This is a genomic window from Streptomyces griseoloalbus (assembly GCA_014650015.1).
In the GTDB taxonomy this organism is placed as follows: domain Bacteria; phylum Actinomycetota; class Actinomycetes; order Streptomycetales; family Streptomycetaceae; genus Streptomyces; species Streptomyces griseoloalbus.
The window spans coordinates 281,540-338,666 of sequence record BMUD01000001.1 but is presented as its reverse complement, the minus strand read 5'-3'; the positions used below and the strand labels follow the sequence as shown (position 1 = coordinate 338,666).

General features: G+C 72.0%; 48 protein-coding genes, 2 tRNA genes and 4 pseudogenes. 33 read left to right on the top strand and 21 right to left on the bottom strand.

The features are described 5' to 3' along the window. Nucleotides 1-180: 180 nt before the first annotated feature. Nucleotides 181-256: transfer RNA gene (locus IE178_RS01525), tRNA-Arg, on the top strand. A 484-nt stretch (nucleotides 257-740) separates the two neighbouring features. On the opposite strand, the pseudogene IE178_RS35645 reads toward IE178_RS01525, so the two are convergent. Beyond that, nucleotides 741-879: pseudogene (locus tag IE178_RS35645) on the bottom strand (DUF2637 domain-containing protein); the annotation flags it as partial. A 715-nt stretch (nucleotides 880-1,594) separates the two neighbouring features. Here IE178_RS35645 and IE178_RS01520 point away from each other — a divergent pair. After that, nucleotides 1,595-2,203, top strand: a complete 609-nt coding sequence (locus IE178_RS01520) for a hypothetical protein (RefSeq protein ID WP_193511008.1) — start codon at nucleotides 1,595-1,597, stop codon at nucleotides 2,201-2,203. Nucleotides 2,204-2,321: 118 nt separating this feature from the next. Then, nucleotides 2,322-2,402 (top strand) — tRNA-Arg (locus tag IE178_RS01515). 60 nt (nucleotides 2,403-2,462) lie between these two features. Here IE178_RS01515 and IE178_RS01510 read toward each other — a convergent pair. Beyond that, complete coding sequence (locus IE178_RS01510) at nucleotides 2,463-2,864, bottom strand: hypothetical protein (RefSeq protein WP_193511007.1); 402 nt, start codon at nucleotides 2,862-2,864, stop codon at nucleotides 2,463-2,465. A 664-nt stretch (nucleotides 2,865-3,528) separates the two neighbouring features. Between IE178_RS01510 and IE178_RS01505 the strand changes: the two genes are divergently transcribed. Continuing rightward, complete coding sequence (locus IE178_RS01505) at nucleotides 3,529-4,485, top strand: alpha/beta fold hydrolase (protein WP_318279777.1); 957 nt, start codon at nucleotides 3,529-3,531, stop codon at nucleotides 4,483-4,485. A 295-nt stretch (nucleotides 4,486-4,780) separates the two neighbouring features. On the opposite strand, the gene IE178_RS01500 is transcribed toward IE178_RS01505, so the two are convergent. The 6 genes from IE178_RS01500 to IE178_RS01475 all read right to left on the bottom strand — a co-directional run bounded on the left by IE178_RS01500 (nucleotide 4,781) and on the right by IE178_RS01475 (nucleotide 8,356). Next, the gene (locus IE178_RS01500; protein ID WP_193511005.1) at nucleotides 4,781-5,035 is read right to left on the bottom strand and encodes a hypothetical protein; all 255 of its coding nucleotides are present in this window, start codon (nucleotides 5,033-5,035) and stop codon (nucleotides 4,781-4,783) included. 178 nt (nucleotides 5,036-5,213) lie between these two features. Beyond that, nucleotides 5,214-5,507 carry a hypothetical protein gene (locus IE178_RS01495; RefSeq protein ID WP_193511004.1) on the bottom strand — a complete coding sequence of 98 codons (294 nt, stop codon included), beginning with the start codon at nucleotides 5,505-5,507 and terminating at the stop codon, nucleotides 5,214-5,216. Nucleotides 5,508-5,704: 197 nt separating this feature from the next. Then, on the bottom strand, nucleotides 5,705-6,571 hold the full coding sequence (locus IE178_RS01490) for a tyrosinase family protein (protein ID WP_193511003.1): 867 nt from the start codon (nucleotides 6,569-6,571) through the stop codon (nucleotides 5,705-5,707). Next, complete coding sequence (locus tag IE178_RS01485) at nucleotides 6,555-7,040, bottom strand: tyrosinase family oxidase copper chaperone (RefSeq protein ID WP_193511002.1); 486 nt, start codon at nucleotides 7,038-7,040, stop codon at nucleotides 6,555-6,557. Before IE178_RS01485 ends, IE178_RS01490 begins: the two co-directional genes overlap by 17 nt. A gap of 150 nt (nucleotides 7,041-7,190) precedes the next feature. Then, nucleotides 7,191-7,472: a hypothetical protein gene (locus IE178_RS01480; RefSeq protein ID WP_318279775.1), complete on the bottom strand. Its 282-nt coding sequence runs from the start codon at nucleotides 7,470-7,472 to the stop codon at nucleotides 7,191-7,193. A 158-nt stretch (nucleotides 7,473-7,630) separates the two neighbouring features. Continuing rightward, on the bottom strand, nucleotides 7,631-8,356 hold the full coding sequence (locus tag IE178_RS01475; protein ID WP_193511000.1) for a hypothetical protein: 726 nt from the start codon (nucleotides 8,354-8,356) through the stop codon (nucleotides 7,631-7,633). 341 nt (nucleotides 8,357-8,697) lie between these two features. Between IE178_RS01475 and IE178_RS01470 the strand changes: the two genes are divergently transcribed. The 8 genes from IE178_RS01470 to IE178_RS01435 are packed head-to-tail and all read left to right on the top strand — an operon-like array spanning nucleotide 8,698 to nucleotide 18,454. Next, the gene (locus IE178_RS01470; protein WP_193510999.1) at nucleotides 8,698-9,792 is read left to right on the top strand and encodes a DUF3344 domain-containing protein; all 1,095 of its coding nucleotides are present in this window, start codon (nucleotides 8,698-8,700) and stop codon (nucleotides 9,790-9,792) included. Nucleotides 9,793-9,836: 44 nt separating this feature from the next. Next, nucleotides 9,837-11,081: a glycosyltransferase gene (locus IE178_RS01465; protein WP_193510998.1), complete on the top strand. Its 1,245-nt coding sequence runs from the start codon at nucleotides 9,837-9,839 to the stop codon at nucleotides 11,079-11,081. Continuing rightward, nucleotides 11,078-12,514, top strand: a complete 1,437-nt coding sequence (locus IE178_RS01460; RefSeq protein WP_193510997.1) for an exopolysaccharide biosynthesis polyprenyl glycosylphosphotransferase — start codon at nucleotides 11,078-11,080, stop codon at nucleotides 12,512-12,514. The genes IE178_RS01465 and IE178_RS01460 overlap by 4 nt, the downstream gene beginning before the upstream one ends. A gap of 6 nt (nucleotides 12,515-12,520) precedes the next feature. Continuing rightward, nucleotides 12,521-13,873, top strand: coding sequence for an O-antigen ligase family protein (locus IE178_RS01455; RefSeq protein WP_184760541.1), 1,353 nt, complete (start codon nucleotides 12,521-12,523; stop codon nucleotides 13,871-13,873). Continuing rightward, a complete protein-coding gene (gene murJ / locus IE178_RS01450) occupies nucleotides 13,870-15,903 on the top strand; it encodes a murein biosynthesis integral membrane protein MurJ (RefSeq protein WP_318279774.1) in 2,034 nt (677 codons plus the stop codon). The genes IE178_RS01455 and murJ overlap by 4 nt, the downstream gene beginning before the upstream one ends. Further along, a complete protein-coding gene (locus tag IE178_RS01445; RefSeq protein WP_184760540.1) occupies nucleotides 15,887-16,651 on the top strand; it encodes a polysaccharide deacetylase family protein in 765 nt (254 codons plus the stop codon). The genes murJ and IE178_RS01445 overlap by 17 nt, the downstream gene beginning before the upstream one ends. A 1-nt stretch (nucleotide 16,652) precedes the next feature. Then, nucleotides 16,653-17,807 carry a glycosyltransferase gene (locus IE178_RS01440; protein ID WP_184760539.1) on the top strand — a complete coding sequence of 385 codons (1,155 nt, stop codon included), beginning with the start codon at nucleotides 16,653-16,655 and terminating at the stop codon, nucleotides 17,805-17,807. Further along, nucleotides 17,804-18,454: a YveK family protein gene (locus tag IE178_RS01435; RefSeq protein WP_184760538.1), complete on the top strand. Its 651-nt coding sequence runs from the start codon at nucleotides 17,804-17,806 to the stop codon at nucleotides 18,452-18,454. Before IE178_RS01440 ends, IE178_RS01435 begins: the two co-directional genes overlap by 4 nt. Before the next feature lie 38 nt (nucleotides 18,455-18,492). Here IE178_RS01435 and IE178_RS01430 read toward each other — a convergent pair whose 3' ends face one another. Further along, nucleotides 18,493-19,827, bottom strand: coding sequence for a glycoside hydrolase family 26 protein (locus IE178_RS01430; protein ID WP_193510996.1), 1,335 nt, complete (start codon nucleotides 19,825-19,827; stop codon nucleotides 18,493-18,495). 170 nt (nucleotides 19,828-19,997) lie between these two features. On the opposite strand from IE178_RS01430, the gene IE178_RS01425 reads away from it, so the two are divergent. Continuing rightward, nucleotides 19,998-21,254, top strand: a complete 1,257-nt coding sequence (locus tag IE178_RS01425) for a carboxylate--amine ligase (RefSeq protein WP_184760536.1) — start codon at nucleotides 19,998-20,000, stop codon at nucleotides 21,252-21,254. 2 nt (nucleotides 21,255-21,256) lie between these two features. Beyond that, entirely contained in the window at nucleotides 21,257-22,531 is a 1,275-nt protein-coding gene (locus IE178_RS01420) for an FAD-dependent oxidoreductase (protein WP_193511174.1), read from the top strand. 140 nt (nucleotides 22,532-22,671) lie between these two features. On the opposite strand, the gene IE178_RS01415 is transcribed toward IE178_RS01420, so the two are convergent. From IE178_RS01415 to mmsA, 4 genes are all read right to left on the bottom strand, one after another. Beyond that, the gene (locus IE178_RS01415) at nucleotides 22,672-23,601 is read right to left on the bottom strand and encodes a chaplin family protein (RefSeq protein WP_229876419.1); all 930 of its coding nucleotides are present in this window, start codon (nucleotides 23,599-23,601) and stop codon (nucleotides 22,672-22,674) included. Nucleotides 23,602-23,767: 166 nt separating this feature from the next. Next, entirely contained in the window at nucleotides 23,768-24,658 is an 891-nt protein-coding gene (locus IE178_RS01410) for an ABC transporter permease (RefSeq protein ID WP_184760535.1), read from the bottom strand. Further along, complete coding sequence (locus IE178_RS01405) at nucleotides 24,655-27,309, bottom strand: alpha/beta fold hydrolase (RefSeq protein WP_193510995.1); 2,655 nt, start codon at nucleotides 27,307-27,309, stop codon at nucleotides 24,655-24,657. Before IE178_RS01405 ends, IE178_RS01410 begins: the two co-directional genes overlap by 4 nt. A 501-nt stretch (nucleotides 27,310-27,810) precedes the next feature. After that, on the bottom strand, nucleotides 27,811-29,313 hold the full coding sequence (gene mmsA / locus IE178_RS01400; RefSeq protein WP_193510994.1) for a CoA-acylating methylmalonate-semialdehyde dehydrogenase: 1,503 nt from the start codon (nucleotides 29,311-29,313) through the stop codon (nucleotides 27,811-27,813). 168 nt (nucleotides 29,314-29,481) lie between these two features. On the opposite strand from mmsA, the gene IE178_RS01395 reads away from it, so the two are divergent. Beyond that, entirely contained in the window at nucleotides 29,482-29,715 is a 234-nt protein-coding gene (locus IE178_RS01395) for a hypothetical protein (RefSeq protein ID WP_193510993.1), read from the top strand. Here the strand turns inward: IE178_RS01395 and IE178_RS35635 are convergent. Together IE178_RS35635 and iolC are read right to left on the bottom strand one after the other, a co-directional pair. Then, nucleotides 29,688-29,825, bottom strand: a pseudogene (locus IE178_RS35635) (5-deoxy-glucuronate isomerase); the annotation flags it as partial. The gene IE178_RS01395 and the pseudogene IE178_RS35635 overlap by 28 nt on opposite strands. A gap of 242 nt (nucleotides 29,826-30,067) precedes the next feature. After that, nucleotides 30,068-31,018 (bottom strand): 5-dehydro-2-deoxygluconokinase, encoded by a 951-nt coding sequence (gene iolC, locus IE178_RS01390; protein ID WP_193511173.1) that lies wholly within the window; start codon nucleotides 31,016-31,018, stop codon nucleotides 30,068-30,070. Between the two features lie 201 nt (nucleotides 31,019-31,219). On the opposite strand from iolC, the gene IE178_RS01385 reads away from it, so the two are divergent. Together IE178_RS01385 and IE178_RS01380 are read left to right on the top strand one after the other, a co-directional pair. Next, entirely contained in the window at nucleotides 31,220-31,360 is a 141-nt protein-coding gene (locus IE178_RS01385) for a hypothetical protein (protein WP_193510992.1), read from the top strand. A 243-nt stretch (nucleotides 31,361-31,603) separates the two neighbouring features. After that, on the top strand, nucleotides 31,604-31,804 hold the full coding sequence (locus IE178_RS01380) for a helix-turn-helix transcriptional regulator (protein WP_193510991.1): 201 nt from the start codon (nucleotides 31,604-31,606) through the stop codon (nucleotides 31,802-31,804). Nucleotides 31,805-31,828: 24 nt separating this feature from the next. On the opposite strand, the gene IE178_RS01375 is transcribed toward IE178_RS01380, so the two are convergent. Further along, a complete protein-coding gene (locus IE178_RS01375; RefSeq protein WP_193510990.1) occupies nucleotides 31,829-32,872 on the bottom strand; it encodes a zinc-dependent alcohol dehydrogenase family protein in 1,044 nt (347 codons plus the stop codon). A gap of 211 nt (nucleotides 32,873-33,083) precedes the next feature. Between IE178_RS01375 and IE178_RS01370 the strand changes: the two genes are divergently transcribed. Together IE178_RS01370 and IE178_RS01365 are read left to right on the top strand one after the other, a co-directional pair. Beyond that, a complete protein-coding gene (locus IE178_RS01370) occupies nucleotides 33,084-33,323 on the top strand; it encodes a heavy-metal-associated domain-containing protein (protein ID WP_184760528.1) in 240 nt (79 codons plus the stop codon). 203 nt (nucleotides 33,324-33,526) lie between these two features. Continuing rightward, on the top strand, nucleotides 33,527-35,827 hold the full coding sequence (locus IE178_RS01365; RefSeq protein WP_193510989.1) for a heavy metal translocating P-type ATPase: 2,301 nt from the start codon (nucleotides 33,527-33,529) through the stop codon (nucleotides 35,825-35,827). Nucleotides 35,828-36,503: 676 nt separating this feature from the next. Here the strand turns inward: IE178_RS01365 and IE178_RS01360 are convergent. The 4 genes from IE178_RS01360 to IE178_RS01345 all read right to left on the bottom strand — a co-directional run bounded on the left by IE178_RS01360 (nucleotide 36,504) and on the right by IE178_RS01345 (nucleotide 41,386). Next, entirely contained in the window at nucleotides 36,504-37,793 is a 1,290-nt protein-coding gene (locus tag IE178_RS01360; protein ID WP_184760526.1) for a citrate synthase, read from the bottom strand. A gap of 178 nt (nucleotides 37,794-37,971) precedes the next feature. Continuing rightward, the gene (gene recD2 / locus IE178_RS01355) at nucleotides 37,972-40,305 is read right to left on the bottom strand and encodes an SF1B family DNA helicase RecD2 (RefSeq protein WP_193510988.1); all 2,334 of its coding nucleotides are present in this window, start codon (nucleotides 40,303-40,305) and stop codon (nucleotides 37,972-37,974) included. Between the two features lie 39 nt (nucleotides 40,306-40,344). Next, entirely contained in the window at nucleotides 40,345-40,533 is a 189-nt protein-coding gene (locus IE178_RS01350) for a DUF397 domain-containing protein (protein WP_193510987.1), read from the bottom strand. A 7-nt stretch (nucleotides 40,534-40,540) separates the two neighbouring features. Then, nucleotides 40,541-41,386, bottom strand: coding sequence for a helix-turn-helix domain-containing protein (locus IE178_RS01345; RefSeq protein WP_193510986.1), 846 nt, complete (start codon nucleotides 41,384-41,386; stop codon nucleotides 40,541-40,543). Nucleotides 41,387-41,603: 217 nt separating this feature from the next. On the opposite strand from IE178_RS01345, the gene IE178_RS01340 reads away from it, so the two are divergent. The 9 genes and pseudogenes from IE178_RS01340 to IE178_RS35630 form a co-directional block, all read left to right on the top strand. Beyond that, nucleotides 41,604-42,050 carry an ATP-binding protein gene (locus tag IE178_RS01340; protein ID WP_193510985.1) on the top strand — a complete coding sequence of 149 codons (447 nt, stop codon included), beginning with the start codon at nucleotides 41,604-41,606 and terminating at the stop codon, nucleotides 42,048-42,050. Nucleotides 42,051-43,740: 1,690 nt separating this feature from the next. Then, nucleotides 43,741-44,775, top strand: coding sequence for a LacI family DNA-binding transcriptional regulator (locus IE178_RS01335; RefSeq protein ID WP_193510984.1), 1,035 nt, complete (start codon nucleotides 43,741-43,743; stop codon nucleotides 44,773-44,775). Continuing rightward, nucleotides 44,772-46,352 (top strand): sugar ABC transporter ATP-binding protein, encoded by a 1,581-nt coding sequence (locus IE178_RS01330; protein WP_318279772.1) that lies wholly within the window; start codon nucleotides 44,772-44,774, stop codon nucleotides 46,350-46,352. The genes IE178_RS01335 and IE178_RS01330 overlap by 4 nt, the downstream gene beginning before the upstream one ends. Then, complete coding sequence (locus tag IE178_RS01325; RefSeq protein WP_184760521.1) at nucleotides 46,342-48,294, top strand: ABC transporter permease/substrate-binding protein; 1,953 nt, start codon at nucleotides 46,342-46,344, stop codon at nucleotides 48,292-48,294. The genes IE178_RS01330 and IE178_RS01325 overlap by 11 nt, the downstream gene beginning before the upstream one ends. An 83-nt stretch (nucleotides 48,295-48,377) precedes the next feature. Next, nucleotides 48,378-49,370 (top strand): ribokinase, encoded by a 993-nt coding sequence (locus IE178_RS01320; RefSeq protein WP_193510983.1) that lies wholly within the window; start codon nucleotides 48,378-48,380, stop codon nucleotides 49,368-49,370. Then, complete coding sequence (rbsD, locus tag IE178_RS01315; RefSeq protein WP_193510982.1) at nucleotides 49,367-49,756, top strand: D-ribose pyranase; 390 nt, start codon at nucleotides 49,367-49,369, stop codon at nucleotides 49,754-49,756. Before IE178_RS01320 ends, rbsD begins: the two co-directional genes overlap by 4 nt. 252 nt (nucleotides 49,757-50,008) lie before the next feature. Then, on the top strand, nucleotides 50,009-50,980 hold the full coding sequence (locus IE178_RS01310) for an AraC-like ligand-binding domain-containing protein (RefSeq protein ID WP_193510981.1): 972 nt from the start codon (nucleotides 50,009-50,011) through the stop codon (nucleotides 50,978-50,980). Nucleotides 50,981-51,693: 713 nt separating this feature from the next. After that, nucleotides 51,694-52,185 (top strand): hypothetical protein, encoded by a 492-nt coding sequence (locus tag IE178_RS01305; protein ID WP_193510980.1) that lies wholly within the window; start codon nucleotides 51,694-51,696, stop codon nucleotides 52,183-52,185. A gap of 102 nt (nucleotides 52,186-52,287) precedes the next feature. Continuing rightward, nucleotides 52,288-52,710 (top strand): annotated as a pseudogene (locus IE178_RS35630) (pentapeptide repeat-containing protein); the annotation flags it as partial. 135 nt (nucleotides 52,711-52,845) lie between these two features. Here IE178_RS35630 and IE178_RS35625 read toward each other — a convergent pair. Continuing rightward, nucleotides 52,846-53,046: pseudogene (locus IE178_RS35625) on the bottom strand (TIM barrel protein); the annotation flags it as partial. A gap of 167 nt (nucleotides 53,047-53,213) precedes the next feature. Between IE178_RS35625 and IE178_RS01295 the strand changes: the two are divergent. The 5 genes from IE178_RS01295 (at nucleotide 53,214) to IE178_RS01275 (ending at nucleotide 57,101) form a co-directional block, all read left to right on the top strand. Next, nucleotides 53,214-53,546 carry a hypothetical protein gene (locus tag IE178_RS01295; RefSeq protein WP_193511172.1) on the top strand — a complete coding sequence of 111 codons (333 nt, stop codon included), beginning with the start codon at nucleotides 53,214-53,216 and terminating at the stop codon, nucleotides 53,544-53,546. Nucleotides 53,547-53,588: 42 nt separating this feature from the next. Beyond that, the gene (locus IE178_RS01290) at nucleotides 53,589-53,900 is read left to right on the top strand and encodes a pore-forming ESAT-6 family protein (RefSeq protein ID WP_193510978.1); all 312 of its coding nucleotides are present in this window, start codon (nucleotides 53,589-53,591) and stop codon (nucleotides 53,898-53,900) included. A gap of 48 nt (nucleotides 53,901-53,948) precedes the next feature. Next, nucleotides 53,949-54,335: a DUF6507 family protein gene (locus IE178_RS01285; protein ID WP_193510977.1), complete on the top strand. Its 387-nt coding sequence runs from the start codon at nucleotides 53,949-53,951 to the stop codon at nucleotides 54,333-54,335. Beyond that, the gene (locus IE178_RS01280; RefSeq protein ID WP_193510976.1) at nucleotides 54,332-56,479 is read left to right on the top strand and encodes a protein phosphatase; all 2,148 of its coding nucleotides are present in this window, start codon (nucleotides 54,332-54,334) and stop codon (nucleotides 56,477-56,479) included. Before IE178_RS01285 ends, IE178_RS01280 begins: the two co-directional genes overlap by 4 nt. 91 nt (nucleotides 56,480-56,570) lie before the next feature. Continuing rightward, the gene (locus IE178_RS01275; protein WP_193510975.1) at nucleotides 56,571-57,101 is read left to right on the top strand and encodes a pentapeptide repeat-containing protein; all 531 of its coding nucleotides are present in this window, start codon (nucleotides 56,571-56,573) and stop codon (nucleotides 57,099-57,101) included. Nucleotides 57,102-57,127 lie beyond the last annotated feature (26 nt).

Here is a 57,127-nt window from a genome sequence, read left to right as displayed (position 1 = left end):
GGCCAAAAACGGTGCACGATTCGTACCTGCCTGCGATTATCAGGACCGCTTCACCGAACCTCCACATCGAGCCACGGAGGCGAGGCAACAGGGACAAGGATGCGGGAGCCCTATCCTTGTCTCCGGCAACGTCAAGGACCGGCCCGGACCCGGGCACCGCGACAGAGGCCACCACACCCGGCCCCCGTAGCTCAGTGGATAGAGCAGGCGCCTTCTAAGCGCTTGGCCGCAGGTTCGAGTCCTGCCGGGGGCGCCACTCTCCTCCCTCCCACTCGGGAGGGCTTTTCGCTGGTCAGAGCGAGTGCCGCCCGACACGACGAAGCCCCGGGCGCCCTCTTGAGGATCAAGGGCGGACTCCGGGGCCGTCCGGCTGTCACCGGGTTTTCGCGGGTGGCCGTGTCGCATACGTGTCGGTGTTCCCGTCCGGAGGATCAGCCGGCGCCGGGCATCTTTGGCAGGTCACCCGCTGCTTCGAGCCGCCGTATCAGGTCCGGCAACTGCCCGTCGACGCACCGGGCGTATGTGGCGAGGAGCACAGCCACGCTGTTCCCGGCCCACTCAGCGGCTCGCACCACTGGTCCACGGCATCGGGCTCGGGCAGCGTGATGTCCTCCACCCGCATGGCCACCGCCTCCTCGGGCCGTGGGCCGCAGTAGTACAACGTGGCGAGGAAAGCGTGGAGCCGCCTTCCACCGCGCGGCCGGCGCCGTATCCAGTCGAGGGTCGCCGCCGCCTGATCGGGGTTCGGCCGGGTCGGCCAGGTCGGGAAATCCGGCGGTGGCGACGTTGGCGCCGAGGGAGGCGAACAGGGCGATGAGGAACCAGCACCAGGCCAGCCGCGACGGTGCCCTCACTGCGCAGGCGTCGCCAGGGGGCGACCGGAGTCGTTTCTCGACGAAGTTCGAGCTGGACCAGTCTCTCCGGGTATGACGGGCAGTGTGAAGCCCGTATCGATGAGGTCGAACGGTGCAAGGCGACCTTCACAGCAGCGGCTGGAAGCGTGCTGGTGCCGGACGTTTGAGTAAGTGAGCGAACACGCCCCAAGCCAGGCTCTCAACCGCCACCCTTGACCTATGCGGGGCGACCTCGTCGCTCTTATTGGCTCTGCGCCCGGTGCGGCGAGAGTGCGTGCATGGCGTCGCGAGGCAGGCGGGAATTGTCAGACAGGCCCCAGGTCGACGGCCGTGCCGAGCCGTTCGAGCAGGGCCGGCGGTGCGTCGGCCACCCATTCACTCACCGCGAGCTCCGGTTGCTTTCCGCTGCGCTCTTCGAGATGCACGACGAATGGATCGCCTTACCTCGCCACCACCTCCCCGAAGGTGATACGGGCGATATGGGTGATATCTATCGTAAACTCTCTTTTAGTTCCTCCGTGCTACCCAACGCACCGAAAAGCAACCGCCAGTTGATCCCCAACACCAAGACGAGGGACACTACCTGGCGGATGCGTGTTCCCGACCGAGTGGCACTCGCTTCGGTATCCTCCCGTGCAGGCCATCGGGGGCCATTTACCCAAGAATTACTGGGCAGTTGACCTCGCAGTTTCGTGATAGCGTCCTTGTTCGGAGGGACAGTGCTACCTGAAAGGGAAATCGTGAACACGGAGAAGATCACCGTTCGCCGCCTCTCGCTGGAAGAAGTGACGAAGCTCGGCGTGAAGGACAGGCTCTTCGTTTCCGCCGACACGGAAGAACTCAAACTTCCCGACTGCTACGTCCCTGCTTTTCTGACCAAGTCCGGCGAGAGTTTCGAGGGCGGCTCGGTCACGGCGAGAACCATATTCCAGGAAGAGGTCTCCTGCCTTCCCGACGACGAGAATGAAGCCGGAATCTACTTGGCCGACGAAAACGGCTCGGTGACCATCGAGGTCCTCCAGTCCGCCGGTGTCGTGCTGGACCTGGCACTTTTCGTCCCCGGTGGGGACAGGGGGGCCCTCACGGCCCTTTACGCTGCGGCCCGGCAGGCGTTCGGCGCCGACGTCGTGCAGATCTGGCGCCAGGGCCTCAAGGAGGTTCCCGACGTGAAGGTCGACATCTTCGAGGAGCAGATTCCCCGGGGGCGCAAGGGGAGCGACAGCCCCAAGCGTGACCGTCGCGCGATCGACACCTACCCCACCCGTGCGGACTTCATCGAGTTCTCCGCGGGGTGGAAGCCGGTCGTTGAGATTCACCGGCCGATTGTTGACGACACCCCGACCATCTGAGGCGGCGTTACCTCTCGTTCTCGGCCTGAGAGAACGCCGAGAACACGCGTCGCACGCCCTCCCTGCCGAATGCGTGTCGAAGCCGCCGCGCCTCCGCGCTCGTCGCCCGAAGAGTTCCGCGTCAGAAGGCATGCACCGGTGATCTCACCAAGCGCCTTCTGAGCGCTTGGCCGCAGGTTCGAGTCCTGCCGGGGCGCCACACGGTCCGAGCTGCGTTCACGCGGCTCGGACGCGCTGCGCCGCAGCCCCTCCTTCTCGGTCAGGCCGTGATGCGCGGTGATCCCGCCTCGAGGGTTCCGTCGTCGCCCGGGGTCCATGTGGTGACGGCCTTGCCCGAAGGGCAGCAGGTGGGATCGTTCTTCCGATGCCAGCTCTCGTGGGCGGTGACCCGGCCGGAGTCCAGCTCGATCCCGTCGAACGCGCTGGCGTGCCCGCCCAGGTACTGCTGAGGAGTGATGGTGCCCACGAGCCGCAGCTCGTGCTCCTCACTGGTGAACACCAGGTAGGCCCAGGCGAGTCGGCCGCCCGCCGTCTCGCCACCGGTGTCGCAGCCCACCAGCAGCGCCGCCTCGACCCGGGAGTCCCCGAGGACGTTCCCGTAGACGACGTCCTCGGGGCGGTGCTCGGCATGGGCCGTGCCCCAGGTGCCGGACCGCGCCATGGCCTCACCGGAGGTGAAGGTGATGCGGCCCGGAACATCGCAGAAGTCGCCCGGTACCGCGGTGCGCTCCCAGTCCAGGTCGCGCAGGTCCTCCGGAGCGCTGCCCAGCCCGGCGGCGCGCTCCCCCTCCCCCGGCGAACGGCGACTCCGTCCACGAACTGATCCTGGACATCCTCAACTTCGAGCTCGCGCCCTTCCTCGCCACCTGGCATCCACGGCTGCGCGCCTTCGAGGAGGCACACCCCGGCGAAGACGAGTCGGCCTGGTCCGAGAACGCGGAGTTCCGGCGGGCCCTGCGTGAACTCCAGGCCGGTCTGCGGCCGTACATCATCGGCCTGGGCGAGATCGCGGGCATCCGCGACCCCGAACGTCATCTGCGCAGATCCGCGTGGCACGCCGCGCACCACGCGAGCGGCATCCCCGGGCAGGACCCGGCGCGCCGTCCCACCACCGCGTGACCGCCCCCCCGAGCTCGCTGACGACGGCGGTGGTCCCTCACCGAGGGAGGCGACGTCCTGTTCCGGGACACGCGGCCAGTACCCGAATCAAACACTCCAGCCAGGATCGCCCACAATGGAGTGATTACGCCTGAATGGCCTGATTCCTGGTAATCATGGAGCGGTTCGCCGTCTTTCCGTCGTTCCGCCGCTTCCCGGAGCCGCTCATGCGCACTGCCGTCATCGCCACCCAGGACCCGCCCGCCGCCGGATGCTCCGGGCCCGTTCCACCAGCGACGGGACAGGTGGAGGAGCGAGGGCTCGTCTTCGAGGGCTTCGCGTACGAGTGCCGCATCGTCCATCAGCCCGCGCCGCTGACCGCGCCGCTGGTGCTGCTCGGGGGCTCGTCCCAGAACAGGTACTCGTGGCAGGGCCACGAGAAGTACCTGTCACCGCTCGCCACGCTGGTCACCGTCGATCTCCCCGGTTACGGTACCGCCGACTTCCTGCCCGCCCGGTACGGCATCGATTTCCTCGCCGCCGCGGTCAGGCACATGCTGGTCGAGATCGGGATGCCGCGCGTGAACCTCTTCGGCGGCTGCTTCGGTGAGGTGGTCGGGCTGCGTTTCGCGCAGCTCCACCCCGAGTTCGTCGCCCGCATCGTGTTCTGCGGTGCGGCCAAGCGCTTTCCCGAGCTCTACACCCATGCCGTCCCCCGCCTGACGCGCGCGATCGAGCGCGGCGAGATCGAGGAGGCCGCCGGCGGGCTGGTGCGGCTGTTCATGTCGAACCCGGGCGCCGGCCAGGTCCGCCGGCACGCGGCCGTGGCCCGCCTGCTCCACCGGCAGTTCCTGAACCAGACGCCGGACGAGCTGGAGAAGGCCGTCGAGCACAACACGAGGCTGCTGACGCACGGCTGCTACGAGACCCTGCCCGTCCCCGACGTGCCGTCCCTGGTGTTCACCGGGGAGTACGACACCCTGTGCACCCCCGAGATGGGCCGGGAGCTCGCCGCGGCGATGCCCGCGGCACGGTTCACGACCGTCAGGGAGGCGGACCATCTCGTCACCGTCGAGCGCAGGGAGGAGTCCTCGGACCTGATCGGCCGGTTCTTCACCGATCGCCCGATCGACGGCCTGCCGTACTGCAACGCCGTCGAGTCGCCGGCGTCTTCGGCCGGGTGACACGGAGGCGCCGACGTGCGGCGCCGAGTCGAGTGCGCGGTTGCCGCCGGTGTTCGGGCCGGCGGCATGCCTGTGCCCGCGTGACGGACGCCGCGCCGGTGGTGCCCGAGATCTCGCTCGGCCCGGGCCCCCTCGTCCGCGACCCTGTCGCCCGAACGTCGGATGGCCGGACCCATTCACTGGGTCCGGCCATCCGACGTTCGGGCGGCCACTGCTCATGGCGCTGTGGCGAAGGCCCCACGCAGCTCAGCGGCGGTCACGGCTGCTTCGGGGAGCGTCATCACCCCTGAACGCGTCAGGGGTAGCGAACGGAGCAGTCGACGGCGTTACCGCTGCCCTCGGTCTCGCAGCCTTCTCGCGTGACCACGACATGGACGCGCTTGCCGTCCTTGGTGGTGTACCGCGACTCGCTCTGCGTACAGCGACTGTCACTGGCCTGCCCGTCGCAGGCGGCGGTCTTGCCCTCGTGAGCCTGGGCGGTACCAAGCCCCATCAGAACGGAGCCCCCCAGGAGTCCCGCCACTACTGCGGCCTTCTTCAGATTCTGCATCGGGTTTTATCCTTTTTGCGGTGAATCCCCCCAGGCGCCGTACGTCTCGAAGCCATGCGACCCCTGCACGGATGCCCCGGAAAGGTGGCACGAAGTCAACGCTCGGGCTGGTAAGGAATGTCAGGGAGAGGCCCCGGGGCTCACGCCCCGGGACCTGCCCTCAGTCGTCTGTCCGGCGTCAGCCCGTGAAGGCCTTCAGCGAGCAGTCGACCATGTTGCCGGACTGCGGAAGCTCCTGGCTGCCGTTCCTCGCCTCGTCACCGAAGGTGAGGATGCCGTTGCCGAGGAGGCCGTTCGCGACGCCGACGTTGCTCAGGACGCTGATGTTGTCGCCGCTCGTGGTCTCGCAGCCGCCGTGCCCGACCTCGAACTTGACGTCCGGCTTGTCGTTGGCAACCGCGGTGCCGGCGCCGAGGGCGCCAACCGAGCCGAGCATGGCCACAACGAGAGCGGCCTTCTGGATCTTGCGCATTACCTCTCCGTTTCTTGCAATGGACACAACCCGTAATGGGTCGGTCACTGACAGTCGTCAGTCTAGGTGACGCGTGACGCTTTTGTCGGCCCGAAACGCCCATCTATGTAAATTTCCCGAGAATCGGCATGCTGTGGTGCGGCTGTGCACGAATCGGAAGACACGGCGCCCCGCGTGTCGCATCAACCCGCGCCGCCTCACGCGTACCGGTAGATCCGGCCGGCGTCCTCCAGCTCGTGCGGGGTCACGTCCCACGGGGGCAGCCGCTCGTGCCGGGCCACGATCCGGCCGTGCTGCGCGTCGCCGGGGCCCGGCGGGGTGGCGGGCAGGTAGCGGGCCCCGCGGTGCCGCTGCTGCCAGCGGTACCACTGCAGGTCGACGAAGGCGTGGTGCAGCCAGAAGACGGGGTCGTTGACGGAGGTGGCGGACAGCATGGTCCCGCCGACCCAGCGGTGCACCCGGTTGTGGTTGCGCCACGAAACGCTGCCCCGCCCGGTGCCCCAGCCCTCCAGCCGGTTGCGGAACCCGCGTGTCACCGTCGAGTCCCAGGGCGACACGTCGTAGGCGGACTCCGTGAGGGCCCACTCCAGGTCGGACTTCGCGGGCAGGCCGATCGGGGCGCTCCGGCGGCCGAGGTCCCGGGTGAGGAACTCCTCCTCGGTCACCCCCACCGTGATGGTCCAGTTTCCCTCACGGTGGGCGAACGGGCCCGTCGTCACCTGGAGGTCGGAGCGGCGGCCGTTGCCCCCGAGGAGGTCCTGCGTCCACGGGGCGGAGGTGGTCGTGCGGTCACGGGTCCAGTCCCAGTACGGCAGGGTCACCGACTCGTCCACCCGTCGCAGGGCCTCCTCCAGATCGAGCAGGAACCGGCGGTGCCAGGGCAGGAAGGAGGGCGCCATGTGCGCGGTGCGCAGTCCGCGTTCGCCGTCGGAGGAGTAGTACGCGAGGTGCGTCCGCACGAACTCGTCGTATTCGCCGCGCCGTTTGACCTCGAGCAACGCGTTGACGAACCGGCGCTTCTCGGTGGCCGTGAGCGTGGCGGCGTCCTTACGCACGTACGCCATGACGGTCCTCCCGGTGCGCGTGTGCCGCGCCGTCCGCCCGCAGCCGCCGGCCGGGGACGAGGGCGTCGACGGCCGCGCGGGCGGCGTCGAGCGGTGTGGGGTAGGAGCAGTAGTGGTCGACCATGCTCAGCCAGGTGCCGTCGGCGCGGCGCATCAGGTGCAGCGGGCGGCCGTCCACGGTGACGTGCCACCGGCCGTCCTCGCCGTGGCCGCTCGCGGGCATCCACACGCCTCGGATGCGGCGGCCCCGGTGGGTCTGCGCGAAGGCCGTGCCGCCGGGGGCGCCGGGTCCGGATCGGGGGCGCGGGGCCCGGAAGGCGGCGATCGCCGGGATCAGGGCGGCGGTGAGCGCGCAGGCGCGCAGCCCGCGCGCGAGATCCCGCCGGGTCCTGCCCGCCGGCCCGGGCGGCGCCGGGTCCGGTGTCGATTCCTCGGCACCCACCGGTGCCCCGCTGATGTTGACGACCATGCTGCACTCCTCGTCCGTACGGTTGTCCGTAGAGCGGTAACCGGGGAAGGCCGCGTGCGGTCACCATGACGCGCCGGGAGCGGGGCCGTGGACACACAAAAGGACGGCCCCCGGGTTTTGACCGGAGGCCGTTCGGGGGTGGGGCGTTCGTCAGCCCTGGCGGGTCGGCGCGTCGCCCGCCGGCTCGGCGTTCTGCAGCGAGGCGGCGGCGTCCTTCACCGTGTTGAGCAACGAGTCCTCGCTCTCGGTGTCGAGCACATCGGTCGGCTTCTGCAGCGGCGTGTCGAGGACGGTCACGTCCTTGAGCGGGATCACCCTGCCCTCGGCGGCGGGCAGCGGGTCGCCGGCGCCGCTGGCGAACGCGGGGGCGGCGACACCGGCGGCGATCAGTGACCCGGCGAGGACGGCGGCGGCCTTCAGGGACCTCATCATGTTCCTTTCTTCGGCAACACGGGTCGCCGGAGGGGAAATCTGTCGCCGTGCCCAACGATCCGTCACCGGGGCGGAAACCGGAGTCACCGAGACGGACGAGTCCTCGTACGAGTGCGGGGTACGACCGGGCCCCGTGGGAGAGGAGCGGTGCCCTCGGCTCACGAGGCCGGCAGCAGCACCGGGGTCAGCGACGTGAGCGCGGGGAGTGTGACGACCGGGAGCAGGGACCCCTGTGCCGACGGCGCCGTACCGGCGGGCGCCGGCAGGATCGACACCTGGGGTTCGTCGCCGACCAGCACACCGACGAGGTCGTCCACCCGGGTCAACAGGTCGTCGACCGACCAAGGGACCTGGTCGGCGTCCTCGGCGTCGTCGGAGAGGAGCAGATCCACGAGGCTGTCGACGGCCTCCCCCGCGGCGTCCAGCGCGTCGCTCGTGGGATCGGCCGCGGTGTCGGGCAGCAGCGTGTCCACGGCGGGGTCCGGTGCCGCCGGCGTGTCCGCAGCCGTCGGCGTGTCCGTGGTGGCCGGCGTGTCGGGTGCCGCCGGCGTGTCCGTGGTCGCCGGCGGGTCCGTGTCCGCCGGGGCCTGTGCGGCCACCTTCTCCAGGGCGTCCTTCGCGGCCTCGCCCAGTCTGCCGGCCTCGGCGGGGGACAGGTGACCGTCGTCCGCCTCGAGCGCGGCCTCCAGCAGGTCGACGACCGGGGCGAGTTCGTCCTCGTGGGCGTCGAGGTTCCTGACCTGCACGAGCAGTGCGTCGGAGGACGTCGCACGGTGCTGCCCGGGGGCCGGGTCGGCCGCCATGGCGGTGGGGCCGGTGACGCCGGCCAGGAAGGCGGCGCACAGGGCGCCGAGTGCGACGCGCCGTGCAGGCAGAGCACGCATGGGTGTTCCTTTCGGTGTATGTCGGATCCTGACCCCACCGTGGAAGCGCCCCCGGCTCCCCGCAACCCGGCATGCGCCGTTCGCGAACCTCGCTCACCCCGCTGCCCCGTCGTACCTGATGGGGCGGTGCCCCGTGACCGTGGCGCCCCGGTTTTCGTCCGGTGGCACGACGCCGTACGGCTTCACGATTTCAACACACTTGACACCATTCACTGAATTTCAGTGAATTTGTCCGTTTGGTGACTAGAGTTGCGAGCCTCCGAAGCACCCTCACGGGCGGACGCATCGCACTCATCCCCGCTGCCTGGCGCCGCCACCTGTTCCGAAAGGCTCCGACGGTCATGCGTCAATCCCTGGGTCAGCTGCTTCGCCATGCCACGGTGGGCGCCCTCGCCCTCACCGCGGTGTGGGCGCCCTGCGGCTCCGCGGCCGCCGCGCCGGTCGCGCCGGCCGCACCCGCTCCGGAGGCCGACGGCCTCGCCTTCGCCCAGCGGTACCGGGCGGTCCAGCACGGCGGCATCGTGCGCGCGGCCAACGCCTCCGCCACCTGCCGCACCGCCCAGTCCTCCTGCCGGGACGCACAGACCGGCGGGCCCGGGGTGAACGGCGACTTCGACATGGGCTACATCGATGTCGACGAGGACCCCAACACGTACAACTCCTCCCGCGCGGAGGTCCGTCTGCCCGCCGGCGCCCGAGTGACGTACGCGCGCCTGTACTGGGGCGGGAACCTGCGCGTGGGCGAGCAGAAGCCGTCGGAGGACAACGGGCGGGTGCTGATCGCCGAACCGGGCGGCGCCTACAAGGAACTGGTCGCGGACACCGTGGTGGGACACCGTGTGGCGGACGGCGCGGACGCCTTCCAGGCCTCGGCGGACGTGACGCGCCTGGTACGCGACAGCGAGCCGGGCCTGTACACGGTGGCCCAGGTCAACGTGGCCGGCGGCAGATCGGCGGCCGGGGGCTGGGGCGGCTGGACGCTGGTGGTGGCGTACGAGAACCCGGCGGAGCCGCTGCGCCACCTCGCGCTCTGGGACGGCTTCATGCCGCTGGCGGCGCGTACGGGCGCGGGCATGCCGCTGCGCGACCTGCCGTTCGCCGCGGGCGCCGGGGGCCGGGTGGGTCTGGTGGCGTACAACGGCGACCGCGGCACCACGGGCGACTCGCTCGTCCTCACCGCCGACGGGTCCCCCTCCACCGCGTTCACCGACCGGGCCAACCCCTTCGACGACGTCCTGAACTCCACCATCGCCGGTCCCGGGGACGCCCCGGGGCGGGTGCCGGCGTACGCCAACACCCTCGGCTACGACTCCGACGTGTTCGACCTCGAAGGGGGCCTGCCGCACGCCGGTGACCAGGTCGCCCTCCGGCTCTCGTCCCAGCGGGACGCGGCGTGGGCGGGCGTGCTCTTCGCCGCCGTCGACGCCCGGCAGTGAACGCCTCCCATCCCGTCCCCAGCAACTGTGTGAGCGAGGAAACCGTGCCCACGGACCTGTCATCGCCCGAACGCCGGCCGCGGGTCCTGCACCTCACCCAGCCGGTGGACGGAGGGGTCGCGCGGGTCGTGACGGACCTGGTCGGGGCCCAGCTGGCGGACGGCCTGGACGTCACCGCGATCTGCCCCGACAGCGCGCTCACCACCCAGCTCCGTTCGCTCGGCGCGCAGGTACGGCACTGGCGGGCGACCCGTTCGCCGGGTGCGTCGCTCGTGCGCGAGGTACGGCAGCTGGCCCGCCTCATCGACGAGGTGCGCCCCGATCTGGTGCACGCGCACAGCGCGAAGGCCGGGCTCGCCGGGCGGCTCGCGGTGCGCGGGCGCATCCCCACCGTGTTCCAGCCGCACGCCTGGTCGTTCGAGGCGGTGGGCGGCGGCACCGCGGCCCTCGCGCTGCGGTGGGAGCGGTGGGCGGCACGCTGGGCCGCGCGCGTGGTGTGCGTGAGCGAGGCGGAGCGCGCCACCGGTGTGCACGCCGGGATCACCGGCCGGTGGACCGTCATCCCCAACGGCATCGACCCCGAACGCTTCCGCCCCGCCCCCGCCGACGCCGTACGGGCCGGGCTCGCGCCGCTGGCCGGTCTGCGCGCGGAGTCACCGCTCGCCGTCTGTGTGGGCCGCCTGTGCCGGCAGAAGGGGCAGGACGTCCTGCTGCGGGCCTGGCACACCGTGGTCCGCACGGTGCCCGACGCCCGGCTCGTGCTGGTCGGCGACGGGCCGGACCGTGACCGGCTGCGCGCCGCCGCCCCGGCGTCCGTGCTGTTCGTGGGATCCGTCGCGGACGCCTCCCACTGGTACCAGGCCGCCGATCTCGTCGTCCTGCCGTCCCGCTGGGAAGGCATGGCGCTGGCCCCGCTGGAGGCGATGGCCTGCGGCCGGCCCGTGGTCGTCACGGACGTCGACGGCGCCCGCGAGAGCCTGCCGCCCGATTTCGCCCCCCGGTGTCTGGTGCCGCCGGAGAACCCGGAGGCACTGGCCGCGGCGGTCGGCGCGCTGCTGCTCGACCAGCCGCTGCGTGCGTCCCTCGGCGACCGGGGCCGCCGGCATGTGCTGGCCCTCCACGACGTACGGCACACCGCGCGGGCGGTCGCCGACCTCTACCGCGATCTGCTCGGCACCCGTCCCGACACGACGAGAACGTGCCCGCACCGGGCGGTCGGGGGCGCCGGGGCCGACCGGACGACACAGCGCGTCGAGCCCTCCGAGTACAGGGAGTCCATCCACTCGTGACCGCCGAACGTACAGTGCCCTCCCCCGGCGTACCGCCACGGGACCGGGACCACGGTTTCTCACCCGTCTCCGTCATGCCGCCGCGCGGCGCCGACACCGGCCCCCGGCTGCCCGCCGCACGGCCCCGGCCGGCCTCGCCGGTACCACTGCTCGTCGCGGACGCCACCGCCGCCGTCGCCGTCGCGTCGGCCGTCCCGGTGCTCGCCGGTGCCCGGCTCCACCCACTCCTGATCGCCCTGCTGATCGGGGCGTCCCTGCTGTCGCGCCCGCGCGACCCCCGGTCGCCGGTCCCGGGGCTGCTGGAGGAACTGCCCGCCGTGTGCGGTCGAATCGCGGTGGCCTGGCTGGCGACCGCGGCGCTGTGGGCGGCGCTCCGGCCGCAGGACGCGCTGTCCGCCGGCACCGTGCTGACCGGGCTCGCCGTGCAGGCGGCGGCGGGCTGTGCGCTGCGCGCCGCCGTGCACGGGCGGCGGCGCGCCGCGCTGCTGCGCCACCCGCACGCCGCGCTCGTCGTCGGCCCGGTGGCGACCGCGCAGCGGGTGGCCGCAGCCGTGCTGCGCCACCCTCGGTGCGGGGTACGGCCGGTGGGCGTCGTCGCCGACGGGCCGGACGGCGGCGACGCCGTCCCCGTGCTGCGCACGGACGAGGAGGTCGACCGCGCGGTCATCCAGAACGGGGTGCGGGCGGTGCTCGCCGTCCACCCCTCGGCGCGCACCGAACACGGGCCGCTGCTGCGGGCGCTGGCCGAGTCCGGCTGCGTGGTCTGGGAGGTCGACGCCGACTCCGCGCCGTACCCGGCGCGGGAACGGCTGGCCGGCTTCTCCTGCCGGCGGCTGGACTTCGCCCCCGTGCTCGAGGGCGGCATCGGCAAGCGGCTGCTCGACATCCTGGTGTCGGGGACGCTGTTGCTGCTGGTCAGTCCGCTGCTGCTGGTGTGCGCGGTGACGCTGCGGATCAGTGACGGGCCGGGCGTGGTGTTCCGGCAGGAGCGCATCGGCAGGAACGGGAGGCCGTTCACCCTGCTGAAGTTCCGCACCCACCGCCCGGTCGACGAGCACGAGTCGGCGACCCGGTGGAGCGTGGCCAACGAGCACGAGATGCGCCGGTTCTGCCGCATGCTGCGGCGCACCTCGCTCGACGAGCTGCTCCAGTTGTGGAACGTGCTCCGCGGCGACATGAGCCTGGTCGGCCCGCGGCCCGAACGGCCCTACTTCGTGACGCAGTTCAGCCAGACCTACCCCGGTTACGCGGCCCGGCACCGCATGCGCACCGGCATCACCGGCCTCGCCCAGGTCCACGGGCTGCGCGGGGACACCTCGATCGAGGACCGCTGCCGGTTCGACAACGCCTACATCGACGACTGGTCGCTGTGGCAGGACATCTGCATCCTGCTGCGCACCGCGGCCACGCTGGTCCGCCCGACGGGGAGCTGACGCCACGTGAGTCACGCCCTCCCCCTCGTACCGCTGCCGCGCCGGGCCGCCGCGCTGGTGCCGGTCCTGCCGCTGGTGGCGGTGCCCGTGCTGCTGGCCCTGCCGCCGACGGGGGACGGCGCGGGTCCGGCCGACGTGGTGTCCGCGCTGGTGGTGGGGTACTGCGTGGTCCGGCTGCTGCGCGAGCGGCGGCGCCCGTTGTCCCCGCTCGCCGCCGTGGTGCTGGGGCTGCCGGTCGTGGGGCTCGCGCTCGCCGCCATGGGTGCGGCCTCACCGGAGGCGGGGCTCGTCGGTCTCTGCCGCTATCTGCAGGTCTTCGTGCTCGTCCCGGCCGCGGTCCTGGTGCTGCTGCGTCACCGGGCCGACTTCCGGGTGCTGGCCTGGTCGTTCGTGGGGCTCGCGCTGTGGCAGGGGGCGGTCGGCGTGCACCAGTACGTCACCGGGACCGGTGCCTCCTACCAGGGCGAGACCGTCCGGGCGGTCGGCACCTTCGGGGCGCAGGACGTGATGGGCATGGCGACGGCGGTGTCGCTGGGTCTGGTGTGCGCGGCCGGGATCGCGCTGGGCCGGGGGCCGGGGCGGCAGCGGGCGATCGCCGCCGGGTGCGCCCTGGTCCTGGTGCTTCCGCTGGCGCTCTCCTTCAGCCGGGGCGCCTGGATCGCGACCGCGGTGACGTGTGCCGTGCAGCTGGCGCTGGCGGGGCTGCGGCGCGCGCTGAAGGTGGGTGCGGCCCTGGCCGCCGCGGGCGTGGTCCTGGTGGGCGGCTTCGGGGTCGGTACGGCGATGCTGCAGGAGCGGATCGACAGCATCGCGGCGGTCGCCGACGCCCCGGACCAGTCCGTGGTCGACCGGTACACCCTGTGGGCGTCGGCCACCGGCATGTGGCGCGAACACCCGCTGACCGGCGTCGGCCTGAAGCGCTTTCCCGAGTACCGCGACGGCTACGCGACCCTGGCGCTGTCCTCGGGCAGCGACATCGAGGGCGCGGGCGAGACGTATCACAAGCAGGCGCTGCTGTCGCCGCACAGCATGTATCTGCTGGTGCTGAGCGAACAGGGTCTGATCGGGCTGCTCACACTCGCCGGGAGCTGGCTGGCGCTGCTGGTGTGCGCGGTGCGGGGACTGCTGCGGGTGCGCCGGCGCGGTCCGGGTTTCGACTGCGCGCTCGTCGCCTGCGGGCTGATGCTGTGGCAGCTGACCGACTTCGTGTACGGCGACATCGGCGGCCCCTCGACCGTACTGACCGGCATGGCCCTGGGTCTGGCGGCGTGGTGGCCGCTGACCCGCGGCGAGCGGGCGCGGGACGTCGCGGGACGGGACGGCGTGCCCGGACGGGTGACGGAGGACGTGGCGCGATGACGGTGGTGCCTTCCAGAATTCCCGGCCCCGAGACCGACGGACCCCGGACCGCCGGACCCCGGACCGCCGGGCCGCCGGCCGACGCACCGCGGGCCGACGCACCGCGGGCCGACGCACCGCGGGCCGGTGGACCCGGGGCCGCTGGATCGCAGACCCGCGAGCCCGGGACCGGCGGATCGCAGACCCGCGAGCCCGGCACCGCAGGATCGCAGACCCGCAAGCCCGGCACCGCAGGATCGCAGACCCGCAAGCCCGGCACCGCAGGATCGCAGACCCGCGAGCCCGGGACCGGCGGATCGCAGACCCGCGAGCCCGGCACCGCAGGATCGCAGACCCGCGAGCCCGGGACCGGCGGACTCACGGGCGACGGACCGGGACCCGGCACCCCCAGGGCAGAAGAGACCGCAACCGGCCCGTCGGCCGGGGACGGTGCCGGTCCGGGGTCGTCGTCCCGGCGGTTCCTCGCCCGGGCCGCGCTGGTCACGGCGGCGTTGTCCATCGCCGGGTCGCTCCTCGGGCTGGTGCGCGACCAGTCGTTGGCCCGGCTGTTCGGGGCCGGGAGCGACACGGACGCCTTCCTCGTCGCGTGGACCGTGCCGGAGATCGCCGCCACGCTGCTGATCGAGGACGGGCTGGCGATCGCGCTGATCCCGGCGTTCAGCATGGCGCTGGCCCGCCGCGCCCGGGGCGCCGCCGGCGACCCGGTCCGCGAGCTGGTCGTGGCGACCCTGCCGCGGCTGTGCCTGGCCTTCGCCGCGGTGGCCGCGCTGGTCGCCGCCGGGGCTCCGTACGTGGTCCGGGCCCTGGCGCCCGGCCTGCCCGACCCCCGTCTCGCCGTCGACTGCACCCGGCTCACCGCGATCAGCCTGCTGGCCTTCGGGCTCGCCGGGTACTGCAGCGCCGTCCTGCGGGCACACCGCCGGTTCTTCGCGCCGGGGGCGATCTACGTCGCCTACAACACCGGCATCATCGCGGCGATGTTCCTGCTGGGCGGGGAGTGGGGGGTGCGCTCGGCCGCGGTGGGGGTCGCGGTGGGCGGCTGTCTGATGGTGCTGGTGCAACTGCCGTCGTTGTGGCGGCAGCTGGCGTCGCGCGCACCGGCGCCCGCCGGGGCCGGGCCCGGGGTCGAGGAGCGGCCGGTACGGCTCGCCCTGATCGCCGCGGTGCTGCTGTTCGCGCTGTGCCGCCAGTCGCAGGTCCTCGTCGAACGCTTCCTGGCCTCCTCGCTGCCCGCCGGGGCCATCTCGCACCTGAACTACGCGCAGAAGGTCGCCCAGATCCCGATGACGCTGTCGCTGATGGTGTGCACCGTCACCTTCCCCGTGGTGGCGCGGGCGCTGGCGGACGGCGACACCGAGCGGGCCCGCGCGCGAGTCGAGCGGGATCTGGTGCTGGCCTCCTGTGTGGTGCTGCTGGGCATGTGCGCGGTGATCGCCTGCGCCCCGCAGATGATCGGACTGCTCTTCCAGCGGGGCGCGTTCACCGCGGGCGACACCGCCGCGACGGCCGGCGTCATGCGCGTGTACGCCCTCGGTCTGCTGGGCCAGACCCTGGTGGGTGCCCTGGTCCGCTGCTACTTCTCGGCGGGCCGCCCCAGCTGGTACCCCGTCGCCGTGATGGCGGCGGGCATCGTCGCGACGTCCCTGATCGGCGCCGTGACCGTGGGTCATTGGGGGGTGGCGGGGATCGCCGCCGCCAACGCCTTCGGCATCACCGTCACGGCCGCCCTGCTGCTGACCGGCCTGCGCGCCGCCCGCCGGGGTGACGCCCCCGGTGTCTCGGTCGGCGTCCGCAAGGTCCTGGCCGAGCTCAGCCGGCCCGTGCTCGCCTCGGTCCTCGCCATCGCCGCCGGGGTGTTCGCCGCGAGCCGGTTCCCGTCCCCGGTGGCGGGTCTCGCGGCCGGCTGCCTGGCCGTGACCGCCGTCTTCGTCCCGCTCGCCCTGTCCGTCCTCGGCGCCGGGGGCTCCCCATCCGCACCGCGCTCCCTGCGCGCCGTCACACGAAGGCTCACACATGGCCGCTTCCGTTGATTCCGTCGAGACCGGCAGACTCCCCGCGCCCCGTCCGGGGCCCGTCCCGTGGGTGGCGATGTACCACTCGGTGGGCGACTGCTCGGACGATCCGTACCGCATCACGGTCACGCCCGAGCGGCTCGCGCGGCAGCTGGCCTGGCTGCGCCGGCGCGGGCTGCGGGGCGTGTCCGTGGCCGAGCTGCTCGCCGCCCGCGCCCGCGGCGAGGGGCGGCGCCTGGTCGGCCTCACCTTCGACGACGGGTACACCGACTTCCTCACCGGCGCCCTGCCGCTGCTGCGCCGCTTCGGCTGCGGAGCCACCCTCTTCGTCCTGCCGGGACGGCTCGGCGGCGACAACGCCTGGGACCCGCTCGGCCCGCGCAAGCCGCTGCTGACCGCCGACGGCGTCCGGCGCGCCGCCGCCGAGGGCGTGGAGATCGGCTCGCACGGACTGACCCACGTCGACCTCACCCGCGCCGACGACGCCACCCTCACCGCCGAGGTCGCCGAAAGCCGCGCCCGGCTTGCCGAGTTGACCGGCTCTCCGGTCGACGGCTTCTGCTACCCGTACGGCACGGTCGACGCGCGCGCCGTCGAGGCCGTACGGAAGGCGGGTTACGGCTACGCCTGCGCCATCGACCCGGGTCCGCTGACCGGCCCGCACGCCCTGCCACGCGCGCACGTCGGCCAGAACGACACGGCGTGGCGCCTGCACCTCAAGCTCCGGCTGCACCGGCTGCGCCGGCGCCCGGTGGAGGGCGTGTGAGATGAGGGCACTGCACATCATCACCGGCCTCGGCGTCGGCGGGGCCGAACAGCAGCTGCGGCTGCTGCTGCGTCACCTGCCGGTCACCTGCGACGTGGTGACGCTCACCAATCCCGGCGCGGTCGCCGAGGGCCTCGGCGCCGACGGCGTCCGCGTCGTGCACCTGGACATGGGCGGCAACCGCGACCTGGCCGTCCTGCCCCGCCTGGTCCGGGTGATCCGGGCCGGCGGCTACGACCTGGTGCACACGCACCTGTACCGGGCCTGTGTCTACGGCCGTCTCGCCGCCCGGGTCGCCGGGGTCCGCGCGGTCGTCGCCACCGAACACTCCCTCGGCGACTCGCAGATGGAGGGCCGCAAGCTGACGGCGGGGGTGCGCGCCCTGTATCTGGCGAGCGAGCGGCTCGGCTCGGCGACGGTCGCCGTCTCCCCGACGGTGGCCGACCGGCTGAAGCGCTGGGGCGTGCCCGCGCCGCGCATCGAGGTCGTGCCCAACGGCATCGACCTGGACCGTTTCCGCTTCGACCCGGAGCGGCGGGAGCGCACCCGGCGGCGCCTCGGCCTGCCGGAGGGGGCGTTCGTCGTGGGCGGGGTCGGCCGGCTCACCCGGGGCAAGCGGTTCGACGTCCTGGTCCACGCGCTCGCCCTGCTTCCGCGGGACCACTGGCTGCTGCTGGTGGGCGGCGGCCCCGAGGAGCACCTGCTGCGCCGCACGGCTCACGAGGCCGGTGTCGCCGGGCGGGTCCTGTTCACCGGTGAACGTCCCTGCGTCCCCGACGGCTCCCCGGGCCCCGACCTGCCCTCGCTCACCTCGGCGATGGACCTGTTCGCCTCCCCGTCCGCGGAGGAGGCCTTCGGCCTGGCGGCCGTGGAGGCGCTGGCGTCGGGCCTGCCCGTGCTCTACGCCTCCTGCCCGGCGATCGAGGACCTGCCGTCGGCCGCCGGTGCCGACGCCCGGCGGGTGCGCGGCGGCCCCGAGGCGTACGCGCGGGCGATCGCCGAGGCCCGTGCGGCCGGCCCTCGCCCGCGCACGGCCGGCGAGGCCGCCCACCACTACAGCATCACCCGCAGCACGGCCCGCCTCATGGACGTGTACGCGGCAGCCGTCGCCGGCTCGTCATCGTCCCCCGCCTCTCAGGGAGCAAGCCCCTCATGACCGACACCCCGACCCGTCGGCTGCGTTCGAGCCTGGAGCGCGTCAAGAAGTTGCCGGCCTGGTCCGCGCTGGTGGCGGGCACGCTCGTCGGCGGTCTGCTCGGCGGCGCGTACGGCATGCTCACGCCCCCGGTGTACGCGGCCACCAGTTATGTCGTCGCCGTGCCGACCGAGAAGGCGACCCCGGAGGCGGCCCGCGGATTCGCGCAGGCGTACGGCCGGGTGGCCACGCAGCTCGCGGTGCTCGGTGACGCGCAGGTGTGGGCGGGCGTGCCGGTGCGGACGCTGCGGGACAGTGTGCGCACGGCGACCTCGCCGGACGCGCCGATGGTCTCCGTCACGGCCACGTCCTCCCGGCCGGAACTGGCCGTCGACATGGCGAACGCGGTCTCCCGCGCGCTGACCCGGCACGCGGAGGACACCAGGGGCAGCACGCAGGTGCGGCTCGTGCAGTTCTCCCGCGCGGTGAAGCCGGGCGAACCGGCGTCCGCGTCGTCGGTGGTGACCGTGCTGGTGGGGGCCGGCGCGGGCGGGCTGCTCGGCGGGCTGGCCCTGCTCGCGCGGCCTCGGCGGGCCGGCCGGGAGGACGACCCGGTGCCGGCCGCCTCGGTGCCCGGCCCGGCCACCGCCGCCGCCGTGCAGCGGTGACGGCGGTGACGGCGGTGAACCCGGCCGGGGCGGCGGCGCTAGCGCGTGCGCGACCACCAGTCGACGCGGAGGCAGAGCTTCCCGCCGAGCCAGTACTCCACCCACCGGCCCAGATCCAGCGGCGAGCAGCTCTCCGCAGGCAGCGGCGCGGTGGGCGTGGGCGCGGGCGTGACCGGTGCGGGAGTGGCGTCCGGGGTGGTTTCCGGGGTGGCCTCCGGGTCCGCGTCGTGGGTGCGGCCGAAGAGCACGGACCGGTAGACGCGGGAGGAGTCCGGGTTGTCCTCGCACTGCCACACCCCGTGCGGGCAGTAGTCGGTCACCGTGTTGTAGAGCGGCCGGTGTTCCTCCATCCACGCCAGCATGCGCCGCATGTACTCGGGATTGTCGCCGTTGCGGAACAGCCCCCACTCGGGGTAGGAGATCGGCTTCCCGTGGGCCTTCGCGAAATCGACGTGCGCCTGAAGACCGTACGGTTCCCTCACCTGCTCGTCGAACGACCGCCCGGACGGCTGGTCGTAGGAGTCCATGCCGACGATGTCGACCGTGTCGTCCCCCGGGTAGCACTCCGTCCAGGCAATGGCGTCCCGGCCGCGGCTCGGCGTGAAGTCGAACCGGAACTTCTGGCCCGGCACCGCACGCATCGTGGCGACGATCCGGTTCCAGTACTCCTTCCAGGACTCCGGGTCGGGGCCGCACCGGTGGGTGTACGTGGTGCCGTTCATCTCCCAGCCGAGCACCAGGACCGTGTCCGGCACCTTGAGCTCGACCAGCCGCTCGGCGAGGGCACGGAAGTGGTGGTCGAACTCCCCGGCCGCACCCCGCCGCAGCAGCTGGCGGACCTCGGGATCGGAGACGCCCTCCTCGTTGCGCTCCTGCATGGGGACGTTGAGGACGAGCATCCGGTCGTCCCGGGCGTTGCGCCAGTGCGCCCACGACTCCAGGAACCGGATGTCGCCCTCGATGTCGCTCCAGCGGTTGCCGGGCAGGTAGGTGTGGCCGACGCGCAGTTCGGCGCCGCCCAGCCAGCGGCTGAGCTGCTCCATGCGGGTCACGCCCCGGGCGTCGGAGGCGAGGAAGGCACCGAAGGCCGGAACCCCCCGGCCCGGCACCGGGACGGCCGGGGGCGTGACGACCGGGGCGGTGACCGACGGGGTGGGGACGGTCGGGGCGGTGACCGACGGGGTGTGGACGGTCGGGGCCGCGGGGACGGTGGGCGTGACCGCGGGCACCGTCGGGGCGGGCAGCGCGGGGCCGGCGTCGTCGGCTCGCACCGCCCCCGCCGCGGGACCGGCCGCCAGGGCGGCCGACACGGCGACCGCCACCGCTCCCACGGCCCTTCCCCGGGCCCGGACCCGCCTGTGCTGTGGGGCCATTGGCTGCTCCTCTTCTCGCTCTCGTCCGCCGTCTGCCTGAAGTCCACGCCCTTGACGAACAGTCATATGAAGTCACGCACAGGAAATCCGACGGTGCCAATGTCACTGCGGCTTTCGAGTGCCGGGCTCCCCCGTGCGGGTGAGCCGATGCCAGAAGAAGGTGAGAATGCGTGTCGCTGCTCGACACCCGTGTCCCCGCCGTACTGCTGCGGACCGACCGGAATCCCTTTCACCACGGAACGCTGGGGGCCGTGCGGTCGCTCGGCAGGGCGGGAGTGGAGGTGCATGTCGTCGCCGATTCCACCGGCAGCCCCGTCCAGCGCTCGCGGTACGTGCGCCGTATGCATCCCCCGCCGCGCCCGGGAGCGTCCGCGGACGAGATCCTCGCCGTGCTGCGCAACGTGGCCGCACGGGTCGGGCGTCCGGCCGTGCTGGTCCCGATGGACGACGCGACCGCGATCGCCGCGGGGCGCCTGCGCGACGACCTCGCGCCTTCCTACCTGCTGCCCGCGATGCCGCCCACGCTGCCCGAGCGCGTCGCCGACAAGGCCGAGCTGGCCGCCGTGTGCGCCTCCGCCGGCCTTCCGCACCCGAGGACGCTGATCCCGGACAGCGCGCAGGGGGCCGCCGACGACGCGCGACGGCTGGGCCTGCCCCTGGTGGCGAAGTGGAGCCGGCCCTGGCTGCTCCCGCCCGGCAGCGGACTGCGCAGCACCCGGCTGGTGCACTCCCCGCAGCAGGCCCGGGAGCTGTACCTGCGGACCGCGGAGGCGGGCAGTGCGCTGCTGCTCCAGGCGTATCTGCCGCCGGGAGCGGACCGGGACTGGTTCTTCCACGGCTACGCCGACCGCTCGGGCACCGTGCGCGCGGGCGGCCCGGGCCGCAAGCAGCTGGCCTGGCCGCGTGGCGCGGGACTGACCGCGGTGGGCCACTGGACCCCCAACTCCGAGGTGTGCGCGCTCGCCGAGCGCCTCACCGGCGAACTCGGCTACCGCGGCGTCTTCGACCTCGACTTCCGCCGCTGCGGCACGACGGGCCGCTACCACCTCCTCGACTTCAACCCCCGCCCCGGCGCCCAGTTCCGGCTCTTCGCGGACAGTGCGGGACTGGACGTCGTGCGCGCCCTGCACCTGGATCTGACCGGCCGTCCGCTGCCGGACGGGGATCCGGTGGCCGGGCGGTCGTTCGTGGTGGAGAACTACGCGCCGTTGGCCGCGCTGCGGACGGCGCCCGGCGGACGCGAACTGGCCTGGTACGCCCGGGACGACCGGGTCCCCGGCTGGGTGATGTGGGCCCTGTGGGCCCGCCATGTGTCCGGCCGGCTGCGGCAGCGGCTGGGCACGGCGGCTCGGCCGGTTCCGGCGCCGCGCCCGACCCCCGGGGCGGCCACGCCCCTGCTGACCGACAACGAGAAAGCGAGCAGCTGATGATGTACGACCTTCTGGTGGTGGGCGCGGGTCCGTACGGTCTGTCGATCGCGTCCCACGCCGCGGCCGCCGGACTGACCCTGCGGGTGTTCGGCAGGCCCATGGCGTCCTGGCGGGACCACATGCCCGGCGGCATGTTCCTGAAGTCGGAGCCATGGGCGTCCAACCTCTCCGACCCGGGCGGGCGCTGGCGGCTGGACGCCTACTGCGCCGAGCAGGGCATGACGGCACGTCACGCGGAGCCGATCCCGGTGGAGGCGTTCGCCTCCTACGGCCTGTGGTTCGCCCGGAACGCCGTGCCGGACGTGGACGAGCGCACGGTGACGCGGGTGTCGGCCGGGCCCGACTGCTTCACCGCGGTCACCGAGGACGGGGAGGCGCTGCACGCGCGCACGGTGGCGCTGGCGATCGGGGTGATGCCGTTCATCGAGGTGCCGCAGGCCCTGCGCGGACTGCACCCGACCCTGGTGACGCACAGCAGCCACCACAACGACCTCGGCCACCTCCAGGGCAAGGACGTCACCGTGATCGGCGGTGGTCAGGCGGCCCTGGAGACCGCGGCGCTGCTCGCCGAACAGGGCACGCGGGTACGGGTGCTGGCGCGGGCGGAACGGCTGCGCTGGAACGACGTGCCGCCGCCGTGGGAGCGTCCCTGGTGGCAGTCGGTCCGCTCACCGCACAGCGGCCTGGGCCCCGGCTGGCGGAACTGGTTCTACTCCGAGCGTCCCGGCCTGTTCCGGCGGCTGCCCGAGGCGACCCGGTCGCGCATCGCGGCCACGGCGCTGGGGCCGGCGGGTGCCTGGTGGGTGCGGGAGAGGGTGGAGCGGGCGGTGGATCTGCTGCCGGGCCACGAGGTCACCGCGGCCGCCGCGGTGCCGGGCGGGCTGCGGCTGGACCTGACTGGCCGTGACGGTGCCCGGCGCAGCCTGGAGACCGAACACGTCATCGCCGCCACGGGGTTCAAGGCGCACCGCGACCGGCTCGGCCTGCTCTCCACCGAGCTGCGCGGGACGCTGGCGGTGCTGCCCGACGGGTCGCCGGCGCTGGGCCGCAGCTTCGAGTCCTCGCACCCCGGGCTGTTCCTCGCCGGCCTGGTGACGGCGTCCGGCTTCGGCCCGGCGATGCGCTTCGTGCACGGCGCCACGTTCACGGCGTCGACGCTGGTCCAGGGGGTACGCCGGCGGCTCGGGGCGACCCCGGTGCGCGGGACGGTGCCCGTGCCGGTCGGTCCGGGCGGAAACAGCCGCAGCGGGGCGCCGTCGCCGGTGGTCCGCTGAGCCGACGGACGCCGGACGCCGGGGCGCCGACGGGGGCGTCCCACGCGTCGTCCCCCGGACCGGCCCATGGGGGTCGGTCCGGGGGACGGGTTTCCGTATGCCCTGGGTGCGGGCGCCGGGGGGCCGGCACCCGGGAGCGGCTACCGGCGGGCGGCGAGGCGGCCGCGGCGGTACAGCATCGCCCCGCCCGTGATCAGCACGGCACCGGCCGCCGAAGCGGCGATCATGCCCTCGCTGCCGGTCTCGGCCAGGTGCGGCGGGGTGCCGGGCACCACCTTGGCCGGCGGCTCCTTGGCCGGCGGCTCCTCGGTGTCCGGCGCCGGAGGCGTCTTGACCTTGGCCGGCGGCTCGGGCGTCTCCTTCTCGGGCACGTCCTCCTCGCCGTAACCGGGCACGTCCTCCTCGCCGTAACCGGTCTCGTTGACGCAGGTGTTGCCGTAGGCGTCGTTGAACAGCGACAGCACATCGAGGGTGTTGCCGCACACGTTCACCGGCACATGGACGGGCACCCGCACCTGGTTGCCGTACAGCACATCGGGCGAGCCGGAGTCACCGTGGGAGGAATCGCCGTACGAGGACTCCCCGTACGAGCTGTCCCCGGACGTCGTCGAGTGGCCGTGCGAGGTGTTGACGCACACGTTGTCGGACGCCTCGTTGCCCACCCCGGCCACGTTGACGGTGTTGCCGCACAGGTTCACCGGGGCGTCGACGGGCGCCCGCACGTCGTTCCCGGACAGCACGTCGGGCAGGCCCTCGGTGCCGCCCACCGCGTGCGCGCCACTGGAGTCGCCGTGCGCGGAAGCGGACGAGCCGCTCCCGGACGCGGGGGAGCCGTTGACGCAGGAGTCGTCGAACGCGCCGTTGAACGCCCCGATCGCGGTGAGAGCGTTGCCGCACCCGTTCACCGGAGCGTGTACCGGTGCCCCCACGGTGTCCTCGGACATCACACCGGGAGAAGCCTCGGTACCGCCCGCCGTGAACGAGTCGGCGAGGGCGGGGGTTCCGTACAGGGACAGAATGCCCGTGGCGGCTGCCGCCGCGAACACTCCCCTGCTCAGTGTCTGTCGCAATGTGGTTGTCTTCCTGCTTGAAGAATGACGGAGTGGCCGGCCCCGGCATGGAGAGTGGCCTACTCCCTCATCAACCCGACTCGGGGGAATCGGTTGCGCAGGTTCACCCGGTTGGCCCGCGCGGCAGCCGCGCGGTCCGAGGTCGGGGCACCGCCTCCCCGGGCCGTCAGGACACCACGTCCTTGCGCACGAAGCCGCGGAACGCCAGCGCGAACAGCACGAGCGCGTACGTCACGGAGACCGCCGCGCCCTGGATCATGCCCGACCACTCCGGAGTCGGCTGCACGGCGTCCGCCCAGGCGAACTGCCAGTGCGCGGGCAGGAAGTGACGCCAGTCGCCGAGCGCGGTGACGGCGTCCAGCACATTGCCGACGATGGTCAGGCCCACCGCACCGCCGACCGCGCCCAGCGGGGCGTCGGTACGGGTGGACAGCCAGAACGCGAGCCCGGCGGTGACCAGCTGCGACACGAAGAGGTACGCCACGACCACCACCAGCCGCTGCGCCGCCGTGCCGGGGTCCAGCGCGCCGCCGGTGGGGATGTGCAGCGGCCCCCAGCCGTAGGCGACCGTGCCGACGGCGAGCGCCACCACCGGCAGCAGCACCATCGCGGCGAGGCTGAGCCCGAGGCCGACGATCAGCTTGGACCACAGCAGCCGCATACGGGGCACGGGCGCGGCGAGCAGATAGCGCAGGGAGGACCAGCCGGCCTCCGAGGCGACCGTGTCCCCGCAGAACAGGGCGACGGGGATGACCAGCAGGAAGCCCGCGGACACGAACAGGTTCACGGCGGCGAAGTTGGCGCCGGACGCGGTGGCCGTGTCCATCAGGTTCACGCGGCTGCCCCGGCCGTCCGGCTCACCGCCGATGGCGAAGGCGATCACCAGCACGAACGGCAGGACGGCGAGGATCGCGCCCATCACGAGGGTGCGGCGGCGCTTCAGCTGGCGGACCAGCTCCACCCGCAGGGGCAGGGTGCGGCCCGCTCGGTAGCCGGCGGCGGGCTCGGCGGTCCCGGCCGTCTCGACGGGCTTGTCCCGCTCGGTGAGCGTGCTCACGCGGAACCTCCGATCAGGGTGAGGAAGGCGTCTTCGAGACGGCGGTGCGGGCCCACCGACGCCACGGGCACCTCCAGCCGGACCAGTTCGGCGACCAGGCGCGGGGCGGTGCCGTCGGCGTCGAGCCGGACCAGCAGCCCCTCGTCGGTGCGCACGGCCGAGGCGATGCCCGGCAGGGCGGCGATCTTCTCGGCGACCGGCTCGTCCACGGGCGTGACGGTGCCGACGAGCAGGGTGTCGCCGGATCCGATGATCTCGTGCACCGGACCGGCCTGCACGAGCCGGCCGCGGTCCATGACGACGAGGTGGGTGCAGGACTGTTCGACCTCCGCCAGCAGATGGCTGGAGACGATCACCGTGCGCCCGGCGGCCGCGTACCGGATCATCACCTCGCGCATCTCGCGGATCTGCGGCGGGTCGAGGCCGTTGGTCGGTTCGTCGAGGATGAGGAGGTCCGGCAGGCCGAGCATGGCCTGGGCGATGGCGAGGCGCTGGCGCATGCCCTGGGAGTAGGTGCGCACCGCGCGGGCGAGGGCGTCGCCGAGGCCCGCGATCCGCAGGGCCTCCTCCAGGTGGGCGTCCTCGGGCGGGCGGCCGGTGGCCCTCCAGTACAGCTCCAGGTTCTCCCGGCCGGACAGGTGCGGCAGGAAGCCCGCGCCCTCGACGAAGGCGCCGACCCGGGACAGCACGGGGGCACCGGGGCGGATGGCGTGGCCGAAGACGCGGATCTCGCCGCCGTCCGGCTTGATCAGGCCCATCAGCATGCGCAGGGTGGTCGTCTTGCCCGCGCCGTTCGGGCCGAGGAGTCCGAGCACCTGGCCCTTCTCGACCCGGAAGGACAGGTTCTGCACGGCGAACCGGTCCGAGGAACGGGCGTAACGCTTGCTCAGGTCGGTGATCTGGAGCGGGACGTCGGCCAGTGCGGGGTCGGGGGCCGGGGCGGTGGTGCGGCGGCGGCCGGTGAGCAGCAGGGCGAGTGCGATCAGGGCGCCGGCGACCGGCAGCCACACCACCCACGCGGGCAGCGGGGTCGCGGCGGTGGTCACGCCGGGTGCGGTGGGCACCGTGAGGTCGCTCTCGAGGGAGACGGTGTACGTCGCCGGGGCGGCCGGGGAGGCGTAGCCGAGGTCGGTGGAGGCGAGGACGAGGCGCAGGCGGTGGCCCTTTTGGACCTCGTGGTCGACGGCGGGGAGGGTGAGCGTCACGTCCTTGCCGGACCCGGCGTCCTCGACGCGGACCGGGGCGACGAGCTGCGAGGGCAGTACCTGCTGCCGTCCGTCCGGGCCGACGTCGTACACCTTGCCGAAGAGGACGGCGTCGTCGCTGGTCGACTTGACCCGCACGGTGACGGTCGGCGATCCGGTGATCCGCAGATCGCCGGCGACCGGAGCGGACTCGAAGCGGGCGTACTGGCCGGGGAAGTCCAGCGAGATGCCGACGCCGAGCGAGGACAGCTGGGCGAGTCCGCCGGAGCCGCCGAGGCCGGGCAGGGAGGAGACGGCGGGCGGGTTGGCGCCGGCCGGGTTGGCGAGATCCTGTTCGCCTCCGGTGAGGGGGAAGGACCGGCCGCCGTTCGTCAGACCCGGGTAGGTGTCGGCGCTCGCGCCGTTCAGCACGGCCCGGCCGTCGGTGGAGTCGACGCCTCCGGTGCGGGTGACGCGGAAGGCGGGGCCGGTGTCGGCGCCCTTGTCGTCCTTCAGATAGCGGTCGAACCAGGCGCCCACGCGCTGCTGTACGCGGCTGGTCTCCATGTCGCCGCCGTCGTGTCCGCCCGCGATCCAGTCGACGCCGACCGGGGCGCCGTTCGCCCGGATGGCCTTCGCGGCGGCGTCGGCCTGGCCGAGCGGGAAGAGGGAGTCGGTCTGGCCCTGTACCAGGAGCGTGGGCACGTCGATGCGGTCGGCGACGGCGGACGGCGAGCGTTCCTGGAGCAGCTCGCGCGCCTCGGTGTCCGGGGTGCCGGCCTCGGCGACCCGCTCGTACATCCGGCACAGGGCGGGCTCGAACTCCTGGCAGCCGCCGCCGGAGTTGACGAAGACGCCGGCCCACAGCTTCTTGAACACGCCGTTCGGGAACAGCGCGTCGGCGAGGTCGAAGTAGGTGATCGCCGGGGCGATGGCGTCGACCCGGTCGTCGTACCCGGCGGTGAGCAGGGCGATGGCGCCGCCGTAGGAGGCGCCGGCCATGCCCACGCGCGGGTCGCCGTCCTTGTCGAGCTCGACCTCGGGCTGCTTCGCGAGCCAGTCGATCAGCCGGGAGACGTCGGCGACCTCGCCCCGCGGGTCGTTCAGCCCGATCCTCCCGGTCGACTCGCCGAAGCCGCGCGCGGACCAGGTCAGCACCGCGTATCCGTCGTGCGCGAGGTCCTCGGCCTGCTGCCGTACGTCGTCCTTGCTGCCGCCGAAACCGTGTCCGAGCAGGACGGCGGGGCGGCGGCCACCGGGTCCGGCGGTGAAGTACGAGGTGTCGATCCGCACCCCGTCGCCCGTGCTCATGACCCGGTCGGCGCGACGTACCGCGGGCGCGTCGTCCGAGGCGACGGCGGTCCAGGTACCGGCACCGGCGAGCACGACGACGGCGGCCACGGCGGCCATGATCCGTCGCGGCCGCCGTGACCGCGGCCACCGCGATCCGGGCAGTCGAAGATCCATGCGTCAACCGTACGGGGTCAACCTGTCACCAAGTTGTCGACCGGAGACCGAACCTGCTCCCCTCCCGGCGGCGTACGGGAGGGCCGCCGCGTACCGCGTCCGTGGTACGGCGGCGACTACGCGCGGGCGTTCTCCGGCAGCGTCACCAGCCGGCGGGTGGCGGGGCGGGGGCGGGGTGGAGGGCCCGGTAGAGGGTGGCGTCCGGGGTGGTGCGCCGGTCCACAGCAGGTGGCTCGTCTCCTGCCGGGTGAGGATGTGGCCGAGGACCACGATCGGCAGGACGGGTACGGCGGGCCACCGCGGCATGCGCCGGGCGCGGGCGTGGTGGTGGGCGCCGCGCCGGGGAGCCGGCACGCCGGTCGACCGGCCGGCGGGGGAACGATCGGGTACTCGCCGCCCGCGCTGGGGACGAGCGGTGCCGAGCTCCGCGTAGCGGGACGCCACGGAAAAAAGGGGCCGTCCGCAGGACGGACGGCCCCGGTGGTGCCGCGGGTGGGTGACTCAGTGGTTGCGCGGGAAGCCCAGGTCGACGCCGGTGGGGGCGTCGGCCGGGTCGGGCCAGCGGGTGGTGACGACCTTGCCGCGGGTGTAGAAGTGCGTGCCGTCGTTGCCGTAGATGTGGTGGTCTCCGAAGAGGGAGTCCTTCCAGCCGCCGAAGGAGTGGTAGCCGACGGGGACCGGGATCGGGACGTTCACGCCGACCATGCCGGCCTCGACCTCCAGCTGGAAGCGGCGGGCCGCGCCGCCGTCCCGGGTGAAGATCGCGGTGCCGTTGCCGAACGGCGAGGCGTTGATGAGGTCGATCGCCTCCTCGTACGTCTCGGTGCGCAGCACGCACAGGACGGGGCCGAAGATCTCGTCCTGGTAGGCCTTCGCCGTGGTCGGCACCCTGTCGAGCAGGGAGATGCCGATCCAGTGGCCGTCCTCGTGGCCCTCGACGGTGTGGCCGGTGCCATCCAGGACGACCTCGGCGCCCTCGTCCGCCGCGCCGGCCACGTAGGAGGCCACCTTGTCGCGGTGGGCCTTGGTGATCAGCGGGCCCACCTCGGAGGTCGGGTCGGTGCCGGGGCCGATCTTGATCTTCTCGGCGCGCTCGCGGATCTTCTCCACCAGCGTGTCGCCGATCGCGCCGACGGCGACGACCGCGGAGATCGCCATGCAGCGCTCGCCGGCCGAACCGTAGGCCGCGGAGACGGCGGCGTCGGCCGCCGCGTCGAGGTCGGCGTCGGGCAGGACCAGCATGTGGTTCTTGGCTCCGCCGAGGGCCTGGACGCGCTTGCCGTTCGCGGAGGCGGTGGTGTGGATGTAGCGGGCGATCGGGGTGGAGCCGACGAAGGAGACGGCCTTGACGTCGGGGTGGGCGAGGAGGCGGTCGACGGCCACCTTGTCGCCGTGCACGACGTTGAACACCCCGTCCGGCAGCCCGGCCTCGGCGAGCAGCTCGGCGAGGCGGATCGAGGCCGACGGGTCCTTCTCGCTCGGCTTGAGCACGAACGTGTTGCCGCAGGCGATGGCGAGGGGGAACATCCACATCGGCACCATGGCCGGGAAGTTGAACGGCGTGATGCCGGCGACGACACCCAGCGGCTGGCGGATGGACGACACGTCGACGCGGCTGGCGACCTGCGTGGACAGCTCGCCCTTCAGCTGCACGTTGATCCCGCAGGCCAGGTCGACGATCTCCAGGCCGCGCGCGACCTCACCGAGCGCGTCGGAGTGCACCTTGCCGTGCTCGGCGGTGATCAGCTCGGCGATCTCGTCGCGGTGGGCGTCGAGCAGCGCGCGGAACCTGAAGAGGATCGAGGTGCGGGCGGCCAGGGAGGACTGGCCCCAGCTCAGGTACGCCTCCTTGGCGGCGGCGACCGCGGCGTCCACCTCCTCGACGGAGGCGAACGCGACCTTCGTGGTGACCTCGCCGGTCGCCGGGTTCGTCACCGGCCCGTAGGTTCCCGAGGCGCCTGCGGCGGTCTTGCCGCCGATCCAGTGGTTGACGATCTTCGTCATGACCGAGAACTCCTTCACAGATGGCGGCGTCGGGTGGAGACGTGCCGTTCGTACAGCTCATGTGCTCCGGCCGCCGGCGGACGCGCCGCGGTGTCGGCCACGGATACATCCCACCAGGACCGGGCCGTCGGACGGGCCCGACACAATGTCGGCCGTTCGGGTCCCCGGGTGGACACTTGGGACCTCGGCGGTGTCCGGGTGACCACGGGGGACCTCGTCGGTCTCCGGGTGACCACCGGGGATCTCGTCGGTGTCCGGGTGACCACCGGGGACCTCGTCGGTCTCCGGGTGACCACCGGGGACCTCGTCGGTCTCCGGGTGACCACGGGGGACCTCGGCAGTCCCCGCGTGGACACGTCGGAGCGCATCGGCCTCCGGGTGTCCACGGGGGACCTCGGCTGAACCTCCGGCGCGGGGCCGTGGCGGGCGGGGAGTCGTCGCTCGCACTTCGCTCCTGCCAAAGCGAAGCGGCCTCCCGCGCCGGAGGCGATCGGGGCCGGGGTGCCGGCGGGGGCGCCCCGGTGGACGTACGGTTCGGTGCCGGTGGTGCCGGGGGTGCGGCGGATCCCGTGGGGGGCGGGCGGTTGGAGCGCGTCCCGCCGGGCCCCGGTGCCCGGCGTCTTCGCCCAGGCGTGGGCGCAGGCGTCGCGGAACCTCGGGTGGAGATCGTCGCGCGGGATCCCGTCCGTGTCCCGACGGGACGGGAACGGCGAGACGAACACGGGGAGTCGGCGCCCGGCCGGTGCCCCGACGGTCATGTCACGGCCCCCGCGGTGAGCGCCGCTTCGATCTCGTCGGGGGTGGGCATCGCGGAGGAGCACTCCAGGCGGGAGGCGACGATGGCTCCGGCGGCGTTGGCGTGCCGCATGATCTTCTCCAGGTCCCAGCCGGCCAGCAGCCCGTGGCACAGGGAACCGCCGAAGGCGTCACCGGCACCGAGGCCGTTGAGGACGTCGACGGGCAGCGGCGGGACCTCGGCCGACCGGCCGTCGCGGTCCATGGCCAGCACGCCCTTGGGTCCCTGCTTGACGACGGCGAGCTCGACTCCGGCGGCGAGCAGGGCGCGGGCCGCGGTGTGCGGGTCGCGCTCGCCGGTGGCGACCTCCACCTCGTCCAGGTTGCCGACGGCGACCGTGGTGTGGCGCAGGGCCTCGCGGTAGAAGGGGCGGGCCGTTCCGGGGTCGGTCCAGAACATGGGGCGCCAGTCGAGGTCGAAGACCGTGGTGCCCGACGTGGCGCGGTGGGCCAGGGCGGTGAGGGTCGCGGTGCGGCTGGGCTCCTCGCTCAGCCCCGTGCCGGTGACCCAGAAGACGCCCGCCTCGCCGATGGCGTCCAGATCGAGTTCGTGGGCGTCGATCTCCAGGTCGGGGGCCTTCGGCCGGCGGTAGAAGTACAGCGGGAAGTCGTCCGGCGGGAAGACCTCGCAGAAGGTGACCGGGGTGGGCAGGCCGGGGACGGAGGTGACCCAGCGGTCGTCGACGCCGAAGTCGCGCAGGGCCTCGTGCAGATAGGTGCCGAAGGGGTCGTCGCCGGTGCGGGTGATCACCGCGGTCCGGCGTCCGAGGCGGGCCGCGGCGACCGCGACATTGGTCGCCGAGCCGCCGAGGAACTTGCCGAAGGACGTGACCTGCGGCAACGGGACGCCGGTCTGGAGCGGATACAGGTCCACTCCGATCCGCCCCATGGTGATCAGGTCGTACGCCATCGCGTTCCCTTCGTACGGCTCGTACGGCTCGTGCGGCCATCGGTCCTGCGGCTCCATGGCTCTCCCCGGTTTCTAGCCCCGGGGAGCAAGCCCTGTCAATGTTTTGTCCGGACATTCGGACGAGAACGTGCCGGTGCCGGTCAGACCCCCGGCACCCGCGCCTGCCGATGACGTTCCGGTCCCGTCGCCCATGCCGGTCCCGTGCGGCGGGGGGAGCGGCAGATCAAGCACGTGGTGGACGGCGAACTGCGCAGCGCGGTGAGCGTGCACGGCATCTACCGGCTGACCCCGGAGTCGGCGGGTGAACTGGGGGCGCTGGTGCGGGAGTCCCACGCCGCGTGAGTCAAGGCACCGCGCCGATGAGTCGGCGTATACCTGTGCGTCACTTTTGTCACGAACGCCCGGATCCTGTCACACGTGTCACACATGCACGGGCCTTCCGTCACACCCGGCCCACAGCCCCTGCCCCGCGCCCGGCCGGTCTCGTTCACCGGTCACGATGCTTGGTGATCGTCGGCGCAGCACCCGGCTCCCCCTGACGGCCGTCCCGGCCGCCGCCGCGGTGCGCGCGGGGAGGTGCGACCCATGACCGACCGACCGCTGTGGTCCTACCGGGACATCGCGGCACACATCAAGGTGCAGCCGGACACCGTACGGTCCTACCGCAAGCACGGCCTGCTGCCCCCGCCCGACCACGTGGAGGCCGGCAAGCCCTACTGGTACGCCGACACCATCCGCGCCTGGGTCGCCTCCCGTCCGGGCAACCGCGGCCGCGGCAACGACTGACCCTCCCGTCGCCCCGCCCGGTGCTCAGTTCCAGGGCTCGATGACCGTCACGCCCGCCCCCGCGGCCGTACCCATGGCCGCGAGGGCGGACGGGACCGCGTCCAGGCCGATGGCGGACGTCACCAGCAGATCGGGGCGGAGCACGCCCGCGCGGACGAGTTCCAGCATCGGCGGATAGGTGTGCGCGGCCATGCCGTGGCTGCCGAGCAGTTCGAGTTCCAGGGCGACGGCGCGGGCCATGGGGACGGATGTCATGCCGGTCGCCGAGGGCAGCAGGCCGACCTGGATGTGGCGGCCCCGGCGGCGCAGGCCGTTCACGGAGGCGGCGCAGGTGGCGGGCGAGCCCAGGGCGTCCAGGGAGAGGTGGGCGCCGCCGCCGGTGAGGTCGCGGACCGCCCCGGCCGTGTCCTCCACGGCCGCCGCGTCCACGCATTCCGCCGCGCCGAACCTCCGCGCCAGGTCGAGGGCCCGGGGCGACACGTCGACGGCGACGACCCGCGCGCCCGAGGCCGCCGCGATCATCACGGCGGACAGGCCCACCCCGCCGCAGCCGTGCACCGCCAACCACTCCCCCGCCGCCACCCGGCCCCGCTGCACCACCGCGCGGTAGGCCGTGGCGAAACGGCAGCCGAGGGAGGCGGCCGTCGCGAAGGACATCCCGTCGGGAACCGCGACCAGGTTCACGTCCGCGTGGTCCAGCGCCACGTACTGGGCGAAGGAGCCCCAGTGGGTGAAGCCCGGCTGGGTCTGCCGCTCGCACACCTGCTGGTCGCCGGCCGCGCAGGCGGGGCAGCTTCCGCAGGCGCAGACGAACGGGACGGTGACCCGGTCTCCCGCCCGCCACCCGGTGACCCGCGCGCCGGCCGCTTCGACGACCCCGGCGAGTTCATGGCCGGGGACGTGCGGCAGCCTGATGTCCGGGTCGTGGCCCTGCCAGCCGTGCCAGTCGCTGCGGCACAGGCCGGTGGCCTCGACGCGGACCACGACTCCGTGCGCCGCGGGCTCGGGGTCCGCGACCTCCCGTACCTCGGCCGGTTCCCCGTACCGCTCGAACACCACCGCCCGCATGACCGGTCCCGCCTTCCGGTGATCATCGCCTCCGGTGGAACGCTATCCCCGGGACTCCACCCCGTCGCGGGCGCCCTCCGTCCACCCGCCGGCCACCCCTCATGGATTTATACCCCCTAGGGGTATAGTGTGGAGAGCGTGGCCCCCCGTGGGCCCCTCAGGACACTTCACGCTCCCTCACATCCCCCAGCCCTCGACGAGGAGTAACGACATGACCTCCCAGACCGACACCCAGGGTTCCGTCACCACCGTCTACAAGGTGAGCGGGATGAGCTGCGGACACTGCGAGGGCGCCGTCTCCGGCGAGATCTCCGAGATCCCCGGGGTCAGCTCGGTGACGGCGGTCGCCTCCTCCGGCGAGGTGACCGTGGTCTCCGCGGCCCCGCTCGACGAGGCGGCGGTCCGCGCGGCCGTCGACGAGGCCGGCTTCGAGCTGGCCGGCACGGCCTGAGCCGGGCGCCGCACCACCCGACGGCGTGAACCGGGCGCCGCACCACCGGGCGCCGCACCACCGGGCGCCGCACCACCGGGCGCCGCACCACCGGGCGCCGCACCACCGGGCGGCGTGAACCGGGCCGTACCGGCCACCCGTTCCCCACGGCCCGGCACGCCACCCGCCCATCCCGGAGTCCCGGACGTTCCTGGAGTACGGACATGACCAGCACCACCGCCACCGAGGCACCGACCGCCGGCCAGCCGGTGGCCTCGGAGGTCGAGCTGCTCATCGGCGGGATGACCTGCGCCTCCTGCGCGGCCCGCGTCGAGAGGAAGCTCAACCGCATGGACGGCGTCACCGCCACGGTGAACTACGCGACGGAGAAGGCCCGGATCACCTACCCGCCGGGCACCGCGGTCGCCGACCTGATCGACACGGTGGTACGGACCGGTTACACCGCCGAGGAACCCGCGCCCCCGCGGGAGGAGACGCCCGCCGCCCCGGAGGCGGACTCCGAACCGGCCACCCTGCGCCGGCGCCTGACCGTCTCCTCGCTCCTCGCCCTGCCCGTCGTCCTCCTGGCGATGATCCCGCCCCTGCAGTTCGACAACTGGCAGTGGCTCTCGCTCACCCTCGCCGCGCCCGTCGTGGTCTGGGGCGCCGCCCCCTTCCACCGGGCCGCCTGGACCAACCTCCGGCACGGCGCGGCCACCATGGACACGCTGGTCTCCGTCGGCACCCTCGCCGCGTTCTGCTGGTCCCTGTGGGCGCTCTTCCTGGGCGACGCGGGCATGCCCGGCATGCGGCACCCCTTCGACCTCACCGTCTCCCGCGCCGACGGCGCCTCCACGATCTATCTGGAGGTCGCCGCCGGTGTCACCGCCTTCATCCTGCTCGGCCGCTATCTGGAGGCCCGTTCCAAGCGCCGCGCGGGAGCCGCCCTGCGGGCGCTGCTGGAGCTGGGCGCCAAGGACGTGGCCGTACTGCGATACGACGAGGGCGAGCGCGAAGCGCTCTCGGCCGAGGGCGGTGGCGGGAGAGGGGTGGGCGGGCGCGAGGTGCGGATACCGGCGGAGCGGCTGGCCGTGGGCGACCGGTTCGTCGTGCGCCCCGGAGAGAAGATCGCCACCGACGGCACGGTGCTGGAGGGCGTCTCCGCCGTGGACGCCTCCATGCTGACCGGCGAGTCCGTGCCCGTGGACGTCACCGTCGGCGACACCGTCACCGGCGCCACGGTCAACGCCGGTGGGCGGCTCGTCGTCGAGGCCACCCGGATCGGCGCCGACACCCAGCTCGCGCGGATGGCGAAGCTGGTCGAGGACGCGCAGAACGGCAAGGCGCGGGTGCAGCGGCTGGCCGACCGCATCTCCGGGGTCTTCGTCCCCGTGGTGCTGCTGATCGCGGCCGGCACCTTCGGCGTGTGGCTCGGCGCCACGGGGGACACCGTCGCCGCGTTCACCGCGGCCGTCGCCGTGCTGATCATCGCCTGCCCGTGCGCCCTCGGACTGGCCACGCCGACCGCGCTGATGGTCGGCACCGGGCGCGGCGCCCAGCTCGGCATCCTCATCAAGGGACCCGAGGTCCTGGAGTCCACCCACCGCGTCGACACCGTCGTCCTGGACAAGACCGGGACCGTCACCACCGGCCGGATGTCCCTCCAGGCGGTGTACGCCGCCGAGGGCACCGACGAGCGGCTGCTGCTGCGGCTCGCGGGCGCCCTGGAGCACGCCTCCGAGCACCCCGTCGCGCGGGCGATCGCCGCGGGCGCCGAGGAACGCGCCGGGACGCTGCCGGCGGCCGAGCACTTCGAGAACGTCCCCGGCCGGGGCGTCCGCGGGCGCGTGGAGGGCCACGAGGTGGCCGTGGGGCGGCTCTTCGGGGAGCTGCCGCCGGAGCTGGCACGGGCCCGCGAGGAGGCCGAGCGTGACGGGCGTACGGCCGTCGTGGCGGGCTGGGACGGGGTGGCACGCGGTGTCCTGGCGGTCGCCGACGCCGTGAAGGAAACGAGCGCCGAGGCGGTGCGCGAGCTGCGCGCCCTGGGGCTCACGCCGGTGCTGCTTACCGGTGACAACCGGACCGTGGCCGAGGCGGTGGCGCGGAGCGTGAGCATCGACGAGGTGATCGCCGAGGTGCTGCCCGAGGACAAGGCCGATGTCGTACGGCGGCTGCAGGGCGAGGGGCGCGGTGTCGCCATGGTCGGCGACGGCGTCAACGACGCGGCCGCGCTGGCTGTCGCTGATCTGGGTCTCGCCCTGGGCACCGGCACGGACGCGGCGATCGAGGCGGGCGATCTGACCCTGGTGCGCGGTGATCTGCGGGCGGCGGCGGACGCGATCCGGCTGTCCCGCAGGACCCTCGGCACGATCAAGGGCAACCTGGTGTGGGCCTTCGGCTACAACGTCGCCGCGCTGCCGCTGGCCGCCGCGGGGCTGCTGAACCCGATGATCGCCGGTGCCGCGATGGCCTTCTCCTCGGTGTTCGTGGTGACGAACAGCCTGCGGCTCCGGGCGTTCCATTGAGGTCTCGAAGTTGGGGTTACCCCTGGAGTCCGATACGACCCTCACATAAGCTCTTCACAAGGCTCGCGCATCATCCTTACGCTTGAGTCCCGTTGAGTGGTTTGCGGGCTCTTGCGCATCAAAGGGTCATATGCGAGAGACGCAGATCACAGCGATCTGAAGGTAACCATCGAAGGGGTTCGAAGGTCTAAGTTGGCGATGTCGGGCAGCGTCTTGGGGGGCGCTTCCTGACATCTGGGGAATGTCTTGGGGGACTTTCCCCGGGTGATTGCGTTGCCGGGGCACGTACCAGCGGGAAGCTTTGAGCGGCCCTCCCGAACGTGCGCTGTCCCGGCAGACCGCATACCGACGAGTGCGGCGGGTTCCCTCCGCGCTCACACAGCGATTCAGGCGCTGTTCTCACAGACGCCCGGCCGGATCCCGTGGGGGGAATCCGCACCGGGACATGGGAAGGCGCCCTGGTTCGTCGGCCCGTGGGGGGACCGGCGCCGGGGCGCCTTCTTCATTCGCCTCTGACCTGACGGCCACCGCATGCGCCTGCGTGAAGGCGCTTTCCGTGGCCTGAGACCACCGCATGCGCCTTCCTGACCGAAGGTCCCGCACGCGCGTCCCTCACCGCAAGGCCCCGCACACGACCTGCGTGTACGGGGCCCGGCGTTGCGGCTCGAAAGCGGGGTCAGCGCTCCTCGACCGGGACGAAGTCCCGCTCGACGACGCCCGTGTAGATCTGACGCGGGCGGCCGATGCGGGAGCCCGGCTCCTTGATCATCTCGTGCCACTGGGCGATCCAGCCCGGCAGACGGCCCAGGGCGAACAGGACCGTGAACATCTCGGTCGGGAAGCCCATGGCCCGGTAGATCAGGCCGGTGTAGAAGTCGACGTTCGGGTAGAGGCTGCGCGAGACGAAGTAGTCGTCGGAGAGCGCGTGCTCCTCCAGCTTCAGCGCGATGTCCAGCAGCTCGTCGGACTTGCCGAGGGCGGACAGCACATCGTGCGCGGCGGCCTTGATGATCTTGGCGCGCGGGTCGAAGTTCTTGTAGACCCGGTGGCCGAAGCCCATCAGGCGGACGCCGTCCTCCTTGTTCTTCACCTTGCGGATGAAGGAGTCGACGTCACCGCCGGCGTCGCGGATGCCCTCCAGCATCTCCAGCACGGACTGGTTGGCGCCGCCGTGCAGCGGGCCCCACAGGGCGTTGATGCCGGCGGAGATCGAGGCGAACATGTTCGCCTGCGAGGAGCCGACCAGACGGACCGTGGAGGTCGAACAGTTCTGCTCGTGGTCCGCGTGCAGGATCAGCAGCTTGTCCAGCGCGGAGACGACGACCGGGTCGAGCTCGTACTCCTGCGCGGGGACCGAGAAGGTCATGCGCAGGAAGTTCTCGACGTAACCGAGGTCGTTGCGCGGGTAGACGAAGGGGTGGCCGATCGACTTCTTGTAGGCGTAGGCCGCGATCGTCGGAAGCTTGGCGAGCAGGCGGATCGTCGAGAGGTTGCGCTGACGCTCGTCGAACGGGTTGTGACTGTCCTGGTAGAACGTCGACAGCGCCGAGACCACCGACGACAGCATGGCCATCGGGTGGGCGTCGCGCGGGAAGCCCTTGTAGAAGTTCTTGACGTCCTCGTGCAGCAGGGTGTGCTGCGTGATCTCGTCCTTGAACGCGGCCAGCTCGTCGACGGTCGGCAGCTCGCCGTTGATCAGCAGGTACGCGACCTCCAGGAAGGTGGAGCGCTCGGCCAGCTGCTCGATCGGGTAGCCGCGGTACCGGAGGATGCCGGCCTCGCCGTCGAGATAGGTGATCGCGGATTTATAGGCGGCGGTGTTGCCGTAGCCGCTGTCCAGCGTCACCAGACCGGTCTGGGCGCGGAGCTTCCCGATGTCGAAGCCCTTGTCGCCGACGGTGCTGTCGATCACCGGGTAGGTGTACTCGCCGTCGCCGTACCGCAGTACTACAGAGTTGTCGCTCACGTCTTCCCTCACCGACGTAGTGCCTCATCTTCGAGGTGCCCTGACTGTCTCTACCATCCCCCACTCGGCTCAGGTGAGTGCACTCGGGGTCGCCCATCGGGCCTATTGGCGGCACTCAGTGCCGCCAACTTGCCCATCCTGCCCCCTGTGTTCCCCATCCGGAAGGGCTCTGTGACCTTTACGACTCGTTTGATCGATCATTTTTTGATGCCGGGTTCCTCACCGTGGTGGCGGGGCCCTCCCAGAGCCGGGAACCGGAGTGCCGGGAGCCGGCGAGGCGGAAGTCCAGGGCCGTGCAGCGGCGGCCCGCCGAGACCGTGCGCACCGCCTGTCCGATCGCCTTGCGGGAGCCGACGAGGACGACCAGCCGCTTGGCCCGGGTGACCGCCGTGTACAGCAGGTTGCGCTGGAGCATCATCCAGGCGCCCGTGGTCACCGGGATGACGACCGCCGGGTACTCGCTGCCCTGGGAGCGGTGGATGGTGACGGCGTAGGCGTGCGCCAGCTCGTCCAGCTCGTCGAAGTCGTACGGCACCTCCTCGTCCTCGTCGGTCAGCACCGTCAGGCGCTGGTCGACCGGGTCGAGCGAGGTGACCACGCCGACGGTGCCGTTGAAGACCCCGTTCTTCCCCTTGTCGTAGTTGTTGCGGATCTGGGTGACCTTGTCGCCGACGCGGAAGACCCTGCCGCCGAACCGCTTCTCGGCGAGATCGGGGCGGCCCGGGGTGACGGCCTGCTGGAGCAGCCCGTTCAGGGTGCCCGCGCCGGCCGGGCCCCGGTGCATGGGGGCCAGCACCTGCACGTCCCGGCGCGGGTCGAGGCCGAACTTCGCCGGAATGCGCCGGGCCGCCACGTCCACGGTGAGCCGGCCGGCCTCCTCGGTGTCGTCCTCGACGAAGAGGAAGAAGTCCTTCATGCCGTCGGTGACCGGGTGCTGCCCGGCGTTGATCCGGTGCGCGTTGGTGACGACGCCGGACTGCTGGGCCTGCCGGAACACCCGGGTGAGGCGGACGGCGGGGACCGGGCCGCCGTCGGCCAGCAGGTCCCGGAGCACTTCTCCGGCGCCGACGCTGGGCAGCTGGTCGACATCGCCGACGAAGAGCAGGTGGGCGCCCGGCGGTACGGCCTTGACCAGCTTGTTGGCGAGGAGCAGGTCGAGCATGGAGGCCTCGTCGACCACCACCAGGTCGGCGTCGAGCGGGCGGTCCCGGTCGTAGGCGGCGTCGCCGCCGGGCTTCAGCTCCAGCAGACGGTGGACGGTGGACGCCTCGGCGCCGGTCAGCTCGGCCAGGCGCTTGGCGGCACGGCCGGTCGGGGCGGCGAGGACGACCTTGGCCTTCTTGGCGCGGGCGAGCTCCACGATGGAGCGGACGGTGAACGACTTGCCGCAGCCGGGGCCGCCCGTGAGGACGGCGACCTTCTCGGTGAGCGCCAGCCTGACGGCCGCCTCCTGCTCGGGGGCGAGCTCCGTGCCCGTACGGTTCTTCAGCCAGCCGAGCGCCTTGTCCCAGACCACGTCCCGGAAGGCGGGCATCCGGTCCTCCTCCGTGCGCAGGAGGCGCAGCAGCTGGGCGGAGAGGGCGACTTCGGCGCGGTGGAAGGGGACGAGGTAGACGGCGGTGACGGGGTCGCCGCCCTGCGGGTCGGGGACCTTCTCCCGGACGACTCCGGGGTCCTCCCCCTCCTCCGGCTCGGCGGCCAGGTCGGCGAGGCACTCGATGACCAGGCCGGTGTCGACCTGGAGCAGCTTCACCGCGTCGGCGATCAGCTTCTCCTCGGGGAGGTAGCAGTGCCCCTGGTCGGTGGCCTGCGACAGCGCGTACTGCAGGCCCGCCCTGACCCGGTCCGGGCTGTCGTGCGGGATGCCGACGGACTGGGCGATCTTGTCGGCGGTGAGGAAGCCGATGCCCCAGACGTCGGCGGCCAGCCGGTAGGGCTGGTTCTTCACCACGGAGATCGAGGCGTCGCCGTACTTCTTGTAGATGCGCACCGCGATGGAGGTGGAGACCTCGACGGTCTGGAGGAAGAGCATGACCTCCTTGATCGCCTTCTGCTCCTCCCAGGCGTCGGCGATCTTCTTCGTCCGCTTGGGACCGAGGCCGGGGACCTCGATCAGCCGCTTCGGCTCCTCCTCGATGACCTGGAGGGTGTCCAGCCCGAAGTGCTGGGTGATGCGGTCGGCGAAGACCGGGCCGATGCCCTTGACCAGGCCGGAGCCGAGGTAGCGGCGGATGCCCTGGACCGTGGCCGGCAGCACGGTCGTGTAGTTCTCGACGTGGAACTGCTTGCCGTACTGCGGGTGGGAGCCCCAACGGCCCTCCATCCGCAGGGACTCGCCGACCTGGGCGCCGAGCAGCGCGCCGACGACCGTGAGCAGGTCACCGGCGCCCCGGCCGGTGTCCACGCGGGCGACCGTGTAGCCGTTCTCCTCGTTGGCGTAGGTGATCCGCTCCAGGACGCCTTCGAGGACGGCGAGGCGGGGTTCGCCGGGGGCAGTGGACTGGTTGGGCATGGTTCGACGGTACCGGCGGGGTGCGACAGCCTGCGCGGGCTATCGGTGCGTCTTGAGGGCTTCGAGGAAGTGGGCAAAGACGTCGGCGGGGAAGGTGAGGGTGGCTCTGAGGGGGTCCTTCGAGTCTCGTATGCCTATGCGGGTGGGGCTATCAGCGATCTCCACACAGGAGTCGCCGTCGCCGGGACCCGAGTAGGACGACTTCCGCCAGTTCCCGGGGATGTCCATGGAGTGCTCACAGCTCCTTCGCCAGCCTGTGAATGAAGTCGCGCGACCGCTCGGGAGCGAGCGACACCGCCTCCACTTTATGAAAGAGCGTTCGAAACGCGGCAAGCTGGGCTTCCGAATCGATGAAGGTCGCACCGTGCGGCCCGTCTCGCACCACAGTGTCCAGTCGGGGTACGGCGCCTCCCGCATACGTCATGGCGCTCCCGGCGCCGGCGAAGCCTTCCACATGGAAGGGGATGACGCGGACGGTGACGTGCTCCGACTCGGAGAACTCCAGGAGGCGGACCAGTTGGGCCCGTGAGGTGGCCCGGTCGTTCACCATGATGCGCAACGCAGCCTCGTGGATGACCGCCTCGTACGGCGTCGGCCCTTCGAGGACCGCCTTGCGTTCCATCCGATGCCGGACCCGCACCTCGAGTTCCTCTTGCGGGAGTTCGGGGACGCGGTAGGCGAAGACCGCGCGGGCGTAGTCCTCCGTCTGGAGCGGACCGGGGATGTACAGGAACTGGACCTCGCGCAGGAACGTGGCGTGGTGCTCCAGTTCGGCCAGGTCGAGGAACGGCGTGGGCAACCGTTCCCGGTACTCTTCCCACCACCCACGTGTTCGATCGGTCGCCATCGCCACCAGGGCGTCCACGAACGCCTCGTCCGTACACGCGTAGTGAGCCGCGAGGCGGCGCAGACGCTTCTCGCTCAGGCCGGCGAGGCCGGTCTCGATCTGGCTGATCTGCGGGGCGCTCACCCCGAGCAGTGCCGCCGCCTCGCGGGCCGTGAGGCCTGCCGCGTCGCGGAGCCTGCGCACTTCGACCGCCAGGCGCACCTGACGTGCCGTCGGTTCACTCCTCAGTACCATCGCCCGTTTCTCCCAACGCACGCTTCGGCGTGACTCGTTCGAGGGGCAGAGTATGCGATCGACTTACAGAACTTAAACCTTTATCCCTACCGTCGGTGACGTGACGCACACGGTGCGGAACCGGAGTGCCGGAAGCGGACCGCCGCGTCCTGCCATGACGCCTGCGGCAATGACACCGAGCCCTCCCTCAACCCCCTTACGCGAATGGAGTCGACGCATGCCCGAGAACGAGCCCTGGGAGTACTCCCTCCTCATCCCCAACGACCTTCGCGCCGTCACCATCAGCCGCCGCACTCTCCGGCTGATCCTCACCATGCACGGGCTGATCCGTCTTGTGGACGTGGCCGAACTGCTCGCGACGGAGTTGGTCTCCAATGCCGTGCGGCACACCAAGGGCCCCGCCGCCCTCCGCGTGCTCTGGCTCCCGCCCGGCACGCTGCGGATCGGGGCGTGGGACGCGGACCCCGAACCTCCGGTGCCTCCGGTGCCTCCGGTGCCTCCGGTGCCTCCGGTGCCGCCGGTGCCGTCCGACGGGAGGGAGGAGGTGGAGGACGGGCGGGGACTGGCGCTGGTGCGTGCTTGTGCCGACGTGTGGGGTTGGCAGCCGCTGGCCAGGCATGGCAGTCAGGGCAAGTACGTGTGGTGCGAGCTGGGTGCCGCTTAGGGCGTTGGAGGCGTGACCGTTGGGGCCGCCCGCTTCTTGGTCAGTGTCGTGCTTCCGCGAGCCGCGTCAAGGGCGCTGCGTTCCGCTGCGCTGCACTCCGCGTCGCCTGCGGCGATGGCCCTTCGGGCCACCCTTGACTCGGCTCGCTCCAGCACGGGGGAGAAGCGAGCGGGCGGCCGGGGGAGGAACGGGGGCCCGGGCAAGTCTGCGATCAACCGTCGGCTGCGTGAGTCGGCCGGGGTTTGCGGTGCGCGGTCGCGCCTCGCCCGCACGCCGGGCCGGCTCAGCGACGTACGGCCGGTGGCCGGTACCTGGTGGTTGGTGGCCGACGGCCGGTGACTGGCGGCCGGCACCTGGTAGTTGGTGGCTGGTGGCCGGCGGCCGGTGACTGGCGGCCGGTACCTGGTAGTTGGTGGCTGGTGGCCGGCGGCCGGTGACTGGCGGCCGGTTCCTGGTAGTTGGTGGCTGGCGGCCGGTGACTGGTGGCCGGTACCTGGTAGTTGGTGGCTGGTGGCCGGCGGCCGGTGACTGGCGGCCGGTTCCTGGTAGTTGGTGGCTGGTGGCCGGCGGCCGGTGACTGGCGGCCGGTACCTGGTAGTTGGTGGCTGGTAGCTGCTGCCGGGTGGGGACGGCTGGGGTTGGGATTTAGGGGGTGGGGCTCGGGGGGCGTGGGTCGAGGGGGCGAGAGCATGGATTCACGGGACCGTGAGGCCGCCGATGGGCATGCAGTTCGGGGCGGCGGGGAGCATACGACCCGAGGGTGGGAGGTGGTCGCGGAAAGCGTGAACACTTCGGCCCCAAGTGTTCACGGTTTTCGAAGGGGGCCGGAGGCCCGGAAGGCCCAGAGGGTCGCAGGGGCCGGAGGGTCGCAGGAGCCGGACGGTCCCAGGGGCCGGAAGGCCGGAACGCCCGGACGGTCGCAGGAGCCGGACGGTCGCAGGCCCGGAAGGCCGGAAGCCCGGAACGCCCGGACGGTCCCAGGAGCCGGACGGTCCCAGGCCCGGAAGGCCGGAAGCCCGGAACGCCCGGACGGTCCCAGGCCCGGAAGGCCTGGACGGTCGCAGGCCCGGAAGGCCGGGGCCGGGAAGATCGGGGCCCGGAAGATCGGGGGCCCGGGGTTCGCGGGCCGGGCGAGAGGTGACGAAGCCCGTCTGACGTGTGCCGCCATTCGCCCGCCACGCACTCATCCAGCCACCGGCCGGCCGGCCGTTCGCCGCTGAGCCGGCCCGGCGTGCCGGCGAGGCGCGACCGCGTACCGCCGTCACCGGCCGGCCACGCAGCCGACGGTTGATCGCAGACTTGCCCGGGCCCCCGTTCCTCCCCGGCCGCTCGCTCGCTTCTCCCCCGTGCTGGAGCGGGCCGGGTCAAGGGTGGCCCGAAGGGCCATCGCCGCAGGCGACGCGGAGTGCAGCGCAGCGGAACGCAGCGCCCTTGACGCGGCTCGCGGAAGCACGACACTGACCAAGAAGCGAGCGGCCCCACGGCCACCGGACCACACACGGCGCCATGACCGGCCCCCGCCGCACCCGAACCCCGCCTCACCGCACCCCGCCGCACCCGCACCCCGCCGCACCCGCACCTCCGCTCCGGTCACGATCGGATATCGGCCACCCCCACACCCCTTGCGTCCACCTCGTGTAATCGATTCCAATCCCTCGTGTAATCGATTCCACGAGGAGGTGGAGCGGCGATGGCGAGCATCAAGGACGTCGCTGCCCAGGCGGGGCTCTCCGTCGCCACGGTCTCGCGCGTCCTGAACGACCATCCGTCGGTCAGCGAGGACGCCCGCAGACGCGTGCTGGCCGCCGTCCAGACGCTGGGCTACCGCCCGAACGCCCTCGCCCGGTCGCTGCGCACCGACCAGACCCGCACCCTCGGCCTGGTCATCAGCGACGTGATGAACCCGTACTTCACCGAACTGGCCCGCTCCGTCGAGGAGGAGGCCCGCGCGCTCGGCTACAGCGTGATCATCGGCAACGCCGACGAGCGGCCCGAACTCCAGGACCACCATGTACGGACCCTGCTGGACCGCCGGATCGACGGGCTGCTGGTCTCCCCCACCGACGGCGGCTCGCCGCTGATGCTGGACGCCGCCCGCGCGGGCACGCCGATGGTGTTCGTCGACCGGTGGATCCCCGGCGTGGACGTGCCGGTGGTCCGCTCGGACGGGCAGGCGGCCGTGCGGGACCTGGTGGCACACCTGCACCGAATCGGGCACCGCCGGCTCGCGATCATCGCCGGCCCCGCCGCGACCACCACCGGCCGGGAACGCGTGGACGCCTTCCGCGCGGCGCTGCGCGAGCACGGGCTGGAGCTGCCCGGCACCTACATAGGCCAGGGCGACTTCCAGGCCGGCAGCGGCCGCCGGGTCACCGACGGCTTCCTCGACCTGGCCGAGCCGCCCGAGGTGGTCTTCGCCGCCGACAACCTGATGGCGCTCGGGGCGCTGGACGCCGTACGCGCGCGCGGGCTGCGGGTGCCCGACGACATCGCGCTGGCCGCGTTCGACGACATCCCCTGGTTCGTGCACACCGACCCGCCGGTCACCGCGATCGCCCAGCCCACGGGCGCGCTCGGGCGGGCCGCCGTGCGCGCGCTGGTCGACCGCATCGAGGGCCGGCCCGGCGCGTCCGTCACCCTCCCCGCCCGGCTCGTCGTACGCCGCTCGTGCGGCGAGCCCGTGCCCCCACAGTCCCCGTCCCCCGTACGAAGGAGTACGCCGTGAGCAACCCGGACGAGTTGCTGCGCATCGAGGGCATACGCAAGACCTTCCCGGGCGTGGTCGCCCTCGACAACGTCGACTTCGACCTGCGCCGGGGCGAGGTGCACGTCCTCCTCGGTGAGAACGGCGCGGGCAAGAGCACGCTGATCAAGATGCTCTCCGGCGCCTACACACCCGATGCCGGCCGAATCCTGGCCGGTGGCGAGGAGGTGCGCATCCACGGTGCGCAGGACTCCGAGCGGCTCGGGATCGCCACCATCTACCAGGAGTTCAACCTCGTCCCCGATCTGACGGTCGCCGAGAACATCTTCCTCGGGCGGCAGCCGCGCCGCTTCGGGATGATCGACCGCAAGACGATGGAGGCCGAGGCCGCCGTGCTCCTGGAGCGCGTCGGCGTGCCCGTGTCGCCCCGCGCGCGGGTGCGCGACCTCGGCATCGCACGACTGCAGATGGTCGAGATCGCCAAGGCGCTCAGCCTGAACGCGCGGGTGCTCATCATGGACGAGCCGACCGCCGTGCTGACCTCCGAGGAGGTCGACAAGCTGTTCGCCATCGTGCGGCGGCTGCGCGCGGACGGTGTCGGCATCGTCTTCATCACCCACCACCTGGAGGAGATCGCCGCCCTCGGCGACCGGGTCACCGTCATCCGGGACGGCAGGAGCGTCGGCCAGGTGCCCGCCTCCACGCCCGAGGACGAGCTCGTACGCCTCATGGTGGGGCGGTCGATCGAGCAGCAGTACCCGCGTGTGCGGCCGGAGACCGGCGACGCGCTGCTCCGGGTCGAGGGGCTCACCCGCGACGGCGTCTTCCACGACGTGAGCTTCGAGGTGCGCGCCGGTGAGGTCGTCGGCATCGCGGGGCTGGTAGGGGCCGGGCGCACGGAGGTCGTCCGGGCCGTGTTCGGGGCCGACCCGTACGACAAGGGGGCCGTGCTGGTCGACGGCACGACGCTGCGCCGCCACGACGTGGGCGCGGCCATGGCGGCCGGGATCGGGCTCGTGCCCGAGGACCGCAAGGGGCAGGGGCTCGTCCTCGACGCCTCCGTCGCGGAGAACCTCGGCCTGGTCACCCTCAGGTCCGCCACCCGCGCGGGGCTCGTCGACCTCAAGGGACAGCACGCGGCCGCCGCCCGGATCGCCGAGCAGCTCGGCGTGCGGATGGCGGGCCTCGGGCAGCACGTGCGCACGCTGTCCGGCGGCAACCAGCAGAAGGTCGTCATCGGCAAGTGGCTGCTGGCGAACACCAAGGTGCTGATCCTCGACGAGCCCACGCGCGGCATCGACGTGGGCGCCAAGGTCGAGATCTACCAGCTCGTCAACGAGCTCACGGCCGGCGGCGCCGCCGTCCTGATGATCTCCAGCGATCTGCCCGAGGTGCTCGGCATGAGCGACCGGGTGCTGGTGATGGCGCAGGGCCGGATCGCGGGCGAACTCCCCGCCGACCGGGCCACCCAGGACGCCGTGATGGCACTCGCCGTCGGCACCCCCGCCGGGTCCGGGGACCACCACACCGCCGGCCCCGAAGACGACACGGCCGACACGGCCGGCACAACCGACAAGGAGACCCCCCGTGGCCACTGACACGCTCAAGAGCTCGACGGGCGCGGGTGGCGCCTCGGGCGGTCTGCGCCGCCTGCTCCTCGACAACGGGGCGCTCACCGCGCTCATCGTCCTGGTCATCGCCATGTCGGCGCTGTCCGGCGACTTCCTGACGGCCGACAACCTGCTCAACGTCGGCGTCCAGGCGGCGGTCACCGCGATCCTCGCCTTCGGCGTCACCTTCGTGATCGTCTCCGCGGGCATCGACCTGTCGGTCGGCTCGGTCGCCGCCCTGTCGGCCACCGTGCTGGCCTGGAGCGCCACCTCACAGGGCGTGCCGGTCGTCCTCGCGGTGCTCCTCGCCATCGCCACCGGCATCGCCTGCGGCCTGGTCAACGGCTTCCTCGTCTCGTACGGCAAGCTGCCGTCGTTCATCGCGACGCTGGCCATGCTGTCGGTGGCGCGGGGTCTGTCCCTGGTCATCTCGCAGGGCTCCCCGATCGCCTTCCCGGACTCCGTCTCGCACCTCGGTGACACCCTCGGCGGCTGGCTGCCCGTACCGGTGCTGGTGATGGTCGTCATGGGGCTGCTCACGGCGTTCGTGCTGGGCCGGACGTACATCGGCCGCTCCATGTACGCCATCGGCGGCAACGAGGAGGCGGCCCGGCTGTCCGGGCTGCGGGTGAAGAAGCAGAAGCTCGCCATCTACGCGCTGTCCGGCCTGTTCGCCGCCGCCGCGGGCATCGTGCTCGCCGCCCGGCTGTCCTCCGCGCAGCCGCAGGCCGCGCAGGGCTACGAGCTGGACGCGATCGCCGCGGTCGTCATCGGCGGCGCCTCCCTCGCGGGCGGCACCGGCAAGGCGTCGGGCACCCTGATCGGCGCGCTGATCCTGGCGGTGCTGCGCAACGGCCTCAACCTGCTGTCGGTGTCGGCGTTCTGGCAGCAGGTCGTGATCGGTGTCGTGATCGCGCTGGCGGTGCTCCTCGACACGCTGCGCCGCAAGGCGGGGGCCACCCCGGTGGCGGCCGGCACGTCGAGCGGCGGCGGGAAGAAGCAGGCGGCGACGTACGTGCTCGCCGCGGTGGTCGCGGCGGCGGTCGTCGGCGCGATGTCCTTCCTGCACAACGGTTCGTCGGCGGCGAAGACCGAGCGGATCGGCCTGTCCCTGTCGACCCTGAACAACCCGTTCTTCGTGCAGATCCGGGCCGGCGCGCAGGAGGAGGCGCGGAAGCGGGGCGTCGACCTGACGGTGACCGACGCGCAGAACGACGCCTCCCAGCAGGCCAACCAGCTGCAGAACTTCACCAGCGGCGGCCTCGGCGCGATCATCGTCAACCCGGTGGACTCGGACGCGGCCGGCCCCTCGGTGCGCTCCGCCAACACGTCCGACATCCCCGTCGTCGCCGTCGACCGGGGCGTCAACAAGGCCGAGACGGACGCGCTGGTCGCCTCCGACAACGTCGCGGGCGGCAGGCAGGGCGCCAAGGCGCTCGCCGAGAAGCTGGGCGGCCGGGGCACCATCGTGATCCTCCAGGGCCAGGCCGGCACCTCCGCCAGCCGCGAGCGCGGCGCGGGCTTCGCCGAGGGCCTGAAGGACTACCCGGGCATCGAGGTGGTCGCCAAGCAGCCCGCGGACTTCGACCGCACCAAGGGCCTCGACGTGATGACCAACCTGCTCCAGGCCCACCCGGACGTCGACGGCGTGTTCGCCGAGAACGACGAGATGGCGCTCGGCGCGATCAAGGCGCTCGGCTCCAAGGCCGGCACGTCGGTCCAGGTCGTCGGGTTCGACGGCACGCCGGACGGCCTCAAGGCGGTCGAAGCGGGCACGCTGTACGCGTCCGTCGCGCAGCAGCCGAAGGAACTCGGCAGGATCGCGGTGGACAACGCGCTGCGCGCGGCCGAGGGCGAGCAGGTCAGCGAGACGGTGAAGGTTCCGGTGAAGGTGGTCACGAAGGAGAACGTGGCCGGCTTCGGCGGCTGACACCGGCGAGAAGACCCGGGGCGGGGCGGTCACGACGACCGCCCCGCCCCACACGACCACATGACCACGTGGGGAGCCACTTCATGTACGACTACGACCTGCTGGTCGTGGGTTCGGCCAACGCCGACCTGGTGATCGGTGTCGAGCGCCGGCCGGGCGCCGGGGAGACGGTGCTCGGCTCCGACCTGGCCGTCCATCCGGGCGGCAAGGGCGCGAACCAGGCCGTCGCGGCCGCCCGGCTCGGGGCCCGTACGGCCCTGCTGGCCCGGGTCGGCGACGACTCCCACGGCCGGCTGCTGCTGGACTCGCAGCGGGCGGCCGGTGTGGATCCGGTGGGCGTGCTGGTGGGCGGGGCGCCGACCGGGGTCGCGCTGATCACGGTGGACCCGTCGGGCGACAACAGCATCGTGGTGTCGCCGGGCGCCAACGGCCGGCTGACCCCGGCGGACGTACGGGCGGCCGCGAGCCTCTTCCACGCCTCCCGGGTGGTCTCCGCGCAGCTGGAGATCCCGCTGGAGACGGTCGTGGAGGCGGTGCGGAACCTGGCGCCGGGCAGCCGTTTCGTGCTGAACCCGTCCCCGCCGCGCCCGCTCCCGGCACAGGTGCTGGCGGCCTGCGATCCGCTGATCGTCAACGAGCACGAGGCGAAGGTGATCCTGGGCGACGCGGCCGGTGCGGGCGACGGGCCCGAGGACTGGGCGCGGCTGCTGCTCGCGAAGGGGCCGCGCTCGGTGGTGGTGACGCTGGGCGGCGAGGGCGCGCTGGTGGCGTCCTCGGACGGCGTCGCCCGGGTCCCGTCCGTCGCGGTCCACGCGGTGGACACCACCGGCGCGGGCGACGCGTTCACCGCCGCGCTGGCCTGGCGGCTGGGCGCGGGCGAGCCGCTCGCCGAGGCCGCCGCCTACGCGGCCCGGGTGGGCGCGGCGACGGTCACCAGGCAGGGGGCGCAGGTGTCGTTCCCGACGGCGGCGGAGGTCGCGTCCCTGCGCCGCGCCCGCCCGGAGGACGACCCCCGGGCCCCCGTCCGGGGGGCGGACAGCGCCTTCGGCGCGGGTCCGGAAGGCGGCGCTCGGTGAAGAAGCACGGGATTCTCAACCGGCATCTCGCCGGCGCGCTGGCCGAACTCGGGCACGGGGACGGGGTGCTGGTGTGCGACGCCGGGATGCCGATACCCGACGGGCCGCGCGTGGTGGACCTGGCCTTCCGGGCCGGGGTGCCGTCCTTCGCCGAGGTGGTCGAGGGGCTGCTGGCGGAGCTGGTGGTCGAGGGCGCGACGGCGGCGACCGAGGTGCGGGAGGCCAATCCGGCGGCGGCCGGGCTGCTGGCCGGCCACTTCCCCGGCCTGCGCCTGGTCCCGCACGAGCGGCTCAAGGAGCTGAGCGCCGGCGCGCGGCTCGTCGTCCGCACCGGCGAGGCACGCCCGTACGCGAATGTGCTGCTGCGCTGCGGAGTGTTCTTCTGAGGCGACCGGCCGTACGGACTGCGAGGAAGTTTTCGAAGGGGCCCGGTCCGTCGACCGGGCCCCTTCGGCCCCTCCCCGTCAGAACCCCTCAAGTCCCCCCCGGGTCCCCTCCCAGAAGTCCTGACACCGAGTACGACCCGCGAGGTGCGGGGAGGGTTGCACGGTCTCTCCGGGATTTTTCCGGCGCCGGTTCCCTACGATGTCCTCCCGGGCAGGATGCGGCCGTCCGGTACGCGTTGGGGGCGTGGGGCGATGCTGGTGCAGGAGTTCCGGACCGAGGTGGTACCGCCCGCCGAACGGTGGGATCTGTGGCAGGACGTGGCCACGCGCACGCATGTGCCCAACCTGATGCGCAGTGAGCGCAGCGACGACTTCGACGCCACGATGCGGGTCCTGCCGCTCGGGGATCTGCAGATCGCCGAGCTGAGTCTGCCGCACCTGGACACCGCGCGCACACCGCGGACCATCCGGCGTTTCGACCCCGAGGTCATTCAGCTCAACTGCCAGCTCGTCGGCGACGGCGGGCTGGCGCAGGACGGCACCGAGGCGGTGTTCCGGGCGGGGCACCTCATCATGGCCGACACCAGCCTTCCCTACGACGTCCGGATCAACGCGACGTCGGAACGGTCCACGACGGTGGTCGTCAGCCTGCCCCGGGCCCGGCTGCCGCTGCCGCCCCGCACGGTCCGGCGGCTGCTGGCCGTGCCGGTTCCGGTGGACCGGGGCATGGGCGGCACGCTGTACCGCTGGCTGGCCGACGTCGCCCGGCGGGCCGACGAGTTCACGGAGGCCGACGTGCCGACGCTGGCCTCGGTGACCACGGACCTGCTCGCCGCCGTGCTCGGCGGCTGCGTGGACTCGGAGGACGCGCTGCCCCCGGAGTTACGCCGGCGCGCCCTGTACACCCGGATCCGGGACCTCATCGACCGGAACCTGGGCGATCCGTCCCTCTCCCCGGCCACCGTCGCGGCCGCGCACGGCATCTCGGTGCGCCATCTGCACCAGCTGTTCGCGGCGGAGGGCGAGGCCCCGGCGGCCTGGATCCGTCACCGCCGCCTGGAGCGCTGCCGTCGTGACCTGGCCGACCCCCGGCTGCGGGGCCGCTCCGTCCAGTCCATCGCCGCGCGGTGGGGCTTCACCGACCCGGCCACCTTCAGCCGGGTCTTCCGCCGGGTGTACGGGGTGACACCGACGGACCACCGCCATCACCACGGGAACCGGTAGGTCCGAGTTCCGTTGTTCCGCCCGGCTCCGTACAGGTTCCGTCCCTGTTCCGTCCCTGTCCCTGCCCGTTCCGTCCCTGTTCCGTCCTGCGGGAATCGACAAGATCCCTGCACGGACCGTCAAGGATTCAAGCTTTCGGCTGCCGCATGCTGGTGCGTGTGCACGGTGGGGGCCGTGCACTGCGGGGAAACAGGGGGAAGCAGCGTGCGGTGCCGGCGAACGTCGGCGTCCGATCCGGCACCGCACAGCTTGCGCCCCGCGCCGGGCCCGTACGGACTGCGCCCCGTACCGGGCCCGCGCTGCGTGCGCCGCACCCCAACCGCTCAGGACGGCGTTGGAGAACACTGATCCTTCCGGGGACAAGACCGTTGATTCGCTGGGACATTGCGGACATCGTCGTCGGCGGAGCACACTTCGAGGCAGATACACAACGCTGTGTCGTAAACGGCAGGCGGTACGCCATCGGACCCCATGACCGAGCATTTTCGGCCAGCACCTGGATTCGTTCAAATAGACCGTGCCGAGTACACGGCTCTCAAGCACATCATGGGCACCCAGGGAGACATGAGTAAGCTACAGACCATGTTCAGTGGAGCGCCTCGTATTCGGGAGAACCCAGAGGCTGCACAAGAGGCGCTGACCGTCTACCGGAAGCACATCTCGCGATGTACCACTTGACGGTTCGCGACAGTGACGCACCAACACGCCTGCCCGTGATTCTCGCCGAGGTGTTCCGTGTCGCACTGGAACAGACAGACGTATCGGCAGATTCGGAGTGGGAGGACCGGAACTGGGATGCTGTCGTCACGTGCGAGTACGAGCGCCTGCAGGGCGACTTGGACTGGTCCTTCAGCATCTACGCAGCCAACGAGGTCGAGCTTCGGCCGACAGAGGCGGAGCTGGCCTCGTCGGTGGCCCAGCGCCTCTCTGCACCGGTTTTCACGTCCTGGGACGGCAGGTTCCCGTGGGTCCGCCGCGCAGCCCTGCCGGACGGCTCCTTCACGCTGGCACGGGTCCTGCAACCAGAGGACGACAGCCCCGCCTACGTGATCGACGCCGCAGAGTCGAGGATTCCGGGGCTTCCGAACGTTCCCGTGATGCAATTCCCGGAATCAGTACACGCATGTGATTCTCACACCCCGATCACCGACTCGATGAGGTGCACCGGCGCCTCACCGAGCGATGGCGGACTGACACTCAACTGAGGAGACCGAGCAACAGGCAGGCCCGGCCGACGACGGGACCCGCACCCCGTGAGAGGTGCCAGCAGGACGAGGACGGTCGGCCGACGAGAAGGTGGCGTCTTGATGACCACACGTAGAAGTGCCGCAAGGACATCGGCCGTTCAGGCCGCGACGTGTCTTCCAGAAGGGTCACAGGAAAGGCAGAGCGGGATCGACATGATCGGTCTCGATCTGAGTGGGGCGGATCTCTCCGGCGGTGTCTTTCACGAGTCCTGGTTCACCGATGCCAAGTTGGTCGGGGCCAGGCTCGTCGGCGTGGATCTCTACCGGTCCGACGCCGAAGGGGCCGACTTCTCCGGAGCCGACCTGACACGGGCGTCGTTGGTGCGTGTCAACCTTGATGACGCGGTGTTCCGGGGGGCGGTTCTCGACGGCGCCGACCTGGTCAAGGTATCGCTGTACGGGGTCGACGCCTCGGCCGCCTCACTTCGGGGAACCCGCCTCATGGGTGCCTCACTGATCGACGTCAACTTCTGCGGATCGGACCTTTCCGAAGCGGTCGTCCAGGAGAACACGTTCAAAGTCACCGTGGACGAGAAGACCAACGTCACGGGAATGTCCGGCACCGTTTTCGGCCCTGTCCACATCATCGGTCGGGATGGCCAGAAGGAGATCGGCGGTGTGGTACGTGTCGACGGTGACGCCGACCTGGTGGGCGGGGAAGCGTTCCGCGAGGTCCAGGGCCTGGGCGAGCGTCGAGACCACGCACCGGTCGGAGGCGAACATGGGGTGGAGCGGCTCGATGGCCAGCTTCACACCGTGGTCCTCGGCGTAGGGGCCGAGTCCGGCGAGCGCGTTCGCGATGCGTTCCCGCGCACCGTGCCGCCGTCTCGGCGAGTCCTTGTCCGACGTGTATGGGCGTCGGTCGTGTCCCCGGCGTGTCCAGATCCGGTCACACCGCGATCAACGGCGTTGCTCCCGCGACGCGTTGTGCGACAGCATGTTCGAACAGTTCTGTGATGCGTAGGTGACGCACGGGGGTGACACACGTGAAGTTCGACATGGGGTCGACGACCCTGTCGGATCTGGGGAAGAACACGGTCGGTTCGAGCACCGACCTGGGCACGCTGATCCGCATGCTCATCCAGGCGGCCGAGCCGCTGGAGGGGAAGTTCAACGGCTCCGGCAAGGTCGCCTTCGACTCCTTCAAGACGCGTGCGGACGAGATCACCGCCGCGCTGAACGAGTCGCTCGGCGCGATCCTCGAGGGCCAGGGCAGTATGGACACCGCGTTCACCACCGGTGAGACCGAACAGCACGACAACGCCCAGAAGAACATGGGCGCGGCCAACTTCGACGCGGCCCGCTTCGGCGCGCGCTAGACCCATCGGGACAGGGGCCGACAACCACAGGGGGTTTTGACGATGGGCCAGAATCTGGACCGCCGCTCCTACGACACCGGCGCGTCGAGCGAGGTGCAGGGCGGCTTGCAGGGAATCGTCGGGCAGTTGGAGCGCGTGCTGGCCGACCGCGACAAGGCCGTGAAGGCCGCCATGGCCGACTTCCAGGCCGACGGGGTTTCCGAGGAGTACCACGGCAAGGAACTGCGCTGGAACCGCGCGGCCAACGAGGTGCGCAGCATCATCCAACTGGTGCGCACGACTCTCGAGGACAACGACGGGACGGCCCAGTCGACGCTGGCGAAGGCGCGGGCGGCGGTCGACAACATCGGCTGACGCGGGCGCGTCGGCGGGACGACGGCACACGGGAGTACGGGGATTCCAATGACGGGGTGGGACATCTCGCCGTCGGGCGTGCAGCACGTGCTCACACAGACGGCGAAGGCGGCCGAGGGCCTCTCGGACACCGGGAAGGCCCTTCAGGAGACCATGCCGAGCGCGGCGAAGTCCGCCGGCACGATCCAGCAGGGCGGCGTGGAGAAGAGCGGGGTCCAGGGGCCGGTCGCGGCGGCACTGGGCGAGTTCTTCACCGCCTACCAGGAGAAGCTGATGTACGTCGCGGTGCGCACGTCGAACTCACTCGACGGGGCGGCCACCGCGACCAACGCGTACGTCAAGGGTGACCTGGACATGGCCGCGCAGGCCCAGGCGAACGCACTGAAGGAACCGAAGATCGACCTGCCGGGGGCGGGCGGGCAGGGGGGCCAGTGAGCGCGGACCTCATCGATCCGCAGAACATTCCGCAGTTCACCGGCGACCTGGAGCAACTGGGCATCGACTCCATGCTCCTGGCGGCGGAGGCGCTCGTCTTCCGCCAGTCGGGATCGGACGTGCACACCCGGTTCCAGGGGCTGTCGGCGTGCTACACCGCGCCGGAGGCGGAGCAGCTGTTCGCCACGACGGCGCCGGTGGCGGCCAAGGCCGACGAGTTCGCCGACGATCTGGAGCAGGTGGCGGCGGCCCTCGGCTCGTACGAGACGGAGATCCAGCCGCTCGTGGCCCGGCTGAAGAGCCTCAAGCGTCGTGCGGAAACCTTCCGGCAGCAGATCGCGGGAGACGACGACTGGCGCGAGGACGACGACAACGTCCAGCTCAACAACGACCTGGTGCACGACGTCAACGTCACCACGGCGGCCTTCTGGCAGGCGGAGATCACCTGCCACAACAAGATCACCGCGCTGGTGGGCGGCTCGACGCTGATCATCGAGGACGGTGCGCAGAAGCGCCTACTGAAGCGCGGCACCAGTACCTACGGCTTCACCGCCGACCTGCTGAACCAGTCCGAGGAACTGCCCTGGGGCAAGACCGTGGAGAAGGAGCGGCACGGGCTCGACTGGCTGGGCCACCAGCTGCTGGAGGTCGGCAAGGGCTTCGTCGTCGACGGGGTCTGGGGCACGATCCGGGGCCTCGGAACCCTCGTCGGCGTCGACGGCTGGGACGCGGCGGGCGAGGCCTGGAAGGGACTCGGCAAGCTCGCGACCGGCGTTCTCATCACCGCGATACCCGTGGCCGGAGTGGCGTACTGGCAGATGCCCGAGGACAAACTGCCCTCCTACCTGCGCGACTCCCGCACCACGGTCAAGGAGGTGGGCAAGGCGCTGGTCGCCTGGGACCAGTGGGGTGAGAACCCCGCACGGGCGGGCGGCGCGGTCACGTTCAACGTCCTGACGACCGTCTTCACGGGAGGCGCCGGAGCGGCGGCGAAGGGCGGCGCGGTGGCCCGCACGGTCGGCGCGCTCGGCAAGACGGCCCGGCTCGTCGATCCCATGACGTACCTGGGCAAGGCCGCGAAGTTCGGCACGGTCAAGGTCACCGACCTGTTCGCCGGCCTGCGGGGCGTCCACGCGGGCGCCTACGACGACATCCTCGCCGGAACGGGGCGCGTCCAGCCCGACGGCAGCGTGGTGCGGGTCGCCGACGACATGCCGGTCATCCGCGACAACGTGGTGGAGTGGCCGGACGGCACCCGGCTGAACCTGGACGACGGCTCGGTCGTCCGCGCGGACGGCACGGCGGCCCCGGCGAAGGTGGAACTGTCGGCGGCGGACCGGGAGTTGCTGGAGCGGAGCCTCAGGCATGACGAGCCGGTGCTCGTCAGCGCGGGGGATGACGCGATGGCGTCGTCGGACAGGAGCGGCAACAGCCCCGCAGACACTCCTGCCACTCACGAGGGTCCCGCACACTCGACGCCTTCTGAACACAACTCGGCCGCGACCTCTCAGTCGTCAGGCGGAGGAAATGGCGGCGTGCCAGCTGGATCGGGGCACGAAGCTCCCAGGCACGGTGGACCAAGTGACAACGGACCATCGGACGCCTCAGCAGGGCAAGCACCACTCCCGGCGCGCGCGAATGAGCCCCTTCCAGAGCTCACACCGCAGGAAAGGGCGGATCACTGGGACCACTTGGAAAGGGTCGAAGGCCGAAGCCCGTCCGAGTTCGACGAACTCCAACGAGACCCCGACAAGAACGGCGGTATCTCCGAGCCTTCCAAGGACGAGGCCCGGGTCGGTCTGGATCTCCGGGAACAGGGACGTCTTCCGGACGACATCCAGCGTCCCACGGAGGCAGATCGCGGCGAGTTCTACTCACCCAGCACCGACAGATATTACGACATCAAGGGTGTCCACTCCGACTGGCCCCCCTTCAACAACGTGCGTGACAAGTCCCAGCCCTTCAAGGGCGCATACAACCCTGCCAAGAACGACCGCTGGGTCAAGAAGCTGGAGGAGCAAATCACCCAGAGGCAGCGCATAGTTATTCTTGATGTGCGGAACGCAAACCAAGCGGCGATCGACGACATCAAGTCCATCGTCCGGAAGAATGGCTGGGAAGACGATGTCATCTGGTACCCGTGAGCCCTGGATTCCCCCCAAGGCCCCGCCCAACCCTCTAGCCGCAACACGCCTTGAGGAGTGGCTTTCGCAGGGTGGCACAGGTGGACTCGACGTGATCGGTCTCGATCTGAGTGGGGCGGATCTCTCCGGCGGTGTCTTTCACGAGTCCTGGTTCACCGATGCCAAGTTGGTCGGGGCCAGGCTCGTCGGCGTGGATCTCTACCGGTCCGACGCCGAAGGGGCCGACTTCTCCGGAGCCGACCTGACACGGGCGTCGTTGGTGCGTGTCAACCTTGATGACGCGGTGTTCCGGGGGGCGGTTCTCGACGGCGCCGACCTGGTCAAGGTATCGCTGTACGGGGTCGACGCCTCGGCCGCCTCACTTCGGGGAACCCGCCTCATGGGTGCCTCACTGATCGACGTCAACTTCTGCGGATCGGACCTTTCCGAAGCGGTCGTCCAGGAGAACACGTTCAAAGTCACCGTGGACGAGAAGACCGACGTCACGGGAATGTCCGGCACCGTTTTCGGCCCTGTCCACATGATCGGTCGGGATGGCCAGAAGGAGATCGGCGGGGCCGATCTGGAGCGATGGCTGCGGGAACGTGGCGCCGATGTGCGTGTGCTGGAAGGTCGGAGGTGAACGGGTTGTCGATCAGTGTGTTGCGA

Coding starts and splice junctions, on each gene's coding strand:
- IE178_RS01470 (WP_193510999.1), top strand. CDS start 8,698: ATGCGTCAATCCCTGGGTCAGCTGCTTCGCCATGCCACGGTGGGCGCC.
- IE178_RS01365 (WP_193510989.1), top strand. CDS start 33,527: ATGACCAGCACCACCGCCACCGAGGCACCGACCGCCGGCCAGCCGGTG.
- IE178_RS01340 (WP_193510985.1), top strand. CDS start 41,604: ATGCCCGAGAACGAGCCCTGGGAGTACTCCCTCCTCATCCCCAACGAC.
- IE178_RS01440 (WP_184760539.1), top strand. CDS start 16,653: ATGAGGGCACTGCACATCATCACCGGCCTCGGCGTCGGCGGGGCCGAA.
- iolC (WP_193511173.1), bottom strand. CDS start 31,018: ATGGCGTACGACCTGATCACCATGGGGCGGATCGGAGTGGACCTGTAT.
- murJ (WP_318279774.1), top strand. CDS start 13,870: ATGACGGTGGTGCCTTCCAGAATTCCCGGCCCCGAGACCGACGGACCC.
- IE178_RS01510 (WP_193511007.1), bottom strand. CDS start 2,864: ATGGCGCGGTCCGGCACCTGGGGCACGGCCCATGCCGAGCACCGCCCC.
- IE178_RS01500 (WP_193511005.1), bottom strand. CDS start 5,035: ATGCAGAATCTGAAGAAGGCCGCAGTAGTGGCGGGACTCCTGGGGGGC.
- mmsA (WP_193510994.1), bottom strand. CDS start 29,313: ATGACGAAGATCGTCAACCACTGGATCGGCGGCAAGACCGCCGCAGGC.
- IE178_RS01435 (WP_184760538.1), top strand. CDS start 17,804: ATGACCGACACCCCGACCCGTCGGCTGCGTTCGAGCCTGGAGCGCGTC.
- IE178_RS01490 (WP_193511003.1), bottom strand. CDS start 6,571: ATGGCGTACGTGCGTAAGGACGCCGCCACGCTCACGGCCACCGAGAAG.
- IE178_RS01350 (WP_193510987.1), bottom strand. CDS start 40,533: ATGGACATCCCCGGGAACTGGCGGAAGTCGTCCTACTCGGGTCCCGGC.
- IE178_RS01290 (WP_193510978.1), top strand. CDS start 53,589: ATGGGCCAGAATCTGGACCGCCGCTCCTACGACACCGGCGCGTCGAGC.
- recD2 (WP_193510988.1), bottom strand. CDS start 40,305: ATGCCCAACCAGTCCACTGCCCCCGGCGAACCCCGCCTCGCCGTCCTC.
- IE178_RS01445 (WP_184760540.1), top strand. CDS start 15,887: ATGGCCGCTTCCGTTGATTCCGTCGAGACCGGCAGACTCCCCGCGCCC.
- IE178_RS01430 (WP_193510996.1), bottom strand. CDS start 19,827: ATGGCCCCACAGCACAGGCGGGTCCGGGCCCGGGGAAGGGCCGTGGGA.
- IE178_RS01505 (WP_318279777.1), top strand. CDS start 3,529: ATGCGCACTGCCGTCATCGCCACCCAGGACCCGCCCGCCGCCGGATGC.
- IE178_RS01420 (WP_193511174.1), top strand. CDS start 21,257: ATGTACGACCTTCTGGTGGTGGGCGCGGGTCCGTACGGTCTGTCGATC.
- IE178_RS01480 (WP_318279775.1), bottom strand. CDS start 7,472: ATGATGAGGTCCCTGAAGGCCGCCGCCGTCCTCGCCGGGTCACTGATC.
- IE178_RS01375 (WP_193510990.1), bottom strand. CDS start 32,872: ATGCGGGCGGTGGTGTTCGAGCGGTACGGGGAACCGGCCGAGGTACGG.
- IE178_RS01320 (WP_193510983.1), top strand. CDS start 48,378: ATGTACGACTACGACCTGCTGGTCGTGGGTTCGGCCAACGCCGACCTG.
- IE178_RS01335 (WP_193510984.1), top strand. CDS start 43,741: ATGGCGAGCATCAAGGACGTCGCTGCCCAGGCGGGGCTCTCCGTCGCC.
- IE178_RS01285 (WP_193510977.1), top strand. CDS start 53,949: ATGACGGGGTGGGACATCTCGCCGTCGGGCGTGCAGCACGTGCTCACA.
- IE178_RS01485 (WP_193511002.1), bottom strand. CDS start 7,040: ATGGTCGTCAACATCAGCGGGGCACCGGTGGGTGCCGAGGAATCGACA.
- IE178_RS01495 (WP_193511004.1), bottom strand. CDS start 5,507: ATGCGCAAGATCCAGAAGGCCGCTCTCGTTGTGGCCATGCTCGGCTCG.
- IE178_RS01405 (WP_193510995.1), bottom strand. CDS start 27,309: ATGGATCTTCGACTGCCCGGATCGCGGTGGCCGCGGTCACGGCGGCCG.
- IE178_RS01475 (WP_193511000.1), bottom strand. CDS start 8,356: ATGCGTGCTCTGCCTGCACGGCGCGTCGCACTCGGCGCCCTGTGCGCC.
- IE178_RS01310 (WP_193510981.1), top strand. CDS start 50,009: ATGCTGGTGCAGGAGTTCCGGACCGAGGTGGTACCGCCCGCCGAACGG.
- IE178_RS01345 (WP_193510986.1), bottom strand. CDS start 41,386: ATGGTACTGAGGAGTGAACCGACGGCACGTCAGGTGCGCCTGGCGGTC.
- IE178_RS01380 (WP_193510991.1), top strand. CDS start 31,604: ATGACCGACCGACCGCTGTGGTCCTACCGGGACATCGCGGCACACATC.
- IE178_RS01370 (WP_184760528.1), top strand. CDS start 33,084: ATGACCTCCCAGACCGACACCCAGGGTTCCGTCACCACCGTCTACAAG.